Origin of the sequence: Brevibacterium oceani (assembly GCF_017948325.1) — a bacterium.
GTDB lineage: Bacteria > Actinomycetota > Actinomycetes > Actinomycetales > Brevibacteriaceae > Brevibacterium > Brevibacterium oceani.
This window is the reverse complement of record NZ_CP072846.1, coordinates 1264695-1321436: the sequence shown is the minus strand read 5'-3', so window position 1 is coordinate 1321436 and position 56742 is coordinate 1264695. Positions and strand designations below refer to the sequence as shown.

Below are 56742 nucleotides of genomic sequence, written 5' to 3'. Positions count from 1 at the left end.
CACCGATCGCCATCGAATCGAGTCCGCAGGCGACCTTGAGCAGATGCTCCATGGCCTGATGGTCGTAGTGGGCATAGAAGTGCCCGGCGATGTCGGACCATTCCTTGTCGATCGAGGACACCAGGGCGTTGCCCAGGTCGGCCAGTCCCCCGTGGAAGGCGGTGACGTCGGCGATGAGCTCGAGGCGGTTGCACGTCGAGAGCACGGCGAGGCCGTCGACGTTCTCACCGGCCAGGGCGTCCCTGCGCAGGGATCCGACCTCGCCGGCACCGAAGGCCATCCGATCGAGCATGTCGATGGGAGCCGACTGATGCGAAATGCCGAGAACCAAGAGAGTCAATTCCTGTGCTCCTCAAAACCAGGGTTGAGCGGTGCCGTGTCCAGCGCCGAATAGTATGCGAGTACTTGCAGCTCACTGGCCAGATCGACTTGGTGGACACGCATGCTGTCCGGTGCGTCGAGCACGGTGGGTGAGAAGTTGAGAATGCCGCGCACTCCCGCCTCGACGGCGGTGCGGGCAGCGGCCGGCGCCGCAGCGGCGGGAACGGCCATGACCACGAGGTCGATGTGGTCGGACCAGCTGGTCAGTTCGTCGAGAGAGGAGACCGTCAGCGATCCGATGGTGGTGCCGATCTTTTCCTCGTCGATGTCGAACACGGCAGTCAGTCGCAGGCCGCGTCGGCGGAACCCGGCATAGTCGGCGAGCGCGGAGCCGAGTCGACCGGCCCCGATGATGGCGACGCTGCGGTCGCGATCGAGGCCGAGGAAGCTGCGCAGCGTCGCTGACAGTTCCGGGCAGGAGTAGCCGACCCCGCGAGTGCCCGACCGACCCAGCTGGGAGAGGTCTTTGCGCAGGATCGACGGGGACACACCGCTGCGCGCGGCGAGGTCCTCCGATGACACGGTCTCCTGACCGGTCGCGGCGATGGTCTCGACGGTCTGCAGGTAGATCGGGAGTCGGGAGATCACGCGTTCGGGTACGTCCTTGCGAACGACACCCTCAATCCTGTTGGCGGACAGAATCTCGCCCACGAATCCGCCTCACTCCTTCAATCGATCTCATGCGCCCAGAGCGCTCAGGGCCCTGGACAGCCGATCCTTCTCGACTCTGTGAAAACTGTGCTGGCGCCCGTTGAGGAGCACGACGGGAACATCCCAGCCGTACTGTCCGGCCAGGTCCTCGTCGGTGTCGATGTCGATCTCTCTCACGTCCACATCTCTGCCGGCCGCCACCTCGGTGACGGTTTCGCGCGCGAGCGCGCAGAGGTGGCAGTCGACGCGCGTGAGGAAGGTCAGTTCGACCATGGCTCACTCCTCATCGGGTGCAACAAACCCCGCCGAGAAATCACTCGAGCGGGGGCGTAGGACCGTTGGGTCTTACTTCTTGTTGCGACGCTGGTGACGTGTCTTGCGAAGCTGCTTGCGGTGCTTCTTCTTCGACATACGCTTGCGGCGCTTCTTGATGACTGAGCCCACGCGGGTACCCCTTGTGCTTGTCGGTGGAGGGTGAACATCACGTGCCCACCCATTGAACTAACCGTGCAATTCTATCGCTTGGCCGCCTGCTTTCCCAAAACTGTGTCGAGATCCACAGCGGTTCGACCGGTCATCCGCGCAGGCTCGCGGGTCAGTCGAAGTACGGGTCGAGGGCGAAGAACGGGAAGAGGTTCTTCCGGGTGCCCATCACAGCCCGGTCGAGCTCGGCCTCCGGGTCGAATCCCTTCGACCACGGTTCGAACTCACCGTCGAATCCGTCGGTCATCGACAGCGGCGCCTCACGCCCGGTCTTCGTCTGCGCGTAGTCGGCCCACCGGCCGGGGATCCTCGCCGCCGGGTCGATGTCGCGGCCCGCGGAGATGGCCAGCAGGTTCGTCCAGGCCCGCGGCACGACATCGATGATCGCGTAGCCGCCGCCTCCGACGGACAGCCACTTCCCGTCGGCATGGTCCTCGGCCAGACGGCGGACCCGTTCGGCGGCGATGCGCATCGCGTCCACGCTCAGCCGCATGTGCGTGAGCGGGTCCTCGCGGTGGCCGTCGCAGCCGTGCTGGGAGACGATGACCTGCGGTTCGAAGGCCGCGACGACCTGCGGGACCGTGGCGTCGAAGGCCCGCAGCCAGTCCGCGTCGCCGGTGCGCGGGGGCAGGGCGACATTCATCGCCGAGGCGGCCGCCTTCAGTCCCCCGATCTCGGCGGGGTACCCGGTGCCGGGGAAGAGGTACTTCCCCGATTCGTGGATCGAGATCGTGAGCACCCGCGGGTCGTCCCAGAAGAACTTCTCCACTCCGTCGCCGTGGTGGGCGTCGAGGTCGAGATAGACGATGCGCTCCATGCCGGAGTCGAGGAATTCGGTGATCGCCCCCGCTGCGTCGTTGTACACGCAGAAGCCGCTGGCTCGATCCGGCATCGCATGGTGCATTCCGCCGCAGAAGTTCACCGCGCGCCTGTAGCCGCCGGAGATGATCGCATTCGCCGCCTCGCTGCTGCCTTGGAACAGCAGCGCCGAGGCGGTGTGCATATTCTCGAACCCGGGCACATCCTCGGTGCCGATCCCGTACCTGTGCGCATCCTGCTCGTTCAGGCCCTCTGCGGTCCCTGCCTGCCTCACGGCGGCGATGTAGTCGGGGTCGTGGAGCCGGGCGAGCTTGGCTTCGTCGATCTCGCCGATCGGGTGCACGTGGACATTATCGGCGTCGAAGAGGTCGAAGTCCATGGCGAGCTTCGCCGTGAGGTCGAGCCTGAGCGGGTGCATGGGGTGGCTGGGGCCGAAGTTGTAACCGGTCACCGCGTCGTCCCATACGACATACACATCATTTTCGGCCATGGGCACCATGCTATATGGCGCACCTCACTTGCACCGATTCCGGGGCGGGCGGATCTACCATGGTGCTTGTGCCCAAGAATTCCACACAGCGCCTCGACCGGCTGCTGCGACCCGGCAGGTGGGTTCGCGACTTCGTCGACGACCTCGCCGTCGCCTCCCCCGCCCGGTTGGCGATCGGTTCGTTCGTCGGGGTCGTCGCGTGCTTCGCGATCCTGCTGATGCTGCCGGCGAGCATGCGTCATCCGGGTTCGGTGGACCTGGCCACGCACATCGCGAACTCCGTGTTCGTCGCCGTTTCGGCCGTCTGCGTCACGGGTCTGACACCGGTGGTCACTGAGGAGTACTGGTCGGACTTCGGAATCTCCGTCATCACCGCCGGCATCCAAGTCGGCGGACTCGGGATCCTCACCCTCGCCTCGGTGCTGGGGATGGCGGTCTCACGCCGGCTGGGAGTCCGGCAGCGCCTCATCGCCCAGCAGGCCACCTCGGCGCTCAATCTGGGTCAGGTCGGCACCCTCCTCAAGACGGTCGTCATCACCATCGTCACCGCCGAGGCGATCCTCGCGCTGCTGATGTTCCCGCGCTTCCTCATCCGGGGGGAATCGCTCGGCGATGCCACCTGGTATTCGGTCTTCTACTCGATTTCGGCGTTCAACAACGCCGGCTTCACCATCCATCCCGGCGGCGGGGCGTACTTCGCCTCGGATCCCTGGATCCTGTCCCTGCTGATGTTGGGAGTCTTCGTCGGTGCGCTGGGCTTCCCGGTCGTGCTCATGATCGCGATGTTCTGGAATCGGCCGTCGAAATGGGATCTGCACACGAAGCTGACCCTGACGACCACGACGACGGTGCTCGCGATCGGGCTGCTGCTGTTGGCGCTCTTCGAGTCGGCGAATCCGGCGACCCTCGGCGACAAGAACGCCGGTCACACGTTCGTCGAGGTCCTGTTCATGGCCGTGATGCCGCGGTCGGGCGGATTCTCGACGATGGAGATCGCGGACATGAGCCAGGCCTCACACCTGCTCATGGACCTGATGATGTTCATCGGCGGCGGTTCGTCGTCGACGGCCGGAGGCATCAAGGTCACCACCGTGGCGGTGCTCGTCCTGGCGGCCTTCGCCGAGGCCAGGGGCCTGCAGGACGTGCATGTGTTCGGTCGGCGGCTGACCGCCTCGACGATCAAGCTCTCGATCTCGATCCTGCTCACCGGTGCCCTCATCGTCTTCGTCGGCACACTCGCGATGCTCCAGATCAGTGCGGAGCCGCTCGATCGGGTGCTGTTCGAGGTGATCTCGGCCTTCGGCACGGTCGGTCTGAGTTCCGGGGTGTCAGCGGCAGCGCCGAATTCGGGGCTGTACGTGCTGTCGGTGATCATGCTCATCGGCCGACTCGGTACGATTACACTTGCGGCGGCGCTGTCCATGCAGGACTCCGCCCGCCTGTACCGCTATCCCGAGGAAAGGCCGGTCGTTGGCTAACGAACACACCTCCATCCTGGTCGTCGGTCTCGGACGCTTCGGATCCTCGACGGCGGCCACGCTGGCCAAACTGGGCCGCGAGGTGATGGCGATCGAGCACAATCCGGAGCTCGTCAAGGACTGGAGCGGCAAGCTCACCCACGTCGTCGAGGCGGATTCGACGAACATCGACGCGCTGCGGCAGGTCGGAGCCGGCGTCTTCTCGACCGCGGTGGTCGGGATCGGCACCTCGATCGAGGACAGTGTGCTCACCACGGCCAACCTCGTCGACCTCGGTGTCGGGCAGGTGTGGGCGAAGGCGATCTCGCCCGCGCACGGCAAGATCCTCCACCGCATCGGCGCCCACCACGTCCTCTACCCCGAATCGGATGCGGGTCGGCGCGTGGCTCACCTGGTCAGCTCGCGGATGATGGAGTACATCGAGTTCGACGAGGGGCATTTCGCTGTGGTCAAGATGCGCCCGCCGCGGGAGATCCAGGGCTTCACTCTCAGCGAGTCCGGCGTCCGCGACAAGTACGGTGTGACGATCGTGGGCATCAAGAGTCCCGGCCGCGACTTCACCTACGCCGACCCCACGACGCGGGTCGGCAAGCAGGACCTCCTCATCGTCGCCGGCCACGTCGAACTGCTGGGACGCTTCGCCGGCCGCCCGTAGGGAGCTGGGCGGCGGGCGCGCAGGCGGGGCCGGTTCGCCGAGGGCGGGGGCGGTTCGCCGAGGGCGGGGCGCGTGCGGAGGCCCGGCCGCGCAGGCGGGCCGGCTGAGGGTGGGGCCGATTCGGGCAGAGCGGATTCGGGCACAAAGAGAGCGGGCGACGGGAATCGAACCCGCGTCATCGGCTTGGGAAGCCGAAGCTTTACCATTAAGCTACGCCCGCATGTCGCCACTATCCCGTCGGCAAACGCCCAGGTGAAACCCGGCGTATTCCCGCCGTGTGCAACGTCTCGGACCAGTCTACAGCCTTGGTCCGGTTTCGCATCCGTCCGAACTTCCCGGAGGTATTGCAATGAGGCCTCGGGCCGCCGACCCGTCCGAAGCCGCACGCTCTGCCCAGCCCCGTTCGCCACGAGGGGTCTGATTTCTGCCTCAAGGCGCTCATCGGCAGCGAGTGTCCATTGAAAGTGCTGGCGTAGTGCATACATTCACTACGCGCGCACTTCGACTAGACAGTTGCTCAAGCATGGGCGTCTGTGGCGACTCGATCGGTCACCCGACCACCGCGGGCTGGCCACTACCTGGTCATCCGTGGCCCACTGGAGTCGCTGTTTTCGAGGATTTCGTACGTCTGCGCGACAGATATGCCCGCAGTTGAGGCGCCTGACGAAAGAGCTTGGTCGACGTCTCTTCCAGATTTGTCACCTCGCTGAAGTTCAAACGGACTATGCGATACCCCAAATCGAGAAGACGGTTGTATTGCTTGGCTTCCTTCTGCATGAGTCGGAATCCGTCGTCCGCATATTTCGTGACTCCGTCGATGAAGACAATCGTCTTCGACTCCTCATGTGCGAAGTCGACTCGAGCAATGACCCTGTTTCCGTCCGAGATTCTCACCTGCTGTCTGAACCCGTTCAACTTCAGCTGCTTGAGGGTGTAGACGAATCGGCTCTCCGCATAGCTCTCGGACAGAGGACCGACCGCCGATAGGAGTCGTTCAGCACGACGCCTCCCCTTGGCTAGGCGATTGAGCACTGGCACGAACTCTTCCGCGATTCGCTGTTCGGCCATCATCATCGTGTCGGGCGGGTATCCGAAGTGAGCCGCCTCATCTGCTCCGGCAACTGAGCCGAACACTGATGTCCTCAGACACGATTCGAGGGCGGCGAATCCTTCCGCTTCACCGAGCTGGCCGATGAGGTCGAAGGCCGTACGTATCGGCGTCGTCAGGGTCATCTTGCCGATGCGCACGACGTCTTCGCCTGGGATCGAAGTCTGCGATCTCTTGATGTCGCTGCTGTTGCCTCGCACGCTTGGATGCGCGATGTGCACCTTGCCTCGCGGGGGCCGATAAAGCGGAAGCTCGTGAATATATGCGGCGGAGGCCGACCAGACGACGTCGTCGACGCGATAGTAGGGATACGACGATGCACGCAGCTTCTCAATGGTGTCGAGAAGCGTGAATTGCTTTCTGCCCGTGTGTTCGTCGGTCTGCTCGATCACCTGAGCAAGCCACGATTCGTCCGTGATGAAGGCGGCTATCGCCGCGTGGCGTGGGTGAGAACACCGCCTGACGATCGAATACATCCCGCTGGTGAGCCTCAGCAGGCAACAGCCGATCGCATCCTTGATGGTTCGGCTCAGCACTCCGTGGGCGTTGAGTTCGCAGGTACGGACGACGTTGTACATGCGGCAAATCTCTCCTTGTCGCCGTCATCGGCACAAGGACAGGCCGCCTACCTGTGGATACTCGTGTCGGATCCACAGGGCTCGGACGCTCGAGTCGGCCGACCGTCCACAACGTTCGGCGACCGACTGAAGCACAGAGCGAGTCACCATCTCCCTAAGGAAACCGGCCCTGCGCTGACTCTTCGGCATCCGCGTCGACGAAAACGGTACGTCGACCGGAGATGGCATTGCAGGCAGCCTCGTTGATTCGTCCACAACTGTACGGTCGAAGTGCAGGCGTAGTGCATACATTCAGGCCGCGTGCACGTTCGATAGACAGTCATTGGTTCAAGCGCTGATTTCGCGCTGGAGAGTCCCCTGCACACCACGAGGGAGCGGCCGAAGCCGCCCCCTCGTACGATGCCGACGAATCCGTGCCGACGAGCCCGTCCCGGCGGAGACCAAGACCCAGCGTAGTGAGAACTCGATCCCCGCCAGGCCCACCACACGGTCGGGTCACGGACGAATCAGTGCTCGACGGCCTCCTCGGCGCCGAACCCGGTGTGGGCGCGGACGTCCATCTCGGCGGCGAGCTCGGGGCTCTCCACCGTCCGGTCGGTGATCGAGGCGATCCACCCGAGGATGAAGCCGAGCGGAATCGAGATGATGCCCGGGTTCGACAGGGGGAAGATCGCGAAGTCGGCACCCGGGATCATCGCGGTCTCGGAGCCGGAGACGACCGGCGAGAACGCGATGAGCACCATCGCCGAGATCAGCCCGCCGTAGATCGACCACACCGCACCACGGGTGGTGAAGCGCTTCCAGAACAGCGAGTAGACGATCGTCGGCAGGTTCGCACTCGCCGCCACCGCGAAGGCGAGAGCCACGAGGAACGCGATGTTCTGTCCCTGCACGCCGATGCCGCCGATGATCGCCACGGCACCGATGACGATGACCGTCCGGCGGGCGATCTTGACCTCCGCCTCGGAGTCTTCGACCTTGCCTTTCTTGATGACGTTCGCGTAGATGTCGTGGGCGAACGAGGCCGCGGCGGTGATCGCCAGCCCTGCGACGACCGCGAGGATCGTCGCGAAGGCGACCGCGGAGATGAAGCCCATGAGGATCGGCCCGCCGAGGCGGAGCGCCAGCAGCGGTGCCGCCGAGTTCACTCCCCCCGGTGCCGCAGCGATCTCATCGGCTCCCACGAGGGCCGCCGCACCGTAGCCGAGCACGAGAGTGAAGAGGTAGAACGCACCGATGAGCCAGATCGCCCACACCACGGACCGGCGCGCCTCCTTGGCCGTGGGCACCGTGTAGAAGCGCATGAGCACGTGCGGCAGTCCCGCGGTGCCCAGAACGAGCGCCAATGCCAGGGAGATGAAGTCGAGCGGGTTCTCCCCGTACTGCAGGCCGGGATTGAGGACTCCCTCGCCGACTCCTTCGGCTGCGTTGTCGACCGCGGACGCCAGCAGAGTCGAGAGATTGAAGCCGTTGAGCGCGAGCACCCAGATGGTCATCGCAAAGGCGCCTGCGATGAGCAGGATCGCCTTGACGATCTGCACCCAGGTGGTGCCCTTCATCCCACCGACGAGGACGTAGATGATCATCAGCGCGCCGACGACGGCGATGACGAGCGACTGGCCGACCTTGCCGTCGATGCCCATGAGCAGGGACACGAGGCCGCCGGCTCCGGCCATCTGCGCAAGCAGGTAGAAGAAACAGACCGCCAGGGTCGACAGCGCCGCGGCCATTCGCACGGGGCGCTGCTTGAGGCGGAACGAGAGCACATCGGCCATCGTGAACTTGCCCGTGTTGCGCATGAGTTCGGCGACGATGAGCAGGGCGACGAGCCATGCGACGAGGAAGCCGATCGAATAGAGGAAACCGTCGTAGCCGTTGACGGCGATCGCACCGCAGATGCCGAGGAAAGATGCCGCCGAGAGGTAGTCTCCGGAGATCGCGAAGCCGTTCTGCGGTCCGGTGAAGGACCTTCCGCCGGCGTAGTAGTCGGATGCGGACTTGTTGTTGCGGCTGGCCCGCAGGACGATGAACATCGTCACCGCCACGAAGGCGGCGAAGATCGTGATGTTGAGGACGGGGTTGTTCTCGACCTCGGTCGTGGCAGCGCTGAGGAAGTCCACTCCCGAGGCGACGATGTCACTGATTGCCGGTGCGCTCATGAGGGACGTCCCTCCGATTCGGCCTGCAGACGCTCACGGATCGCTTCCGCCGGCGGGTCGAGCTTCCTATTGGCGAACGAGACGTAGAACATCGTGATCGCGAACGTCGTGACGAACTGCAGCAGTCCGAAGACGAGCCCGATGTTGATCTCCCCAACGACCTTAGTGGACATGAAGTCGTGGGCATACGTGCTGAGGATGACGTAGAGGAAGTACCAGACGAGGAAGGCGATGGACAGCGGTATCACCACCGAGAACCTCTTGCGTTTGAGAGCTTTGAACTCAGGGCTCTCCTCCTCGGCGAGGAAGTCAACCCCGGTGTTGACAGAGTCAGTCATTCTTTCTCCTTTGAATGGACAGAACTTCAGTGTCCTGAATCACATGACCCAAAGGTAACGTTCAGCATGCGCTAGGGAATACCACCGAAAGTTGGTAGCTTGTTCACATGAACGCGAACGCCAAGGAAACGCGGGCACTCAGGGCCGAGACCCGCCGCCTGTTCGTCGAGGCCGTCGATTCGCTGCATCGAGGCGGCACGGGCGACGTCGTCTTCGGAGGCACGGTCGATGAGGGCTCAGTGGCCGTCGAGGCCGTGGCCGGTGCCGGTCAGGATCTGCTCTCCTCTCTCATCGTCTCCACCGGACGAGGGCTCGGCGGTCGAGCGATGACCGAAGGAACGCCCCAGCTGACCCGCGACTACGAGGTCGACCCCTATATCACCCATCACTACGACGAGGAGGTGCTCGGAGAGGGCATCCGCGTCCTCGTCGCCGTCCCCACGCTGCGCGGCGGAGAGGTCACGGGGATGGTCTACTGCGGGCATCGCTCGGACTACAATGCCGCGGCCCCGCAGACGGGAGATCTCGTCCGACGCGTACGGCAGCTCTCGGTCGACCTCGCCCGGCTCGATCACCGGCGGGTGAACCGAGAAGACGACCGCGGCAACGGCGAACAGCTCTATTCCGACCTCGACGCCTCGGGCAGGGAGGCTCTTCGCCATACGTATGCGGAGCTGCGGGCGATCCGTGCGAGCATCCTCGACGATGAGGCCAGGGAGAGGCTCAGCGGAGTCGAGAACCGGCTGGCCGACATCCTCTCCGGGCACAATCCCGAGAACTGTCCGTCGCCGGTCCCGGCCGTGCGTCTGTCCCCACGGGAGACCGATATCCTCTCCCACGTGGCGCTGGGCTGGTCGAATGCCCGCATCGCCGAAGCCCTGAGCCTGCGTGAGTCGACGGTGAAGTCCTATCTCAACACCGCCATGGTCAAGCTCTCGGCGCGGACCCGCCACGAGGCCGTGTCCATCGCTCGATCCTCCAACGTCCTCCCCTGACCGACCCATGGTCAGGGACAACGGCACTCAGCCGCTGATGACTCTCAGCCGTTGATGACCTCGGAATTCTCCCGCTCCATCTCCAGGGAACGGTCCGCTGCCGCCTGCGCGGCCGCCTCGGCGATGTCGAAGATCCCGGCATCGATGAACTCCTGGAGTCCGGCCAAGGTCGTTCCGCCCTTGCTGCTCACGGCCTTGCGCTGAGCGGCCGGGTCGGGTTTGCGGGTGAGCAGGCGTCCGGCACCGTCGGCGGTGGCCACGACCATCTGTCGGGCTGCGTCCTCGCTCAGTCCCTGCTTGACGCCGGCGGCGATCATCGCCTCGGCCAGGAGGAAGAAGTACGCGACGCCGGATCCGGAGATCCCGGTCATCGCGGGGATCTGGGATTCGTCGAGATCGACGACGAGCCCGGCCCCGGAGAGCAGGGACCGCAGGGTTTCGACGCTGTCGGCGGCCACCTCGGCGTCGGGGGCCAGGGCGATGACTCCGTGGCCGATCGAGCTCGGCGTATTGGGCATGATGCGCACGATCGGGTTCTGCGGAGCGAGCTGTGCGAGGTCGGCGGAGGCGACCCCCGCGGCCATGGAAACGAGCACCGTGGTCGACTCGAGGGCGGGGGCGAGAGCGCGCAGCGCATCGGCCATCATCCACGGTTTGACGCCGAGGAAGACAAAGTCGGCGCCGGTCGCGGCCGTGGCATTGGCGTCTGCGTCCTCCTCCACCGAGGTGACCGTCGCTTGGGGCATCTCACCAGCCAGGCGCTTCGCCGAGGCGGCCGAATTCGTCGTCGCTCGGACGGTGATGTTCTCGTCGGCGCTGAGGATTCCCTGGATCAGCGCGGTGCCCATGTTTCCGGTTCCGATGGAGGCGATCGTGGTCAAATCTGGCCAGCCTTTCGTCGTGGTGGTGTGATTACGGTGCGATGTCGCTGTGGTCGGCAGTCTGGAGACGAAGGCCGGACGGAGGAGGTCATCGCCTCCGATCGCCCCGGCCTTCGAGATGAGGCTCAGTCGGGGCTGGTGTCGGCGGAAGTCGCGGACCGGCCCTCCGAAGTGCGGGTGTGGCTGCGGGCGTTGCGCCGTGGAGCGCGGTCGCCCAGTCCGAGGTGTTCGCGGGCGAAGGCGATCGAGTCGGCGAGCATCTTCTCGCGTGTCGACTGTCTGCGGACGAATCGGGTGTTGACCTCGACGACGACGTCGCCGGCCCAGTTGTGTTTTGCGAGATACTGCAGGGTCTCGGCCACGGGCATGGTGCCGGCACCGGGCACGAGATGTTCGTCCTTGAGGGAGCCGGCGCCGTCGGTGAGGTGGACGTGGCGGAGTCGGTCGAAGACCTCGGCGACGGTTTCGAGTGCGTTCATGCCGGCCGTCGAGGCGTGGGAGAAGTCGAAGGTGAGGTCGTCGTAGTCTTCGTCCAGCGGATTCCAGTCGGGGTAGTAGACGAGGATCTCGCGGAGTCCGGCTCTCCAGGGGTACATATTCTCGACGGCCAGTCGCACTCCGGTCTCCTGCGAGACCTGCCGCACGCCGTCGACGAAACCGACCGCGTACTCGCCCTGCCAGCGGAAGGGCGGATGGAGGACGACGGTTTCGGCGCCGACTTCCTTGGCGAGATTCGCGGTGATGCGCAGCTTCTCCCAATGGTCTTTGTGCAGCACGCGCGGGAGGAACAGCAGGGTCGGGGCATGGAGCGAGATCACGTCGAGACCGGTGTCGGCAGCGAGTCCGTTGATGAGGTCGACGTCGCGGGTCTCCGCGTTGTGGGTGACCATGATCTCGACGCCGTCGTAGCCGTGTTTGGCAGCTTGGATGAAGGTCTCCTCCACCGTCATCGGTGACACGGAGGAGCTGGAGAGGCCGAGGCGGATCCGGTGGTCGGAGACGTGATGGGCATCGTGTTCGTAGACTTCGTGGCTGTCGAAGTACTGCCGGTGGCGCTTCGAATTCGAGCGCGCGGAATTCTTGGTGGTCAGCACCTTCCGCTGGGACTTCGACTTCTTGCTCATCACATCCAGTTTAACGCGGCCCCCGCCCCTCCTTGCTACCTGACGGCGGCCCAGCAACCTCGCGCGAAGTTGCTGGGCCGCCGTCAGGTAGTAATTGTCAGCCGTAGAGTTCTTCTGTGTCCTCGTCGACCCAATCCTTCGAACGTTCGACCGCCTTGTTCCACAGGCGGTACAGGCGGTCGATCCTCTCATCGTCCATCGACGGTATCCAGCGCTCGTCCTCGCGCCAGTTGTTGCGCACGTCCTCTTCGCCGTTCCAGAACTTCACGGCGATGCCGGCCGCATAGGCCGCACCCAGTGCCGTGGTCTCGACGACCTCTGGCCGAATGACGGGCACGCCGAGGAGGTCGGCCTGGAACTGCATGAGCGTTTCGTTGGCGACCATGCCGCCGTCGACCTTGAGCTCGGTGAGTTCGACGCCGGAGTCGAGGTTCATCGCGTCGAGGACCTCGCGCGACTGGAACGCCACGGACTCGAGGGCCGCCCGCGCGATGTGGTTCTTGTTCACGTATCGGGTCAGGCCCACGATCACACCCCGGGCGTCGGACTCCCAGTGGGGTGCGAAGAGACCGGAGAACGCCGGCACGATGTAGCAGCCGCCGTTGTCGTCGACCTGCTTGGCCAGGGTCTCGACCTCAGGAGCATCGTTGATGATCCCGAAATTGTCGCGCAGCCACTGCACGAGCGAACCGGTCACGGCCACCGAACCCTCGAGCGCGTAGACGGCCTTGTCCTCACCGATCTTGTAGGCCACGGTCGTGAGCAGGCCGTTCTTGCTCGCCACCGGCTCATTGCCGGTGTTGATGAGCATGAAGTTGCCGGTGCCGTAGGTGTTCTTCGCCTGCCCCTTCTCGAAGCAGGCCTGCCCGAAGGTCGCCGCCTGCTGATCTCCGAGGATGCCGCAGATCGGAGTGTCGATGATCAGGCCGTTCTTCGCCCCGTAGCCGTAGATCTCGGAGCAGGACTTGATCTCCGGCAGCATCTCCACCGGGATGCCCATGTCCGCGGCGATGTCGGCATTCCAGTCGAGGGTGTCGATGTTCATCAGCATCGTGCGTGAGGCGTTCGTGACGTCGGTGACGTGGATTCCGCCGTTGGTGCCTCCGGTGAGGTTCCAGATCACCCAGGTGTCCATGGTGCCGAAGAGGAGGTCTCCGGCCGCGGCGGCTTCCTTGACCCCGTCCACGTTGTCGAAGATCCACTTGGCCTTCGGGCCGGCGAAGTACGTGGCCAGGGGCAGACCCACACGGTCTTTGTATTTGTCCGGGCCCTCGTCCCCGGCGAGTTCGTCGCAGACCTTCTGGGTGCGGGCGTCCTGCCACACGATCGCGTTGTAGACGGGTTCCCCGGTGTTCTTGTTCCAGATCACTGTGGTCTCGCGCTGGTTCGTGATGCCCACGCCCTCGAGCTGGTGGCGGTTGATGTTCGCGCGGGCCAGCGCCTGCCCGATCGCTTCGTTGGTGTTTTTGATGATCTCAATCGGATCGTGTTCGACCCAGCCAGCGCGGGGGAAGATCTGCTCGTGTTCGAGCTGACCGGAGGACACGATCTGTCCGTCATGGTTGAATACGATGGCCCGCGACGAGGTGGTGCCCTGGTCGATGGCGAGGATGAACTTTTCCTGACTCATTCTGACTCCTGTGTCGATGTGTTTGGGTGTGATCGTACTCAGATGTAGGCCTGGGAGACCAGACCTGCGAGGATGCCGCCGACGAGAGGCCCGGCGATCGGCACCCACGAGTACGCCCAGTCCGAGCTTCCCTTGTTCGGGATCGGCAACAGTGCGTGGACAATGCGGGGACCGAGGTCTCGCGCCGGGTTGATGGCGTAGCCGGTGGGGCCACCCAACGAGGCGCCGATCGCGACGACGATAAGTGCCACTGCCAGCGGCCCGAGTTTGTCCGGGGTGCCGCCGAAGAGAAGGATGACGATGACGAGTACGAACGTCGCAATGACCTCGGTGATGAAGTTCCACGCATAGGAGCGGATCTCCGGTCCGGTCGAGAATGTGCCGAGGATGTTCCCCGCATCCTTCTCTTCGTCGTAGTGTTTCTTGTACACCGCCCAGGCGAGCACCGCACCGATCATCGCTCCGATCATCTCGGCCGCGAGGTAAGCCACAGTGTTCGCAAAGTTAACGGGGATCCCGTCTGCGTATTCGCTTGCCCCGCTGAACAGGATGCCGAAGGTCACCGCCGGGTTGAGATGCGCTCCGGTCTTATAGGCGACGTAGACACCGGCGAAGACGGCAAGGCCCCAGCCGAATGAGATCAGCAGCCAGCCGCCGCCGTTGCCTTTGGTCTTGCCGAGCACGACGTTGGCGACGACGCCGACGCCGAGCAGAATGAGCATCGCCGTGCCGGCGATCTCGTAGAGAAAGATGGTGCCCATATCTCACAAACTCCTCATTGTTCGTGTGTTCTCAGGTCTCGTCACTGTCGGCACTGACAGACGGTGACGCTGGTGCGGGTGCACCCGGGTGTTCCGGTGTCGCGGATGGTGCGATATCGCAGGTGGTGCGATGTTGCTGGTGGTGCGGGTGTAACGGGTGAAGATCGTGCCGTGTCGCGGGTAGTGCGGGTGTAGCTGGTACAGATCGTGCGGGTGGTGCCGGCACAGCAGTCGATTCGCTGCCCCGGCACCCGCATCGACTTAGGCCAGGGCCTCCCCTGCCAAAGCCGCCGCCGAGGCATCGTCCTCCGTGCTCTCGGCCGCGACCTGGGCCTCGACGTGAGCTTGGAAGTCTGCGACCTCGGCGCCCTCCCGCTCGGCGTCCCAGCCGAGGACGGGAGCGACGATGGCGGCAACCGCCTCGGCGGCGTCCCTCCCCCGGTCCCGGGTCTCATAGTTCAGCCGCATCCGACGCTCAAGCACATCGCCGAGGTGGACGGCCCCCTCGGCGGCCGCCGCGTAGCGGACTTCGACGCGCAGATAGCGTTCGGCCCCCTCGAGCGGTTCGCCCAGGGAGGGATCGTCATCGACGAGGTCGAGCAGGTCTTCGATGAGGGTGCCGTAGCGGCGGATGAGACGCTTGACGCGCGCCTCGTCCCATCCGTACTTCTCGGCGATCCCGGCCAGTCCGCGGCGCAGGGCACCCACGCCCTGGGCACCGAGCAGCGGCACGGATTCGGTCAGCGAACGACGGTCCTTCGCATCGTCTCCGAGGACGAAGTCGACGGCGTCCTCGGCCATCACCCGGTAGGTGGTGAACTTTCCGCCGGCGATCGCCGCCAGGCCCGGTTCGACCTCCATGACAGTGTGTTCGCGTGAGACCTTCGTCGAGGCCTGACCCTCCTTGACCACCGGCTGGAGCAGAGGTCGGAGACCGGAGTAGACGCCGATGACGTCGTCGCGGGTGAGCTTGTCGGCGAGGATCGCGTTCGCATGCTCGAGCAGGTAGTCGATGTCCTTCGACGTCGCCACCGGGGCATCGACGTCCTCGGTCCACGGGGTGTCCGTGGTGCCGATGACCCAGTAGCCCTCCCACGGGATGACGAAGAGGACGGACTTCTCCGTCTTCGAGATGATGCCTGTGTCCGGGTCGGCCTTGATCTTGTCCTGGTCGACGGTGATGTGCACGCCCTTGGAGGCCAGCACCTTGAGTCCGGCATCGGCCTTCGCCAGGTCCTGCTGCTCTTCGGTCCAGACGCCGCCGGCGAGGATGGTGCGGCGGGCGTGGACGTCGAATTCGTCTCCGGTCAGCTCGTCGCGAGCCCGCACGCCGGACACCTGGTCACCATCGTGGAGGTAGCCGATGACGGAGACGTGGTTGGCGGCGGCGGCGCCGTATCCGACGGCCGAGCGGATGAGGGTCATGACGAAGCGGGCGTCGTCGACCTTCGCGTCGTAGTATTCGAGCGCACCCACGGCCGCATCGTCGGCCAGGCCCGGGAAGTGTGAGCTCAGCGCCTTCTTGCTCAGGTGACGGTGCATCGGCACGGCACGTTTGCGGCCGGGCCGGGTGGCCATCGTGTCATAGAGGAGCACACCGGATCCGATGAAGGCCCGATCGATGAGGCGATGTTCGAAGGGGAACACGAAGGCGACGGGTTCGACGAGGTGGGGCGCCGTGTGCTGGAGCAGCAGGTCGCGTTCCTTCAGCGCCTCGGCAACGAGTTTGAAGTCGAGCATCTCGAGATAGCGCAGACCTCCGTGCATGAGCTTCGACGACCGTGAGGAGGTGCCCGAGGCCCAGTCCTTCGCGTCGACGACGCCGACCTTGAGGCCGCGAGTGGCCGCGTCGAAGGCCGATCCTGCCCCTGTCACACCTCCTCCGACGACGAAGACGTCCAGGGGTTCGGCTGCGCTGGTCTTCTTCAGAGTCTCCAGCGCCTGTTCGCGCAGTTGTGGGGACAGCTCGCCATTTCGCATCGGCAGTTCTGTGCTTTCTTTCAGACGTTCGGGGTCACGTCGGCATCGTCACCTGCAGATGATGACCACAGGATCCGATGCGGCGAATACTCAAAAACTAGCAGGCCAACATGAATTGCGATACTGACCGGCACTCAGTTCGCGCGCCGGCAGGTCTTCAGTCGAGCGCTGCGACCTGTTCGACGCGCATCGCCGAGGACTGCTCCGAGGAGTCCAACAGGTCGAGTTTGCGCATGATGATGCCCTCACGCAGCGCCCAGGGTGAGATGTTCATGACACTGATGTCGAAGATCGTGAAGGCCGCCTCGGCGACGATGGCTCCGGCGAGCACCTGTCCGGCGCGGGCCTCGGAGACTCCGGGCAGAGTCGCCCGCTCCTCAGGAGTGCGCGAGGCCAGGGTGTCGATGATCCCTGAGAGGTCGCGGCGGAAGAGTTTGCGCGGCGCGTAGATCCCGTCCCCGCTCGGCGCGGCACCGGCGATGCGGGCCAGCGAGCGGAAGGTCTTCGAGGAGCCGACGACTTGGTCGGGTGCACCCACCCGGTTGATCTTGCCGGCGATCTTGCCGATCTGGGCGCGAGCATGTTTGCGCAGGTTGTGAAGGTCCTCGGCCGAGGGGATGGGGTCGGGCAGGAAGTCCGAATAGGTGCGCCCGGCACCGAGGGGAACCGACACCGCCGCCTGCGGGTATTCGTCCTGACCAGCAGCGATCTCCAAGGATCCGCCGCCGATGTCGAGCAGCAGGATCTTCCCCGCCGACCACCCGAACCAGCGCCTGGCCGCGAGGAACGTCACGCGGGCTTCGTCCTTGCCCGACATCACGTTGAGCGTCACGCCCAGCTGGGAATTGATCGAATCGATGAGCTCTGCGCCGTTGGGGGCGTCGCGCACCGCCGAGGTGGCGAAGGCGAGGATCTGCTCGGCCCCCTGGTCCTCGGCGATCTCGACGGCGTCGGCGATGAACTGGTGGAGGCGCTGCTGCCCCTCCGTGCCGATCGTTCCGTCGTCGCACAGGTACTCGGCGAGGCGCAGCACCTCCTTGTGCGAGGTGGCCGGCAGGGGCGGGGCTCCGACGTGGGCGTCGACGACGAGGAGGTGGACGCTGTTGGAGCCGATATCGAGGACAGCTAGACGCATTCGACCATTTTATCCCGTCACCGGACTCCGTCACCTCAGTCCTGCCAGGCGGATTTGGCGAAGCCGAAAGCGGGCGGTCGCTTGGCGAAGAAGGCCTCCTGACCGCGTGCGATCTCCGCCCGGTAGGCGGCGTCGAGCCATTCGGGCGGAGCGCCGTCGGCAGTGCCGTCGGCATCGTCGACGCCATCACCGGCCGCGGCACCGGCCGAAACAACGTGACCCGCCGAGGTGGCCCCGCCGGGGGCGTGCCCGCCCAGGATCGCTGTTGCCCCGATCTGACTGAGTCGGGACAGACCGGCGATCCGCTCCCCCAGCGCCTGTGCCGCCTCGACCGGAGTGTCGGAGACTTCATGGAAGAAGCCGAGTCGCTCCATCGTCTCGAATCCCACGATCGAGGCGGTGATCAGCAGGTAGCGGGCCCACGCGTCCCCGAGGACTCGTGCCAGCCGCTGGGTCGGTCCGGGCGGGTAGACGAGCCCGAGCTTCGCTGCGGTGACGCCGAAGACCGATCCGGGGGCGGCAATGCGGATGTCGCAGGCCGCGGCGATCTCCGTGCCTCCGCCCACGCAGTTGCCCACGATGGCCGCGATCGACGGAGTCCTCGCATCGGCCACGGCCGCCTCGGCGGTGGAATTGAGCTCCCAGAAGTCTGCGATCGGCACGTCGAGGTCGGCGATGTCCGAGCCTGCGGAGAAGTGTCCGCCGGCTCCGGTGATGACGAGCGCACCGATCGAATCGTCGGCATCGACCGAGGCGATGATCTCCGGCAGGGCACGCCACATCGCACGCGAGATCGCATTGCGCTTGTCGGTCCGATCGATGACGAGGGTTCCGACTCCGCCGGTGACGGTGAAGTCGAAACCCTCGAGGTCGACCGGACGGTACAGACCGTCAGGTTCCATATTCAGATTGCCTTTCGTACCCTCAGACGCGGGCGTCGGGAACCTCGCGCTGGTCCTCCCCGTCATAGGCGCTCAGGGGCCGGATGAGAGCGTTGTTCGCCTGCTGCTCGAAGATGTGTGCTGTCCATCCCGTGATGCGGGCCATGACGAAGATCGGAGTGAACTGCTCGGTGTCGAAGCCCATCAGATGGTAGGCCGGACCCGAGGGGTAGTCGAGGTTCGGGTAGATGCCCTTGCGCCCGACGAAGTCCTCCTCGAAGGCGTTGTAGAGGTCGAGCAGATCGGTCGCGCCCTTGACCTCGACCATGTCTTCGAAGGCCTTGCGCATGGTCGGCACGCGCGAGTCACCGTTCTTGTACACGCGATGGCCGAAGCCCATGATCTTCGCCTTCTTGGCCAGCGCGTCGTCGATCCACGCCGATGCCTTGTCGGCGGTGCCGACCTCTTCGAGCATCGCCATGACGGCCTCGTTGGCACCGCCGTGCAGGGGTCCCTTGAGCGCCCCGACGGCACCGGCGACGGCCGAATACAGGTCGGAGGTCGTCGAGGTGATGACCCGCCCCGTGAAGGTCGAGGCGTTGAAGGAGTGCTCGGCGTAGAGGATCATCGACACGTCGAAGCAGCGCACGACCGCCTCGGCAGGAACCTCGTCGAAGACCATCTTGAAGAAGTTCGCGGCGTAGCCGAGGTCCTTCGTCGGGGCGATGGGATCGAGGCCGTGACGGCGACGGTGGTCGATGGCCACGATCGTCGGCAGCTGCGCGTAGAGACGCTCCGCCTTGGCGAGGTTCGCCTCGGCACCCTCGACGTCGGCTTCGGGATCGACGGCGCCGAGGTAGGCCACCGCCGTCTGCACGACGTGCATAGGGTGGCAGTCCTTGGGCAGGTCGAGGATGAGCTGGACGAGCTTGTCGTCGACCTCGCGCTGGGCGTGCTCACGGGCCTTGAACTCCTCGAGCTGCGCCTCGGTCGGCAGTTCGCCGTTCCAGATGAGGTAGGCGACGTCCTCGAAGCTGCGCTTGGCGGCAAGTTCTTGGACGGGGTAGCCGCGGTAGGTCAGCGAGTTGGTCTCCTGGACCACTTTGGACACGGCCGTGGTGTCGACGACGACGCCGGCGAGGCCCTTTTTGATTTCTTCGGTCACTGGTGACCCTCCTGTGAGAAGTTGAATACTGCGGCGTCGAACTCGTTGTACGCCGAGTAGTCGATGGTGTCGTACAGGTCCGCACGGGTCTGCATACCGTCGAGCAGGTCCACCTGAGTGCCCTTGTCCCGAATGGTCTGCAGGCCCGATTTGATCGCACCCATGGCGATGCGCAGAGTCGTGACCGGGTAGATCACGAGCTTGACTCCGACATTCGCCAACTGTTCGGTGGTGAACAGTTCGCTCTTTCCGAATTCCGTCATGTTCGCCAGGATCGGCACATCGACGGCCGAGGCGAACTTCTCGAACTCGCCGAGGTCGCGCATAGCCTCGGGGAAGATCATGTCCGCACCAGCATCGATGTAGGCCTTCGCCCGGTCGATCGCTGCGTCGAGTCCCTCACCGGCACGGGAGTCCGTGCGGGCGCAGATGACGAAGTTCTCATCCCGGCGACCCTTGACGGCCGCGGCGATGCGCTTGTTCATCTCGGCCGCGGTCACGACCTCCTTGCCGTCGAGGTGGCCGCAGCGCTTCGGATTGACCTGGTCCTCCAGGTGCATGCCCGAGATACCGGCATCCTCGAACTCCTGGACGGTGCGGGCCACGTTCATGGCCTCGCCCCAGCCGGTGTCGGCGTCGATGAAGGTCGGCAGGTTCGTCACGCGAGCGATGTTGCGGCCGTGATCGGCCACCTCGGTGAGCGTGGTCAGTCCGATGTCGGGCAGACCCATGGCCGCGGAGAACGCTCCGCCGGAGATGTAGACGCCTTCGAACCCGGTCTGCTCGATGAGCTGCGCGTTGATCGGGTTGATGGCGCCGGGGAACTGGACGATGTCGTCGCCGGCCAGCAGCTCGCGGAACTTCGCGCGGCGCTCGGCGGGTGTTGCCTGTGCGCCCAGCATCAGAAGATGCCCTTCGATCCGCTGTGCTCGAGTCCGTCGACCGTGAAGGACAGTTCGGCCACACCCTTGGCGTCGAGGTTCTCGAGGTTCTCGGCGAGGTCGATGAAGCGGTTCTGCTCGGACTCGGAGACGATGCCCTCGGCCAGGGTCCTGAACTTCTCGATGTAGTTCGCGCGGGCGAAGGGACGGGCACCGAAGGGGTGCGCGTCGGCCACGGCGATTTCGTCGGTCAGCGTCGAGCCGTCCTCGAATTCGATCTCCACACGGCCGCCGAAGGCCTTCTCGTTCGGGTCGATCGAGTGGTAGCGGCGGGTCCACTCGGGGTCCTCGGTGGTCTCGATCTTGTGCCACAGCTCGACGGTGTCGGGTCGGGCGGCACGCTCGGGAGCGTAGGAGTGCTCGTGGTGCCAGCCCTGATCCTGCATGGCCACGGCGAAGATGTACATGATCGAGTGGTCGAGCGTCTCACGGCTGGCCCTCGGATCCATCTTCTGCGGATCGTTGGCACCGGTGCCGATGACGTTGTGGGTGTGGTGCGAGGTGTGGATGACGATGCGCTTGATCTTCGACAGATCCTCGATCTCACCGCCGAGTTTGCGGGCGAGGTCGATGAGTGCCTGCGCCTGGTACTCGGCCGAGTGCTCCTTGGTGTAGGTGTCGAGGATGGCGCGCTTGGCCTCCCCCTGACCCGGCAGCGGGATGGTGTAGCGGGCCTCGGGACCGGAGAGGATCCAGGCGATGAAGCCGTCCTCACCTTCGTAGATCGGGTTCGGTGCGCCCTCTCCGCGCATCGCCCGGTCGACGGCCTCGACGGCCATCTTGCCGGCGAAGGCAGGAGCGTGGGCCTTCCAGGACGAGATCTCGCCCTTGCGCGACTGGCGGGTCGCGGTCGTCACGTGCAGGGCCTGCTGGATGGCCTGGAAGGTGACCTCGGTGGGCAGGTGCAGCATGGCGCCGATGCCGGCAGCGGCCGAGGGGCCGAGGTGGGCGACGTGATCGATCTTGTGCTCGTGCAGGCACATGCCCTTGACGAGGTCGACCTGGATCTCATAGCCCGTGGCCACACCGTTGATGAGGTCCTTGCCCGAGATGCCCTTGTGCTGGGCGACGGCGAGGACCGGAGGGATGTTGTCGCCGGGGTGGGAGTATTCGGCGGCGAGGAACGTGTCATGGAAGTCGAGCTCGCGCACGGCGACGCCGTTGGCCCAGGCTGCCCATTCCGGGGAGAAGCGATCGGTCAGCTGCAGACCGAAGATGGCAGCACCCGGGGTGAAGGGGTGGGTCTGCGCCTGCTCGCGGGCGTGCATCGGGGCCGAACGGCGCACCGAGGCGGCTGCGACGGACGCGTTGTCGATGACCCGGTTGATGACCATCTCGGTGACATCGGCGTCCACGGGAGTCGGATCGGAGGCGACTTCTGCGATCTTCCAGGCGAGCTGATCTTCTCGAGCCAGGTTCTCTGAGCTCTTATGAGTGCGGACTTCATGATTGATCATGGATACCCCTTCATAGTCCTTGACCGGTTCTGGTCGGAAAGTGCTGACACAACTGTAGGCCACGTCACGTGGGCGGGTCCCTGCCGGTCGGAAATTTATCTCGACATCAAGATATTTTACCCGACGTGTGCGCTGGTTCACCAACATGGGTCGTGCGGCACTTCTGCCCGCGCCCACGATGTGGGACGATGACTGCATGACTCGCACTGCCCTGGACTTCGACGAGAACTGGTTCGACGACGAGGAGTTCGCCCGCGTGCGCAGACGCATGCCGATCCCCTATGTCAATGCGATTCCCGTGCGGGTGGGCGAATCGGGCAACGTCGAGCGCATCGGCCTGCTGCTGCGCAGCCTCGACGAAGGGACGCTCGGCAGGGAGGTCGTCGGTGGACGCATCCGCTTCCACGAGACGATCCGCTCGGCTCTCATGCGTCACGCGGAGAACGACCTCGGCCCAATGGCGCTGCCGGTTATCCCGCCGGCGATCTCGCCGTTCCACATCGCCGAGTACTTCCCCACCGAAGGCTCGTCCCTGCTGCACGATCCGAGGCAGCACGCGATCTCCATGTGCTTCATCCTCGAGGTCCGCGGCGAATGCACACCGCGCGCCGATGCGCTCAGCCTCGACTGGCTGACCCCCGAGGAGACCCTGCGCGCCGACATCACGAGCGAGCTGTGCCACGGCCAGGAGTTCATCCTCAAGGCCGCACTCACCCACCTCGGCTTCCCGATCTGAGACGCAGGGTTCCACCTCCACAGGTTTTTCTACAATGCGTAGAATTGCGTTGGTAGACTGGAGGTGACGCGGACGATACCGCATGTCGGGGCCGTCGTCGGCGTTCAGGGTTGGCCAGGCCCCGATCGAGAGGTTTGCGATGTCTCCCCAGTCCCGCCAGACCGAAGCGCGTCCCACCGAAACACATCCGGGCGAAGCCCGTCCGAGCGAGTCCGGACTCAACCGCGAGCTCGGGGTCCTCGTCGGATTCGACGGCTCCGAACTCGCTGCCCAGGCCGTCCGCGTCGGCGCCGCCGAAGCACACCGCCGGTCCATCCCACTGACCATCGTCACCGCGTATGCGCTGCCGACGATGATCTATCCGAACATGGCCTCCATCCCCAGCGAACCCGAAGACGAGCGAGCGAAGAGAGCTGCGGAGGAGATCCTCGCCGAGGCGGTCGAACTCGTCCGTGATCACCCGGGTGCGAAGAGCTTCCGCACGGCTCCCGGCGATGCTGCCGGGGTGCTCGTCACCTTCAGCTCGTCGGCCGAGATCGCCGTCGTCGGCGCCCGCGGTCGCGGCGGCTTCATGGGGCGCGTCCTCGGTTCGGTGTCCACCGCCCTTCCCGCGCATGCACATTGCCCGACCATCGTCGTCCCGCATCACGCCACGGCCATCGATGCCGCCGATGGGCCCGTGGTCGTCGCCGTCGACGGCTCGGACACCGGGCGGGTCGCGATGGTCACAGCAGCCGCAGAGGCTGCCGTCCGTGGGGCCGCCCTCGAGGTCGTTGCAGTGCTGCCCGCGGGAGAGGAATGGCTCTACTGGTACCCCGAGCTCGAACTGAGCTCGGAGGTCACGGGACGGCGACAGAGGGAAGTCGCGGCCGGGCTGGAGAAGGAGGCGGCCGGCCTCGGTGAGCAGTTCCCGGACCTGCCGGTGACCACCTCGGTGCCGGTGGGCGATCCCAAAGAGGTACTCGCCTCTGCCAGCGGACGCGCACAGCTGCTGGTCCTGGGCACTCGCGGTCGCGGTCGCATCAAGAGCGCACTGCTCGGTTCGGTCTCGCGCGGGGTCCTCGATCACGCCGAGGGGCCGGTGATGGTGGTTCCCAGCTGATCGAGAGTCGGCACCTCCGCATGGGCGCTCCCCTGTTGTACAGTGGTGGCTACGACAGGGGAGCGCCGTCAGGGGCGCTGAGAGTGCAGAAGATGCTGCAGACCCTCGAACCTGATGCGGTTAGCACCGCCGAAGGAAGTCGAGACTCTTCACCCCTCCTTGCATGAGGAGGCGCAATGCCGAAAACCACCACGCCCGAATCCACGACGTCCACGGCGCCGGTCCACACACTGGCCCCGAAGACGAAGTCGTGGCGAGTCGTCGACTACGTCACCACCGCCGTGCTCGGCATCGCCGTCGGGTTGGTGTTCTGGGTGTTGGCGCTGAGCTGGAAGGTCCTCGAGCTCGCATTCCAGGCGTTCCCGCCTTCGATCGGCCTCATCGCCGGACTGTGGGTCCTCGCCGGTCCTCTGGCTGGGGCGATCATCCGCAAACCCGGCGCTGCCCTGCTGTGCGAGCTCATCGCCGCCATCGTCGAGGCCGTCCTCGGCTCCCACTTCGGAGCCACCGTGCTGCTGTCGGGATTCCTGCAGGGCCTCGGCGCCGAACTCGTCTTCGCCGCCTTCGGCTACAAGCGGTTCACCCTGTGGGTCACCTCGCTGTCGGGGGTGCTGGCGGCGGCGTTCATGGCGGTGAGCGAGAACATCATGTACAACGCCGAATGGCAGTTCGGCTTCCAGGCCGCCTACGCGGTGTGCGCGATCGTCTCCGGTCTCGTCATCTCCGGCATCGGCGCCTGGTACGCCTATCGGGCGATCGCGAAGACCGGGGCGCTGAGTTCGTTCGCCTCCGGCCGTCTGCGCTGATGGCGCTGCCGATCACGGCGCGCGGGTATTCGTGGACGCATGCCGACCGTGACGCTCCCGCCGTCGGCCCCCTCGACCTCGACATCGCGGCTGGTTCGACGGTGCTGCTCCTCGGACCGTCCGGAGCCGGAAAGACGACCCTGCTCCACGCGATCGCCGGGGTCCTGCCGAGCGAATCCGGTGAGGCCACGGGCGAGCTCCTCATCGGCGACCGCTCCCCCGACCCGCGCCGAGGCGACACCGGGCTCGTGCTCCAGGATCCCGATTCTCAGGTGATCTTCTCCCGGGTGGGCGACGATGTCGCGTTCGGGATGGAGAACCTCGGCGTGCCTGTCGACGACATCGAGGCTCGGATTCCGGCCTCGCTGTCGGCCCTGGGCCTCGACCTCCGTGAGGATCATCCCACCGCGGCTCTGTCCGGCGGGCAGAAGCAGCGCCTCGCCCTGGCCGGCATCCATGCGATGTCGCCCGAGGTCATTGTCCTCGACGAACCGACGGCGAACATCGATCCGGACTCCGCCCCGGGCGTGAGGGATGCGATCCTCGCCGTCCGGGCCGCCACCTCGGCGACGATGATCGTCGTCGAACACCGCGTCGGGCTGTGGCTCGAGCATGTCGACACTGTCATCGTCCTCGGGCGCGAGGGCGTGGTGGCGCAGGGGGCACCCGGCGAGGTCTTCGGGGATCCGGAACTCGCCGAGGTGCTGCGCGAGTGCGGTATCTGGGTGCCCGAGGATCCCGAGGCCGCTGAGTTACGAAGCGCCGGTCGGGCGCCCCGCCCCGACTCCCCTGCTCACTCGGGTTCCGAATCCGGGCCAGATGCGGGCGTGCGGACCGACGCACGGACGGGCCCACGGATGCAGGGCGAGGTGCTGCTGAGGGCGCGCGACCTCGGCGTCGCCCGGCCCGGCGCGAAAGTACCGGCGGCCGCCGGCATCGATCTCGACATCCGCGCCGGCGAGGCCATCGGAATCGTCGGCCCCAATGGTGCCGGGAAGTCGACGACCGCGCTCACGCTTGCCGGCCTCATCCCTGAGTTCACTGGTGAGGTCCTCGCCGAGGCGGGGCTGCGCGGGAGCGCGAAGCATGCCCGCCCGTACCGGTGGCCCTCCGCCTTCCTTGCTCCGCGGATCGGGATCGTCTTCCAGGAGCCCGCGCATCAGTTCCTCACCGCGAGCGTGGCCGCCGAACTCGCGCTCGGCCCCAGGCTGGCCGGTTGGTCGACCGAGGCCGTCGAGTCCCGGGTGACCGAACTGCTCGAGGTCCTCGGCCTCGGCGACCTCGCCGAAGCGCATCCGCAGAGCCTCTCCGGTGGGGAGAAGCGTCGGCTCTCGGTCGCGGCGATGCTCGCCCCGCGCCCGGCAGTTCTCATCGTCGACGAACCGACCTTCGGCCAGGACGCGCTGACCTGGGCCGGCCTCGTCGAACTCTTCCTCGACGCGCTGGCCGTCGGGTCGGCGGTGGTCGCGGTCAGCCACGATCACGGTTTTCTCGACGCGATCGGAGCCCGCCGGTTCGCCCTCGGTGGAACCGAGGGGGCGCCTGAGGGGGCGTCGGCCGATTCGTCTACAGGATCGTCGGTCGATCGGTCTGCTCGTCGGCCCGACGCGCACGACGAGGTGCGAGGTGAGCGCGTTGAGTGACAGAAACGCCACCGCCGAGGCGGCCGCCCCTGTCCACGATCCCGGTCAGCTCATTCCCGTGGTGAGGTCGACGGCGGTGGTGCGGTGCAATCCGCTGACGAAGATCGTCGTGGCTCTCGTGCTCATGATCGGGGCGCTGCTGAGCATCGATCTCGTCTCTGCCGGTGTCGTCCTCGCGTTCACGCTCCTCGGTCTTCCCGCTTCGGGGCTCGACCTGCGGGCAGCGCTGCGGCGGCTGTGGTTCCTGCCTGCCGGTGCTCTGCTCGCGGCGTGGGGCACGGCGATCCTCGCGGAGAAGACCGGTGCCGTCGTCGTCGACCTCGGTCCGATCCTGATGACAACCGCGTCTTTGGAGGCGGCCGCGGCGATCTTCGTCCGTACTCTGGCCTTGGCGATTCCGCTCATCGTGCTCGCCTCGACGATCGATCCGCGCGATCTCGCCGATGCTCTCATCCAGCACGTTCGCCTGCCCGAGGTCGTCGTGATCTCCGTGCTCGCCGCCGGCAGGCTGCTCGGTCTGCTCGTCAGCGAGTGGCAGGTGCTGTCGATGGCCAGACGGGCACGCGGCGTCGCCGGTGGGTCACTGGCCAGGCGCACAGCAAGTCTGTTCGGCGGCGTCTTCGTCCTCCTCGTCGTGTCCATCCGGCGGGCGACGACGCTGGCGATGGCGATGGAGGGCCGCGCGTTCGGACGCCCGGGCAGGACGTGGCGCAGACGGTCGACGTTCGGTGACCGTGATCTCGTGGTCGTGGTGTCGGCGGTGGCGGTGTGCGTGCTCGCGATCGTCTCCGCTCACGCCCTGGGCACGTGGAATCCGATCATCGGCGGCGACTGACAGGCCCGGAGTCGCTCAGGCCTCGGGCACACTCAGAGCTCAGGCAGGATCTGCCACCAGGCACGATCAGATCTGCGGGAGGAAGCCTTTGAGGAAGGCCCGCCAGTCCTCGAGCGCTTCGGGGCTCGGCAGCTTCGAGGCGGTGATGACGACGAGTGACTTGTCCTCGGACTTCGTCTCGGCCGCGATCTCGATCTTGGTTCCGTCCTCGAGGTTCGCCCTCCAGAAAGACCGCTTCGCCGTCTCCGAGGTGCGGGGCTCGCCCTTGAGCGCCGTGCCGTTGAGGGTGCCGTCGACGTGGGAGGCGAGCGCGGCGACGAGGTCGCTGCGTTGTCCGGCGATCGTGCGGGACACGGCGACGTCGAAGGTACCGTCGGCTCGCTGTCCGGGTACGCGTCTGCCGATCTCCTGTTCATAGGCGACGACCGCACCTTGGACCCACCAGCCGTGTTTGTCGACGACGCCCTCGAACTGCGGGTAGAGGGCATCTGCGAGTTCCTTATGGATCGCCGAAGCCCCACCTGCATCTTCGAGTCGCTTCCGCGTCGTGGCCCACGGTTCTCCGAACGCCTTCTCGATGGACTCGATGTTCACTGCCTTCGTCGCCATGGCAGAAGTCTATTCGCTCGGGTGACCGCGGTCGACGGATCAGCCGATCGTCAGTTCGCCCATTTCGTCCCAGCCTTCGCCGTCGATCTTGCGGGAGATGATCTTCGGGGTCGAGACCAGGTGCGGACGCATGGCCTCGAGGCCGGCGGCGAAGTGATCGCGGTTGACGTGAGGCTCGGCGCCTTCGTCGGTGAATGCCTCGACGAGGACGAACTCGTTCGGGTTCTCCAGGCTCTTCGACCATTCGAACCACAGGTTGCCCGGTTCGGCACGGGTCGCCTCGGTGAAGTCGCGCACTGCCTCGGGGAACTTCTCGACGCTTTCGGGCTTCACGTCATATTTCACGACGATGAAGATCATGGTGGCTTCTCCTCAGCTATTTGGTTTCAGGGGTCACGGCTAGCGCCAGCTCACAGCCTTTCGGCGATGAGCACGAGGAAGTCACTTCCCGGCTCAAACGGGTGGAGCTCCCAGGTGGAGAACTTCTGGTCGATGAACATGCCGGTGGCCTTGATGTCCTCGGCGAAGTCGTCGAAGTCGTAGCCGCGTCCGGCACCGAATCCGGAGACGAAACGTCCCCCGTGCTTGAGAGTGGATTTGAGGTTGCCCAGGGTCTGACGGCGGGAGGCGGGGTCAAGGAAGGACAGGACGTTGCCGGCGCAGAATGCCACGTCGATCTCGTTGATTCCGGCTGCGGCGAAGTCGAACTCGGCGAGGTCGCCCGTGTGCCATTCGCCGCTCGGGAAGTCCTCCTCGGCGACGGAGATGAGGAATTCGTCGAGGTCGACACCGTAGACGGTATGGCCCTCGTCGATCAGCAGGCCGCCTGCCCGACCGGTCCCGCAGCCGGCGTCGAGGATGCGGGCACCGCGCGGCGCCATCGCATTGACGAAGCGGGCCTCTCCCCCGATGTCATGACCTGCGTCGACGCGTTTGCGCCACATCTGCGCGTAGTTCGCGGAATGTTCGGGGTTGGCCCGGCGAACCTGGTTCCACTTGTGATCGAAGCTCATGTCCTCATACTAGGACGAGATCATCCGCAGTCGAGCCGGCGTTCATGCGAAGACCTCCGCGACCACCTCGGCGACGGCACGCACCGGCTCGCTCGGGTCCGGGGAGGTCAGGACGATGATCTCCCGGCCGCCCGCCTCGGCGACGGGATGGAGGTCGACATCACGCCCGCCCAAGGACATCATGATCGGTGTCGCCAGCGTCAGCCCCAGCCCGGTCCCGGCCAGGGCGAGCGCGACCGCAGTGTCCGTGACGATGTGCGTCTCCTTCGCATTGATTCCCAGCGCCGAGGTGGCCAGCCGCATCGCTCGGCCGAAGAGCTCCTCGGCCGGTGGGAGGATCCAATCGGCCTCGGCGAGATCGGCCGCGGACGGGAGAGGATGGCCGGCGGGTACGACGATGCCGAAGTCCTCCGCGGCCACGGCCTGCCAGCGCAGCCCCCGCATCGGCGGCAGCGGTACGGCCGGATAGTTGATCCCGATGCCGAGGTCGATGACGCCGTCGATGACCGACGTGGACATCGTTTCGACGTCGATCTCCCGGGCCCGGACCTCGATGTCGGGGTGGTGCCGTTTGAGCCTGGCCACCACCTGCGGCAGCGCCGTCGTCGATGCGGAGCCGAAGACGCCGAGGGTGACGATGGCTTCGCTGCGGAAGTCGCGTCCGAGCATCGCCATCTCCGCCTGCTGCTGAGCGGCGAGGATGTTGCGTGCCCGCGGCAACAGTGTGCGACCGGCCTCTGCGAGGACGAGTCCGCGGCCACGACGCACGAACAGGTCGGAGTCGACGACCTTGCGCAGGGCGGTGATGTGCTGCGACACGGCTCCGACGCTGTAGCCGAGGTGGTCGGCCGCCCGCGTCATCGAGCCGAGTTCGGCCACGGTGACGAAGGTGCGCAGCTGTCCGAGTGTCCAGGTCATGGAGGCATCGTATCTGTCTTTAGGAATACTGAACAGTGCGTTCACAAACTCTCTCTTGTCCTTAACTGTGAGCGCCAGCACAATGGAGACACGTCACAGTTCGCCGACACCGCTGTCGGCACCGTTTGCAGCCGTGGGGTCCGATGATGGTCGCCGCGGCAGCAGGAAGCGAGGTGCTTCATGGAAACCCCGTCAACCCCGAGCACTGCCGAAGACACGTTCCCCACCACCGCCTCGGTCGTCATCATCGGTGCCGGCGTGATGGGCGCGTCCATCGCCTTTCACCTTGCCGAACGCGGAGGCGAGGACATCGTCATCGTCGAACGCGACTCCCCCGGCTCCGGCTCGACGTCGAAGGCCGCCGGCGGAGTGCGCTGCCAGTTCTCCGATGAGGTCAACATCGCCTTGGCCGCCCGCGGACTCGAGGTTCTCTCGACTTTCGAGGCCGACTTCGGCATCGACATCGGCCTCGTGCGCAACGGCTACCTCTTCCTCCTCGATTCCGACGAATCCGCCGAAGCGTTCGCCGCCAACGTTGCCCTGCAGCAGCGGATGGGGCTCGATTCACGGATGCTCACCGTCGCCGAGGTGGCCGAACTGGCCCCGTATGTGAATACCGAGGGCCTCGTGGCCGGGGCTTTCAACCCCGGTGACGGTCACTGCACCCCCGAGGCCGTCGTGTCCGGATACATCAGCGCCGCCCGCGAGCGTGGTGTGCGGGTGCTCAAGTCCTGCGAGGTCACCGGGTTCGAAGTCGGCGACGGCGCCGAACGGCGGGTCACCTCGGTGGTCACCGACCGCGGCACCATCGCCTGCTCGCAGGTCGTGGCCGCGGCCGGGGCCTGGTCCGGACTCATCGGCGAACTGGCCGGAGTCGACCTGCCTGTCCGACCCCTGCGGCGGGAGATCATGGTCTCCGAACCCGTCGACTTCGACACGACGAGGATGCCCTTCACCATCGACTTCACGACGAGCTACTACGTCCACCCGGAAGGCTCCGGACTGCTCTTCGGCTGTCCCGATGAGGCAGACGACTGGTCCTTCAACGACAAACGGGATCCGAATTGGCTGGCCACCCTGGCCGAACACATCGAGGCCCGCACACCTGAGCTCGCCGATGTGGAGGCGAAGCGCGGCTGGGCCGGCCTGTACGAGATGACTCCCGACCACAATGCACTCATCGGTGAGGCCGAGGAACTGCCAGGGTTCTACTACGCCTGCGGCTTCTCCGGCCACGGCTTCCTCATGGGCCCGGCCGTCGGCGAAGTCGTCGCCGACCTCATGACCGGCCGCGAACCCTTCGTCGATGTGAGCCCGATGGACAAACGCCGTTTCGCGACGACAGGACTGCGCAAGGAGCTCAACGTCGTCTGACTGATACTCACCCGACCCGCCCGAGCCGCAGGCCCGCCCGACCACCGCTTCGAACACCGCCACAGAACGAAAGGATCACCATGACTGCACTGCCCACCGACCAGACCATCACCGACCTTCTCAATGAGGGGCTGCGCGCCTGCGGAGTCGGCGCTGACGTACTCGAGGGGCCGGCAGCCTCGGCGACCTTGCCTGCCCGCTCCCCCATCACCGGTCAGGACCTCGGCACGATCGCCGCGGACACTCCGGAGACTGCGGCGGACAAGATCGCAGGTGCCCAGCAGGCCTTCGAGTCCTGGCGCGACGTGCCCGCTCCCGTCCGCGGTCAGCTCGTCCAGCGCTGGGGTCAGCTGCTCGGCGAGCACAAGGAGGAACTGGCGAAGATCATCACCGTCGAGGCCGGCAAGACCCCCTCGGAGGCTGCCGGCGAGGTCCAGGAGATGATCGACATCTGCGAATTCGCACTCGGACAGTCCCGGCAGCTGTGGGGCAAGACGATGCCCAGCGAACGTGCCGGTCACAGGCTCATGGAGACGTGGCATCCGCTCGGCGTCGTCGGTGTGATCTCGGCGTTCAACTTCCCCGTGGCCGTGTATTCGTGGAACACGGCGCTGGCGCTCGTCGCCGGTGATGCGGTGGTGTGGAAGCCATCGGAGAACGCGGTGCTCGCCGCGCTCGGGGCGCAGTCCCTGCTCGCCCGGGCCGCCGCCGAGTTGGGGGCACCGGAGAACCTCGCGCCTGTCCTCATCGGGGGTCGGGACATCGGTGACGTCATGGTCCGCGATGAGCGCGTGGCTTTGGTCTCGGCGACAGGTTCGGTGCGGATGGGCCGTGAGGTCGGGCCTGTCGTGGCCGAACGGTTCGGGCGGATTCTGCTCGAACTCGGGGGCAACAATGCCGCGATCGTGGCTCCGAGCGCGGACATCGATCTGGCCCTGCGCGGGGTGGTCTTCGCGGCCGCCGGCACCGCCGGTCAGAGGTGCACGACCCTGCGGCGGCTCATTGTTCACGAGTCGATCGCCGATGACTTCGTCGACAAGATCGTCGCGGCCTACCGGACATTGAGCATCGGCTCGCCGACCGATGACGGCGTGCTCGTGGGACCGCTCATCAATGAGGGCTCGTTTGAGGCGATGCAGTCAGCGCTCGAGCAGGCCGAGTCCGAGGGTGGCAAGGTGCTGTGCGGCGGTGGCCGCGTGCTGGCCGATGAGCGGCCGGATGCGCACTATGTCGAACCGGCCGTGGTGCGTATGCCCGGGCAGACGGCGGTGATGCAGGACGAGACCTTCGCTCCGATCCTCTACGTCGTGACCTATTCGGACCTCGACGAGGCGCTGGAGGTCCACAACGACGTGCCGCAGGGACTGTCCTCGGCGATCTTCACCTCGGAGCTGGCTGAATCCGAGAGGTTCCTGGCCCGGTCTGACTGCGGCATCGCCAACGTCAACATCGGCACCTCGGGGGCGGAGATCGGCGGAGCCTTCGGCGGGGAGAAGGAGACCGGCGGTGGTCGTGAGTCGGGCACCGATTCGTGGAAGGCCTACATGAGGCAGGCCACGAACACAATCAACTACTCGGGCGAGCTGCCGCTGGCCCAGGGCGTGGAGTTCCTCTGAGGAAGCGGTTTCCGCATCTTCTCCCTCCTCGTTCAAGGGTGAGCGCGTCTATCGAGCCGTGCACCTATCGAAAATTGCGCCAACTCTTGAACGAGCGTTGGGAGCCTCTGACCGGCTCCCGCGAACCCCGGCCGAGCGCGCGTCTGTCTGGTTCGTCACGGACAGGCCTCTGACCACAGCGTCAGCGGCGACAGCGACTAGAATCGACGGTGAACCGTGCGCAGTGGACACCCCCGCGCACCGCCGAATCCGTGCGCACCAGTGCACGCCCGCACACCGCAGACACCTCGTGCATCGCCGAAGGAGACCCCGTGATTGAGCTGAAGACACCCGCCGAGATCGACAAGATGGCGGTGACCGGCCGTTTCGTCGCCAAGACTCTGGCCGAACTGTCTGAGATCGCGGAACCCGGCATGGACATCATGCACCTGGAGAAGCGGGCCCGGAAGCTCATCGAGGACGCCGGAGCCAAGTCGTGCTACTGGGACTACGCCCCGTCTTTCGGCGAAGGCCCGTTCCGCAACGTCATCTGCCTGTCGGTCAATGACGGAGTCCTCCACGGCAAACCGCACAGCTACGTCCTCAAGGACGGCGACCTGCTCACGCTCGACTTCGCCGTGTCCATCGACGGCTGGGTCGCCGACGCGGCACGTTCCGTCGTCGTCGGAGACGGCAGCGACGAGGACCAGCGACTCATCGACTCCACCTGGAACGGGCTGGAGGCCGGCATCAACGCAGCCCAGGCCGGGAACCGCCTCGGCGACATTTCGAAGGCCATCGGTGACGTTGCCGACGAACAGCGCATCCCGGTCAACCTCGACTTCGGCGGCCACGGACTCGGCCACACGATGCACGAGGATCCGCACGTGGCCAACCGCGGCAAGGGCGGTCGTGGGCTCGTCCTCAAGCCGGGCCTGACTCTGGCCATCGAGCCCTGGTGGTCCTTCACTTCGAAGAAGCTCACCGTCGACAAGGACGGCTGGACCCTGCGCCTGGCCGACGGATCGAACGGCGCACATTCGGAGAACACCATCGCCATCACCGAGGACGGGCCGCGAATCCTCACCACGCTCGACTGAGCACACTTCCGTACTCCCGTCCGAAGGGGCGTCCGACGACCAGTTCGTCGGACGCCCTTTCGCATGTGCGCTCGTCGTGTCAGCTCCTCGTGCCAGAATTGCGGTATGTCATTCACCTGCACCGAATGCGGCTATTCGACCGTCAAATGGCTCGGGCGCTGCCCCGAATGCCAGGCTTGGGGCACCCTCGAAGAGAAGGGCGCGAACGCTTCGAAGGTGAAGACCAAGGTCAAGAAGTCCTCGGGCGCGAAGTCGATCAACGAAGTCGACTCCTCCCAGGCCCAGGCACGGTCGACCTTCGTCAGTGAGTTCGACAGGGTGCTCGGCGGCGGAATCGTCCCCGGTGCCGTCGTCCTCCTCTCCGGCGAACCGGGCGTGGGCAAATCGACGCTGCTGCTCGATGTGGCCGCCCGCATCGCGAAGTTCGGCACCAAGGTCCTCTACGTCACCGGTGAGGAATCCGCCGGTCAGGTGCGACTCCGTGCCGAGAGGATCAACGCCCTCGAAGACTCGCTGCTGCTGGCTGCCGAGACCGATCTCGGTTCGGTGCTGGGCATGATCGAGGCCGAGGCGCCGGAACTGCTCATCGTCGATTCCATCCAGACGCTCGCGTCCTCAGAGGTCGAAGGAGTCCCCGGCGGCGTCACCCAGGTCCGGGAGGTCGCCGCGGCACTCATCAGGGAGGCCAAGGCCAAGTCCCTGCCCACGGTGCTCGTCGGCCACATCACGAAGGACGGCACGATCGCCGGGCCCCGTCTCCTCGAGCACCTCGTCGACGTCGTATGCACCTTCGAAGGCGAGAAGCATTCGCGTCTGCGCATGCTCAGAGCGGTGAAGAACCGCTTCGGACCCACCGACGACGTCGGCTGCTTCGACATGGAGGAGAACGGGATCAAAAGCCTCGAAGACCCGTCGGGACTCTTCCTCTCCCGCAGCGGATCGAATCCGCCGGGAACCTGCCTGACCGTGACTCAGGAAGGCAAGCGTCCTCTGCTCGTCGAGGTGCAGTCGCTCATCACCGAGTCCTCCGGGGGTCAGTCACGGCGATCCGTCTCCGGTGTCGACTCCTCGCGAGTGGCGATGATGCTGGCCGTGCTCAGTCAGAGCATCCCCGGTGTCCAGTTGGCGAAGTCCGATGTCTTCGCCGCCACCGTCGGCGGGGCGAAGCTGTCCGAGCCGGCCAGCGATCTGGCGATCTGCCTGTCCCTGGCATCGGCGGCGCTGGGCAGGCCGTTGTGGACGAAGTTCGTCGGCATCGGCGAGATCAGCCTGTCCGGTGAGGTCCGCAACGTCCCCAACCTCGGGCAGCGTCTCAACGAGGCCAGACGCTTAGGGATCACGCATGCCATCGTCGCCAAGGAAGCCATGCGCAATGTCCCGGCACCGGACAATATGAAGATCAAGGAATGCGAGCACATCGCCGAAGCGGTGCAGGTTCTGCTCAAGACCTCCTGACTCGGTCGCCGGGCGCAGGGCCGGTCGCCGGGCGCAGGGCCGGGCGCAGGCAATGTGCGAGAAAGTTCGGGACTTTCCCGCCTGAATGGCGCATCCTGGAGGTATGACCACGACAGTCTTTCCGGCGCTGAGGACCTCGGATGCGAACGCCACGATCGCTCTGCTGCTCACGCTCGGGTTCACTGAGCGTCTGATCGTCCGCAGCGAATCGGACCCGACGGTCGTCGACCATGCCGAATTCGCGCTCGGCGACACGGGCGGAATCATGATCGGCTCCGTCCGCAATGACGGATCCGCGCTCGACGCCGTCGGCGGCAGCTCGATCTATGTCGTCGTCGATACCGAACGTGAAGTCGACCGCCTCTACCAGGAGATCGTCGACATGGGACACGCCATCGTCAGACCGGTGGCGACGCAGGAGCACGGCGGCCGCGAATTCGACTTCCGCGATCACGACGGAAATTCGTGGGGAGTCGGGTCCTACCGCGGAGCGTGAGGTTCAGCCCTCACCGTCATCGGACTTCTCGTCCGCACCCGACTTCTTGTCTTCGTCGGCTTTCTTCTTGTCCTCTTCGGCCTTCTTCTCGTCGGCCTCTTTCTTCTCTTTCGCCTTCTCGGCGGCGCTCTTCTCGAGTTCGAACTTCGCCGGCTTGCTCTGCTTGTCATCGAGTTTGACGACGAGCTCGTAGTCCCCGGACTCGAAGTCCTTGTTCGTCTTGTTACAGTTCTTGTCGACCTGGATCCGATTCCACTTGAGCTTCGCGGTCTTCTCCGACTGCGGCGCGAACTCGGTCGAGACCTCTGCGTTCTCATCCTTCGATGCAGCACAGTACTTCGACGACCAGACCACGTCACCGTCCTTCTTGACGATGAATTCCTGCTTCTTCGTACCGACCTCGATGAGGCAGGTCGCGTCATGGTCATTCGCGATGACCATCCCGAACTCCGGCTTGTCACCGTCCTTGACGGATTCCGGGTCGACCTTCGCCTTGAGCGAGATCTTGCCCTCGGGACACTTCCCGCTCGCAGCCTTCTCATCCGGCACAGGCGCCGCCGTCGTCGTCTCCTGCTCCGATGGTTCGGCTGTGACTTCGCCGTCGTCTCCCCCACTGCCGCCGATCGCCTTGACGATGCCGACGATGCCCAGAACCAGCAGCCCGAGGACGACAAGACTGAACACGGCCAGCGTGATGCGGCGTCTGCGGTACACGTGGGCAGGCAGCTTCCCGCTAGACTGGCGGGGCTGGCCAGCAGCTCGCTGCGGCTGCGAACCACGATTGGAAGGAGTCATCGCTTTGAGCCTAGGCAATTGCGAATGAGCATCCAAATGACACACCGAGTCACTCACGAATCGACTTCGTCAACGCCGGATTCGCCCTTCCCCGAGGTGGTCGAACCGGCGCTCAGACGTGTGCAGTCCACGATCATCTCCTGGTTCGAATCAGCCGCCCGAGACCTCCCGTGGAGGCACCCCGAGACCAGCGCCTGGGCCGTCCTCGTCAGCGAGATCATGTCGCAGCAGACCCCTGTGTCACGAGTCGAACCGCGCTGGCGGGAGTGGATGTCAGCCTGGCCGACCCCGGCCGACCTCGCTGCGGCACCCACCGCCGAGGTGCTCCAGCGCTGGGACCGCTTGGGCTATCCGCGGCGGGCGCTGAGACTTCAGGAAGCCGCACGCGTCATCGCCGAGACGAAGGACAACACCGTTCCCGACACCGCCGAGGAGCTCGAGGAGCTGCCGGGGATCGGTTCCTACACCGCGGCCGCCGTCGCCTCCTTCGCCCACGGTCGCAAAACGACAGTTCTGGACACGAACGTCCGACGCGTGCTCATCCGCCTCTTCACCGGGCGGGAGCGCCCCACCACCTCGCCGAGCCGGAAGGAGACCGTCTGGGCCTCCGGATTCGTCCCCGAGCACGACCATGTGCGATGGAACGCAGGCGTGATGGAGTTCGGGGCACTCGTGTGCACGGCGCGCAATCCCGACTGCGCCGCCTGTCCGCTTCAGGACATCTGCATGTGGTACCAGTTGGGCAGGCCAGCCTCGGCGACGAAGCCGAAGACTCAGAAGTGGGCGGGCACCGACCGGCAGCTGCGCGGGGCGATCATGGATGTGCTCAAGACCGGTCACACCGCCGGTGCGGATCAGTCGGGCGTCGACATCGATCTGTTCACGACCTCGGTGACCGCGCTCGACCCGGATCTCCTCGACTCGCTCGATGAGCCGACGGCAGCAGCGTTGGCTCGCGTGCGCGAACTGAGCACCGACGCGGAGAGGATCTCCCGCCTCATCGGCGACCTCATCACCGATGGTCTGGCGCAGAAGCACGACCGCGCGCTGACGCTGCCGGGATGAGTCAGAGGTACTTGATCATCCGCGAATTGCCCAAAGTGTTCGGCTTGACCCGGGCCAGGTCGAGGAACTCCGCCACACCTTCGTCGGTGGAGTGGAGGAGTTCGACGTAGACCTCGGGAGAGACGGGGATGCCCTTGATCGGCTCGAAGCCGAGGGAGCCGAAGAACCCGGTTTCGAAGGTCAGGCAGAAGACCCGATCGACCCCGATCTCACGGGCATCGGTCAGCAGCTGGCGGATGATCGCCTTTCCCACTCCCCTGCCCCGATAGTCGGGAGAGGTCGCAACCGTGCGTGCCTCGGCGAGGTCGGACCAGATGATGTGCAGGGCTCCGCATCCGGCCAGGACCTCGGAGCCGTCGGGCTGAGGGTCGACGACCAGCCAGAACTCCTGCAATGATTCGAAATAGGTCACCGTGTCCTTGGCCAGCAGGATCCGTTCGGACGCCAGTGGAGCCACGAGTGCTTCGATGCCTTTGACGTCGCCCGTCCTGGCGCGACGCAGATACAGACCGCTGGGGAGTTCATGCTTGTGATGATGGTCTGTGGAGATCTGTTCGTGATCGAAGCCGGCGCCTGAAGAGCTCATGTCCTCATTCAACACCATCCGCCGACGCACCGGCGAAAGAGTCCGACTCCCCTGCAGAGCCGAAACAAAACCGACTCTGCCGCGGACACGAAAGGATCTGACGCCCTCGCGGACACGAAGGAGCCCGGGGCGACGGCCTCTGCCGTCACCCCGGGCTCCTTTCGACTCAGTCGATCAGGCGGAGGTCTCCGACGATCCGCCGGAGCTTGACGAACCCGCGCCCGCGAGTTCGTTCTCCTCACCCTGATCGGGTGTGAGGCTCTCGGTCTCGGTGCCTTCGAAGGTGAACTCCGCGTCCTTGCCTTCGCCCTTGACGTCGACCTTGATGGTCTGCCCGCGGCCGATCTCCTTGAACAGGATCTTCTCGGACAGGGTGTCCTCGATCTCGAGCTGGATGGTCCGACGCAGCGGTCGGGCACCCAGGACGGGATCGTAGCCGCGCTCGGCGAGCAGAGTCTTCGCCTCGTCCGAGACCTCGACCTTCATGCCCTGATCGGCAAGACGGGTGTCGAGGCGTTCGAGGAAGAGGTCGACGATCTTGATGATCTCTTCCTTGCTCAGCTGCGGGAACACGATCGTGTCATCGACACGGTTGAGGAACTCGGGGCGGAAGTGCTGCTTGAGCTCTTCGTTGACCCGCTGTTTCATCCGGTCGTAGTTCGTCTTCGTATCACCCTCGACCTGGAATCCGAGCTGGAGTCCGCTCGAGACGTCGCGCGTACCGAGGTTGGTCGTCATGATGATGATCGTGTTCTTGAAGTCGACCTCACGGCCCTGGGAGTCGGTGAGACGACCGTCTTCGAGGATCTGCAGCAGCGAGTTGAAGATATCCGAGTGGGCCTTCTCCACCTCGTCGAAGAGGACGACGGAGAACGGCTTGCGCCGCACCTTCTCGGTGAGCTGACCGCCCTCTTCGTAGCCGACGTATCCCGGAGGCGAACCGAACAGCCGCGACACGGTGTGCTTCTCGGAGTACTCCGACATATCGAGGCTGATGAGCGAGTCCTCGTCGCCGAAGAGGAACTCGGCCAGAGCCTTTGCCAACTCGGTCTTGCCCACGCCGGTGGGACCGGCGAAGATGAACGAACCGGACGGCCGCTTCGGGTCCTTCAGGCCGGCTCGGGTGCGACGGATCGCCCGCGAGATCGACTTGACCGCATCGTTCTGACCGATGACGCGCTTGTGCAGCTCGTCTTCCATCCGCAGCAGACGCGAGGACTCTTCCTCGGTGAGCTTGAAGATCGGGATGCCGGTGGCAGAGGCGAGCACCTCGGCGATGAGATCGGCGTCGACGACCTTCGAGGTGTCGGTGCCGGACTTGCGCCAGGCCTCGGTCTGCTCTTCCTTCTCCTTGACCAGCTTCATCTCGGAATCGCGCTCAGAGGCGGCGAGTTCGAAGTCCTGCGCGTCGATCGCGGCCTCCTTGCGGTGCCGGGCCTCGAGGATCTTCTCCTCCAGGTCACGCACCTCCTGAGGTACGGACAGACGTGAGATGCGCAGTTTGGCACCGGCTTCGTCGATGAGGTCGATCGCCTTGTCCGGCAGGTACCGGTCGTTGATGTAGCGATCGGACATGTTCACCGCCGCCGCGAGGGCACCGTCGGTGACGGTGACCTTGTGGTGCGCTTCGTACTTGTCGCGCAGACCCTTGAGGATCTCGATCGAATGCGCCAGCGACGGCTCTGGAACCTGGATCGGCTGGAAACGACGCTCGAGGGCGGCATCCTTCTCGATGTGCTTGCGATACTCGTCGAGAGTGGTCGCACCGATGGTCTGCAGCTCTCCGCGAGCCAGCATGGGCTTGAGGATCGATGCGGCATCGATTGCGCCTTCGGCGGCACCGGCCCCGACGAGGGTGTGGATCTCGTCGATGAAGAGGATGATGTCGCCGCGGGTGCGGATCTCCTTGAGCACCTTCTTCAGGCGTTCCTCGAAATCACCGCGGTAGCGCGAGCCGGCGACCAGCGAACCGAGGTCGAGTGTGTAGAGCTGCTTGTCCGTGAGGATCTCTGGCACATCGCCGTTGACGATGGCCTGAGCCAGCCCCTCGACCACAGCGGTCTTGCCGACACCGGGTTCGCCGATGAGCACAGGGTTGTTCTTCGTGCGCCGCGAGAGGATCTGCATCACGCGCTGCATCTGTTCATGACGTCCGATGACCGGGTCGAGCTTCGCCTCGCGGGCCGCTGCGGTGAGGTTGGTGCCGAACTGGTCGAGCACGAGCGATCCCGACGGAGCTCCCTCTTCGCGCCCGCCGGCGGAAACAGGTTCCTTGCCCTGGTAGCCGGAGAGCAGCTTGATGACTTCCTGGCGGACCCGTCCGAGGTCGGCTCCGAGCTTGACGAGCACCTGAGCAGCGACTCCCTCACCCTCTCGGATGAGGCCGAGCAGGATGTGTTCGGTGCCGATGTAGCTGTGGCCCAGCTGCAGGGCCTCACGCAGGCTGAGTTCGAGGACCTTCTTCGCCCGTGGTGTGAAGGGGATGTGGCCGCTGGGGGCCTGCTGTCCCTGGCCGATGATCTCCTGGACCTGGTCCCGCACCTGTTCGAGGGAGATGTCCATGCCCTCGAGAGCCTTTGCCGCCAGGCCCTCACCCTCATGGATGAGGCCGAGCAGAATGTGCTCGGTTCCGATGTAGTTGTGTTTGAGAAGTTTCGCTTCTTCCTGCGCGAGCACCACGACGCGTCGTGCTCGGTCGGTGAACCGCTCGAACATATTCATCCTCCTCGGTCTTCTGATTCTTCTGAGCCTAACGACCATCGGCGCGGTTCTATTGCACGTTTCGCCATGAGCCGAAACCGTTTGGCTGTGGGCGAAATTCCCTAGACTCGAGGGACACGCAATCTGGTCAGAAAGGCCGTTTCTATGCCCGCCGATCGTTCGACCATCCGGGAATCCGCTCTCGATCATGGTCTCGACCTCGTGGCCGAGTCCATCACGATCAACGAACTCGGCCTCGATTTCCAGGTCGCCATCGGCGAGGCCGTCGACGGCCGATCCTGGGTGCTCCGGATACCTCGGCGCCCGGACGTCGCCGCCCGCGCCGCCGTCGAGGGGCGTTTCCTGAGGAATATCGCACCGCACCTGAGCATCGCAGTCCCTGACTGGCAGATTCACACAGAGGAACTCATCGCCTACCCGCTTCTGCCGGGCACTCCCGGGTTGACGCTTCGCGATGACGGACAGCCGCGGTGGCATGTCGATGTCGAGTCCCCCGAATACGCCGAATCGCTCGGTGGTGTGCTCGCCGAGCTGCACACCGTCGATCCGGATGCCGTTCGGGGCTCGGGCATCCCGATCCTCTCCCCCGCCGAGGTGCGGCAGCGCAAGTGCGATGACGTCGCACGAGTCGACGCCGAGTTCGACGTGGCACCGAGCCTGCGTCGGAGATGGAGAGAGTGGCTCGACGACGACAGCTTCTGGCCGACGTTCACGGCTGTCACCCACGGCGAGGTGTATCCGGCTCATCAGCTCATGGCCGGCCCGATCAACGTGGGCATCCTCGACTGGACGACCGCTGCCGTCGGCGATCCGGCCCGGGACTTCGTGTTCCACCGCGCCAGCGTCTCTGCGGCTGCCTTCGAGATGACGATCGCGCGGTATGTCGAAGCAGGGGGTCGCGTCTGGCCGAGGTTCGCCGAACACTGCGATGAACTCTACTCCGCCACGCCCGTCGATTTGGGGCTCTTCGCACTGCAGACAGGCGAGCCGGAGCATCTGCAGGCAGCACGGACCCAGCTGAATGCACCCGCATAGCGGCTCCGCCTGGATACCGGATATCCGCATCGTTCATGCACCACAGGCTCCCTTGATGCGGTCCGGAATTCGCTGTCGTATTTGACAGCCTCTTCGCCCCCATGTCTTTCAAATTCTTAATTCCTGGCAATTGGCTGAGTTTGCGTATCCGCGAGGTTCTGCCCACGTACCTTGCCGTGGAACCCGCGGAATGCTCGTGATCTCAACGTGAAAAAGTCCTGAGGGACCAGCGATGGAATTCGCTGGTCCCTCAGGACTGTGTTCGGAGTTCGCGACTGTGAGCCGAGCCTCTTATTTCTCCGCGGCCTCGTAGGCCTCGACGATCTCAAGAGGAATCCGGCCGCGGTCACCGAGCTGGTAACCGTTGTTCTGTGCCCATTCGCGGATCTTGGCGGTGTCCCGCTTCGGGCCGGCGGAGCCGCCGCGACGGGCACGACCGCCGGTATTGGCTACGCGACGTGCTTTGGCGATGAATGGGGCGAAAGTCTCACGAAGCTTATCGGCATTCTCTGTTGAGAGCTCGAGTTCGTACGTTGCCTGGTCCAAGCTGAAGCGCACGGTTTCTGCCGCTTCGGTTCCGTCGAAATCATCCGTGAGAACGAGGCGCATTTCCCTTGCCATGTTCACTCTTTTCGTAATCAGAGGTTTTTGTCGCATTCATCCTAACATCTGATTCCGAATTGTTGTCGACTTCGTTAGCGTCAATCTCCGAATAGTATTTATCGACCTGTTCGCGCTCATTGCGATCGGCGCGGAGGATGTTCCTAATCACATACCAGAACAGCAGTCCGACGCAGATCGAGGGAAGCAGCGCTTTGAGGATTTCCATCATGGCAATCAGCCCTCCTCGGCTGTGTCCTCGTGTGAAGCCGCCAAGGGCTTCGTGAATGGGAAGAGAATGGTTTCGCGGATTCCCAATCCGGTCAGCGCCATGAGCAGACGGTCGAGGCCCATGCCCATGCCTCCGGTCGGCGGCATTCCGTGCTCCATCGCCATGAGGAAGTCCTCGTCGAGGCCCATGGCCTCATCGTCGCCGCGGGCCGCGTCGGCGGCCTGGGCTTCGAAGCGCTGACGCTGGATGACCGGGTCGACGAGCTCGGAGTAGCCGGTGGCCAGTTCGAATCCGCGCACGTAGAGGTCCCACTTCTCCACGACGCCCTTCTTCTCCCGGTGCTCGCGCACCAGCGGTGAGGTGTCGACGGGGAAGTCGGTGACGAAGGTCGGCTCCCACAGCCGGTCCTGGTAGAAGTGCTCCCACAGCTCCTCGACGTACTTGCCGTGCGAGCGGAACACTCCGTTGAGGTCGACGTCGTGATCCGCTGCGATCGCATCGAGCACGTCGAGCCCTGTCTCGGGGGTGACTTCCACGCCGGACTCCTCTGACAGCGATTCGTACATGCTCACAACCGCCCAGTCGCCGCCGAAGTCGTACTCCGAGCCGTCGTCGAGGGTGACGACGAGCGAACCGGTGGCGTTCTGCGCCGCGTTCTGGATCAGCGTCTTCGTCAGGTCCGCGATCGAATGGTAGTCGCCGTAGGACTGGTAGGCCTCGAGCATCGCGAACTCCGGGGAATGAGTGGAGTCAGCGCCCTCGTTGCGGAAGTTGCGGTTGATCTCGAAGACGTTCTCGATGCCGCCGACGATGGCCCTCTTGAGGAACAGCTCGGGCGCGATGCGCAGATACATGTCGATGTCGTAGGCGTTCATGTGCGTCTTGAAGGGACGCGCCGAGGCACCGCCGTGCATGGTCTGCAGCATCGGGGTCTCGATCTCGACGAAGTCCTGCTCGGCGAAGGTCTTCCGCAGCGAGGACATCACCTTCGCGCGGGTGAGCATCGTCTCGCGAGCCTGTTCGCGGGTGATGAGGTCGAGGTAGCGCTGGCGCACGCGGGTGTCCTCGGCGAGTTCGGTGTGCAGGCCCGGCAGTGGGCGCAGCGCCTTCGAGGCCAGCGTCCACGAGTCGGCGAGCACCGAGAGCTCGCCGCGCTTGGACTTGATGACTCGCCCGTGCAGGAACAGGAAGTCGCCGAGGTCGACATCGGTCTTGAAGTCATCGAGGCGCTCCTGACCGACCTCACGCAGCGAGAGCATACCCTGCAGGCGGGTGCCGTCGCCGGACTGGAGGGTGACGAAGCACAGCTTGCCGGTCGTGCGGACGAAGACGACACGACCGATAACGCCGACGATGTCCTCGGTCTCGTCTCCGGCCTCGAGTCCGTCATGGGCGGCATGGATCTCTGCCAGCGTATGGGTGCGCGGCACCTCGACAGGGTAGGCCTCGGTGCCGTCGTCGAGGAGACGCTGACGCTTTTCCTTTCGGATCCGGATCTGCTCCGGATCGAGATGTTCGGGTGAAAGGTCTGCGTTCTCAGTGGTCTTCGACTCGGTATTCGCCATGCTTCAAGGCTACCGTGCACCCGCCGCACGGGGGAATTCGGATGCCCTCGCTCACACCCGCCGGAATCGGTCGAGCAGCACCGTCGGGGTCGACTCAGGACTCGAGCAGGGCTTGATCGAGGACGCCGAGGATCTCCTGCGCGGCCGCCTCGGTGATGCGCCCCATCGCCAGCGCCTTCGCCGTCGTCGACCGGGCCAGCGCGATGTAGCTGTTGCGGGCCGCAGGGCTCGACCGGCTCAGGCTGTATTCGCTCAGCGCCGCCAGGTGCGCCTCGACCGTGCCGACGTCACCGCGGCTGACGGGCCCCGTCAGCGCCTTCGCCCCGTTCTGCAGGGTGTTCGCGGTGCTCGCGTCGATGAGGGCGTGGAGCACGTGCGACGGATCCTCGACCCCCGCCTCGGCGAGCATCTCCATCGCTTCGGCGATGATCGTGATCGAATGGTTCGACGCATGCGTGATGGCCGCGTGGTAGAGCGGCCGGTCGGCCTCGGCGATCGCGATCGGTTCGGCGCCGAGTTCGACCACGAGCGCCTCCCCCACCGGCCGGATCGGCGCGACGGCCGTGACGGCGATCGTCGCCTGCCGCAGCCGGGTGAGGTCGACGTCGGTGCCCGTGAACGTCAGGGACGGGTGCAGGGCGATGGGCAGGGCGCCGAGGCGGGTCCCGGCTTCGAGCACGTCGGTCCCGTACCGGCCCGAGCAGTGGATGAGGATCTGCCCGGAATGGATCCGACCGAGGTTCGCCAGCCCCGTGACCAGGGGCGCGATCTCATCGTCCGGTACGGCCAGCAGCACGAGTTCGGCGCGTTCTGTGATGGCGTCGGGATCGAGGATCGGCACACCGGGCAGCATGTCCGCGGCGCGTTCGCGACTGGCCGCCGAGGTGGCGCTGACTCCGATGATCGCGTGGCCTGCCTGCCGCCAGGCCGCTCCGATGCTGGCTCCGACCCGACCGCAGCCGATGATTCCGATGCCCAGCCGTGGAGCCTCGTCCTGACTCATCGTTCATCCTCTCTGCCGCCCGGGGCGGTCTTGGCCGCGGCGTCGAAGCGCTGACGAGCGATGCGGGTGCGTTCGGCGTGTTCGATGAAGAACCGCTTGGCGTCCTCATCGCTCTGGTGGGTCACGGTCGGGTGGATGGGCCCGGCGGTCGAGTGCACCGACACCGTGCCGAGTCCGCGGGCGCGCATGAGCGGGCCCTGGTGGTATCGCAGGGACTGCACGCGCACATGCGGGACGAAGTCGACGCGGCGGTCGAGTACGCCGAGGCGCAGGACGAGCAGCGAACCGGTCAGCGCGTAGGCCCGCCGCTTCCACACCAGCGGGTCGAGGATCCGGGAGGAGCGGGGTTGGCCGTGGAAGAGGGCTTCGGCGTCGGCCGCCTGCGGATGCGTGGACTTGCGGTCGTACATCGCCGAGCGGACGAGGGTGTCGGCGGCGACGCCCTCAGGCAGCTGCGGGTCGGGCAGTGCGAGGCCGACCATGAGCAGGGCCTGGTCGACATCGCCGACGGGCAGCAGCAGGTTCGAGTCCTTGTCGCTGCTGTCGCTGGCGATGTTGTATTCGGCCTGCCACCATCCGGCCCACCGCCACAGCAGCGGCTGGTGCAGGCAGACCGCTTGGATCCGATCGAGGGGGATGACCTTGCGGGAGGTGGAGAACAGTCCGTGGTTGACCGCGAGCCCGGATTCGCCGAGGCGGACGACGAAGTTCGCGTTGTCGAGGTTCTTCCGGAACACGGAGAAAGCCGCGAAGACACCGGGCAGGACACCGACGAGGATCGGGATGAAGGCTTCCTTGATGCCGAGCGCCAGCATCACGATGGCGGCGGTGATGACGGCCAGCACCACGATGACGGAGATGAGGGTTTCGGTCTTGAGCAGCGAGGCGACGACGACGCGGTGGACGGGCACCCGGATGATCTCACCCTCCTCCCCGATGCTCGGCGCGAGGTGGTACGGGGCGAGCAGATCGCCGAGGCTGCCTTCGGCTTCGGACGAGACGCCGTCGGCCATGGCGCCGAGTCGTTTGGTCAGGCGCACACCGAGGCTGTCGTCGCCGCGTTCGGGAACGGACCGGTCGACGCCCGACTCCGGTTCGTCTCCGAGGCCGCCGGCTGCCGGTGCGACTGGCGTCCCGGGCGTCTCGGCTGTCGGGCTCGCAGCCGCCGCTCCCGTCGCCGCCTGCGCAGAGGTCACAGACCCGCCCTCCGGAGCGGGTGCGTGCGTGTGGGCTTCCGCACCCTGCTGCTTCTTCGTCCTGACGGTGCGCAGGAGTTCGTCGCGCAGCTCTTCGGCGCGCTTCTTCGACAGGTACTTCAGGGAGATGTTCGAGTCGGTGCCGCCGGCGACGTCGAAGACGAGTTCGGCCATGCCGAGCATCCGCGGCAGCAGCTTCTGCTGCAGGTCGATCGACTGCACCCGGTCCAGGCGAGCCTTGCGCAGCTTCTTCGACAGCAGTCCACGCCGGTAGTAGATCGCCTCGTCATCGACGCGGTATCCCATCACTCTCCACGCCAACCAGCTGAAGAAGGCAGTGAGCAGGAGGATGAGGATGATTCCGCCGACGACTGCGAGGATCACGAGCGGATGCGTACGCAGCCAGCCGGCGAAGGTGAGGTCGACGGACTTTCCGTTGGCCAGGTCCTCGACGGCCGACTGGAAGAAGTTCTGCAGGCCGTAGGCAGCGGCGATGACGATGCCGACGAGGACGCCGATGCTCTCGAGGATCGGCGTCAGCGGATGGACACGATGCCAGACTTCGGGGGCGGCCGCCTCGGCGACGGCGCCCCCGGTTCCCGCATCCGCTGAGGCACGGGTCTGCTCTGCTGAAGCACGGGTCTGCTCTGCTGAGGCACGGGTCTCCTCGGTGGGCTTCGGTTCCTCGCTCATCGTCACAGTCCCGCCAGGTTGGCCTGGCCGAGTCCGGCGAGGCTGTCGCGCAGCCGGTCGGCCTCGGCGCGGGGCAGTCCGGGGATCGTCGCATCCGTGGCCGCCGAGGCGGTGTGGAGTTTGACGGTGGCCAGGCCGAACATGCGGTCGATGGGGCCGGCGTCGACATCGACGAACTGGAGGCGACCGTAGGGCACGACGGTGGCCTTGTGGAACATGATGCCGCGGCGGATGAGCAGGTCGTCCTCGCGTTCGGCGTAGCCGATGGCCCGCGCCTGACGGAGGATGATGATGGTGGAGACGACCCCGTAGACGAGGACGGCCGCCCAGATGAGGTGGAGCCAGGGCACATCGGCGGTGAAGATGATGGCGAAGACCAGGGCGACGATGAGCATCGGGATGAGCAGGGTCAGTGACGCGAGGACCTCTTTGGAGCCGTACTTCGGGCTGACGCGGTTGAAGGGCACATCGGCTCCGATGGAGAACGAGAGGTCACGGTTCATGCTGTTTCAGCTCCAGGCGGGTCTTGGGGCGGGATCTCGCAGAATCCCTCGACGATGATGCCGACGATCATGAGTGCCGCGGCGGAGATCATCGCGACAAGCATACCTGCCGCGAGGTCGTTGCGGATGCCCGGGGCCGACAGGAAGTAGTAACCCGCGTTGCCGAGGTACCAGCCGGCCAGGCCCGCCCCGGTCAGGGCGCTGGCCTTGGCCATGACGGCGACCCGTGCGGCTTGGAGCGGGTCGATCTCCTTGGTCCGGTCCCCGTCGTTCCACTTCTTGATCGGCCAGCCGAGGACGAGCAGGACTGCGGCGAGGACGAGCATGCCGATGATCGCGAACCACGGCAGGCCGGGCAGTGCGAAGCCCTGGCTTTCGAGCACCACGTCGACCACGATCGCGAGCACCGTGCCGATCACGGCCCAGACGGCGAGGGTGGACGAGGAGGTTCTCTGCATGGAATCCAGTCTCTCAGATCGCGGTCGGTCTCGGTCAGGTGATCCGGGTGACTTCTTGATCGTCGAGGTCGTCGAGCAGTTCGCCGATCGGGCGTCTGCCCTGCGGGGTCAGCACGGTCACATCTGCGTCGAGCTCGGCCCAGGGGGCAAGCACGAAGGCGCGTTCGTGGGCGCGCGGGTGCGGCAGCGTGAGACGATCCGTGTCGCTGACCAGTTCGTGGCCGCCGGTGCCGAAGCGGATGAGGTCGATGTCGAGTGTGCGCGGCCCCCAGCGCAGCTCCCGGGTGCGCCCGCAGGCGACTTCGATTCCCTGGGCGACCGCCAGCAGCTCGGCGGCGGTCAGGGTGGTGGTGACGATGAGCCCGAGGTTGAGGAAGTCGTTCTGCTCGACCCCTCCCCAGGGTGCCGTCCGGTAGAGCGAGGAGCGTTTCTCGACGCTGATCTCAGGGTGGCGCTCGAGCGCCTCGACGGCCTGGTCGAGGGTGTCGCGGGCATCGCCGAGGTTGGCACCGAGGTTGAGGTAGGCCTCGCTGCGTTCGGCCGACCCGTCGGTTCCGTTCGCGGCTGCGGGGCGGCGGCGTTCGACGCTGACGCTGACATCGTTGAAGGTCCGTCGGATCGGCGCGGAGGGTTTGTGGACGACGACCTCGACGTGCTCACACAGGTTCAGGCAGTGGTCGGCGATGGTCTCGGCCAGGGTCTCGATGAGGTCGAAGGTGGTGTTCTCGACGATGCCGGCAACATCCTCGGCGAGTTCGCCGTAGTGGATTGTCTCGGTGAGGTCGTCGGTGGCCGCCGCCCGGGCCACGGAGGTGTGCAGGGTGACGTCGATGACGAAGTCCTGGCCCTCGCGCTTCTCGAATTCGAAGACGCCGTGATTGCCGTGGACCCGCAGGCCGCGCAGCTCGATCCGGTCCGGCGCCGTGGCTGCCGCACTCTCGCTCATACCGCTCCCCCGCTCTGCGCCGACCCGGCAGAACCGTCGGTCCCGGCTGAACCGTCGGTCCCGACGTGCGCCGGGGCGTGATCGGCGACGGCGTCGACGACTCGGCAGGCGATCGCCGAGGTGGCCGGATCGTGGACGCGGACCGCCCAGGCGCCGGCCTGTGCGGAGATGGCCGAGATCGCGGCCGTCGCCTGATCCTTGGCCGCCTGTTCGGCGCGCTTCGGGTCCTCGGGGCTGATGAGGCTGGAGATGAAGCGTTTGCGGCTGGCGGCGACGAGGAGTCGGTGGTCGAGGACGGAGAACTCGTCGAGGGCGGCGAGGATCTGCCAGTTGTGTTCGGCGTTCTTCGAGAATCCGAGCCCTGGGTCGACGACGATGTTCGCAGGGTCGACCCCGACGGCGATGGCTTCGTCGATGCGGGCGCGCAGCTCGTCGATCACCTCGGCGACGACATCGTCGTAGTGGAAGGTCGCCGATGCCTGATCGAGATAGCCGCGCCAGTGCATGAGCACGATGGGTGCGGCGGACTCGGCGGCGAGCGCGAGCATGCTGGGGTCGGACTGACCGGCGGAGACGTCGTTGATGATGTGGGCACCGGCAGACAGGGAGTCCCGGGCGACGCGGGCGCGCATCGTGTCGACGCTGATCACAGCGCCGGCGGCGGCGAGTTCACGGACGACGGGGACGACGCGACGCAGCTCTTCGTCTTCGTCGACGCGCACGGAGCCGGGCCTCGTCGACTCTCCTCCGACGTCGATGATGTCGGCACCGGCGGCCATGAGTTCGAGCCCGTGGGCGATCGCCTTGTCGTGATCGAACCAGAACCCTCCGTCGGAGAACGAGTCCGGGGTGACGTTGAGGACGCCCATGATCTTCGTGCGTTCGCGCCGTCCGGGAACGTGCATCGCTGCCTCCTGCTTCGCAGACATGTCCATCGTCGGTTCTCTCACGGCCGAGTCTCTAGCGGCCGAGGATCAGGCTCATCGCTTCGGCGCGGGAGGCGCTTTCGCGCAGCTGCCCGCGCACGGCCGAGGTGATCGTCGAGGCTCCGGGCTTGCGGACCCCGCGCATCGTCATGCACAGGTGCTCGGCTTCGACGACGACGATGACGCCCTGCGGTTCGAGGTGTTCGACGAGGGCGTCGGCGATCTGCGAGGTCAGGCGTTCCTGAACCTGCGGACGGCGGGCGTAGATCTCGACGAGGCGGGCGAGCTTCGACAGGCCGGTGACCTTGCCCTGCTTGCTGGGAATGTAGCCGATGTGGGCGACGCCGTGGAAAGGCACGAGGTGGTGTTCGCACGTCGAATACAGGTCGATGTCGCGGACGAGCACGAGCTCTTCGTGGCTGATGTCGAAAGTGACGCCGAGGACCTCGGAGGGCTCGCGGTGGAGTCCGGCGAAGATCTCCTCATACGCCCGCGCGACACGTCCGGGGGTCTCGACGAGTCCTTCCCGGTCGGGGTCCTCGCCGACGGCGATGAGGATCTCACGTACGGCAGCGGCGATGCGGTCCTGGTCGACCTTGTTCTCGTGCCCTGCCGGAGGCTCGCCGAGACCGGCGACTGCCCCTTCGATGTCGGCCATCAGATGCTGTTCCCTCTGTCATCGTTCGGGTTCTGCGGTCCCTGTGTGCCCGGATCGTTCGGGTTCTGGGGTCCCGGCGGGTTGTGCGGCACGTTCGGTCCGCTCACACCCGAAGGTCCGGCGCCGGGGATGTCGGTCGTGTCCACCTCGGCGTCGGTCGAACCCTCACCTGTGGTCCGGCCGTTCTGCGTGGCGGGCGGATCGATGGGCCCGCGTTCGGACACCGGGCGGTCGTCGTGGGCCAGCCACACGTCGCGGACGGGGCGCTTGACGACGGCGGCGAAGATCGCCTCGAGAGCCGCCTGGTCGAGGGTCTCGCGTTCGAGCAGCTGGTAGGCGAGATTGTCGAGGACGTCGCGGTTGTGGGTCAGCGCCCAGTAGGCGTCGGCGTGGGCGGAGTCGATGAGTCCGCGGACCTCGACATCGATCGAGGACAGGGTCGAGTCGCCGTATTCGTCGCCGCCGCCGTAACCGCGTCCGGCGAAGGGCTCGGACTGATCGTCGCCGATCTTGACCATGCCCAGCTTCTCGCTCATGCCGTACTGGGTGACCATCTTCCGGGCGATGTTCGTCGCCTTCTCGATGTCATTGCTCGCTCCGGTCGTCGGATCGTGGAAGACGATCTCCTCGGCCACACGTCCGCCCATCGCGTAGGCGAGCTGGTCGAGCAGCTCGTTGCGGGTGGTGGAGTACTTGTCCTCGCTCGGCAGCACCATGGTGTAGCCCAAAGCCCGGCCGCGCGGGAGGATCGTGACCTTCGTGACCGGGTCGGTCTGGTTCATGGCCGCGGCCACCAGGGCGTGTCCGCCCTCGTGGTAGGCGGTGACGAGGCGTTCCTTGTCGTTCATCAGACGGGTCCGCTTCTGCGGGCCGGCGATAACCCGGTCGATGGCTTCGTCGAGGATCCGGTTGTCGATGACCTTCGCACCTTCGCGGGCGGTGAGCAGGGCCGCCTCGTTGAGGACGTTGGCCAGGTCCGCGCCGGAGAACCCGGGGGTGCGCTTGGCCACCTGGCCGAGGTCGACCTCGTCGGCCAGGGGCTTGTCGGCGGCGTGGACCTCGAGGATGTGCTGGCGGCCCTTCATATCCGGGGCTTCGACGGGGATCTGCCGGTCGAAGCGGCCGGGACGCAGCAGCGCCGGGTCGAGGACGTCGGGACGGTTCGTCGCGGCGATGAGGATGACGTTGGTCTTGACGTCGAAGCCGTCCATCTCGACGAGGAGCTGGTTGAGTGTCTGCTCTCGCTCATCGTGACCGCCGCCCATGCCGGCGCCGCGCTGGCGGCCGACGGCGTCGATCTCGTCGATGAAGATGATGCACGGGGCGTTGGACTTCGCCTGTTCGAAGAGGTCGCGGACGCGCGAGGCACCGACGCCGACGTACATCTCGACGAAGTCCGAACCGGAGATCGAGTAGAACGGCACACCGGCCTCACCGGCGACGGCCTTCGCCAGCAGGGTCTTACCGGTGCCGGGCTGGCCGTAGAGGAGCACGCCCTTGGGGATCTTCGCGCCGACGGCCTTGAACTTCTCGGGTTCGGCGAGGAACTCCTTGATCTCTTCGAGTTCCTCGAGGGCTTCGTCCACGCCGGCGACGTCCTTGAATGTGACGTCCGGGTTCTCCTTGTTGACGAGCTTGGCCTTCGATTTGCCGAAGCTCATCATCTTCCCGCCCGACATCTGGGAGATGAGGAACCAGAAGACGATGAAGATGATGACGAACGGGATGAGGGTGCCCAGCAGCGACATCAGCCAGGACTGTTTGGGCACCTCGTCGGTGAACCCCTTGTCCGGCTTCGCGGAGTCGACGGCCTTGACGACCTGGTCGCCGCGCTGTTCGATGTAGAAGAACTGGACCTTCTTGCCGAAGTCCTTGCCGTCGACCTTGTAGTCGTCCTTGAGGGTGAGGTCGACGCGCTGATCCTTGTCGACGATCTTCGCCTGTTCGACCTTGTCGTCTCCCAGCAGTTCCAGACCCTGTTCTGTGTCGATCTGGCTGAAACCGGTCTGGCTGAAGAGCAGAGCGCCGATCGAGACCACGAGCAGCGCCATGACGATCCAGACCAGTGGGCCCCTCGTCGCCTTGTTCAGCAGCGGGCGACGTTTCTTCGACTCGGCCATAAGTCCTCTCAGGAAAAAGATGTGGGCAACCGTTTCAGGCTACCGAGGCTGCCTGGGAACATCCCCCACAGCCTAGTACTTCGCACCGGCACAGCCCGAATCGACGGGCCCTGCGATGCCGATGCACCGCGACCGCGCGTCGCCGCGATGCCGACGCACCGCGATGACAGTGCACCGGCATAGCCCGAATCCGAGCGGATCTATTCCGCCGCGGACAGTGGGAGACCGACCGGTTCGCCGCGAGCGTAAAACAGGCTCAGCTGTAGACGTGCTGAGCCAGCGTCGCCACGAAGGGCACGTTGCGGTACTTCTCGGCATAGTCGAGGCCGTAGCCGATGACGAATTCGTTGGGCACGTCGAAGCCGACGTACTTGACGTCGATGTCGACCTTGACGGCCTCGGGCTTGCGCAGCATCGTGCAGATCTCCACGGTCGCGGCACCGCGGGTGCGCAGGTTCTGGACCAGCCAGGACAGGGTCAGACCGGAGTCGATGATGTCCTCGACGATGAGGACGTGACGATCGGTGAGGTCGGTGTCGAGGTCCTTGAGGATGCGCACGACGCCGGAGGACTTCGTCCCCGATCCGTAGGAGGACACGGCCATCCAGTCCATCGTCACCGGTGAGTGCAGGGCGCGGGCGAGGTCGGCCATGACCATGACGGCACCCTTGAGCACGCCGACGAGGAGGATGTCCTTGTCTTTGTAGTCGTCATCGATGGCGGCTGCCAGTTCAACGAGTCGTGCGGCTATCTGCTCTTCCGAGACGAGTACTTTGTCGATGTCATTGCCGAGATCGTTGATGTCCACGAGCGTCGATTCTCCTCAGATGGGGTCCTGGTGCTTCCATTATGGGTCAGTCTCTCGCCCCTGTGCCACCGGGACCGCCGTGTGATTCGAGTTCGTCATCGACGCTGCCGGGCCCCGCCGAGGCCCAGCCGCTGATTCCCATCAGAGCGGAGACTGCGACCATGAACATCAGCGGCACGCTCCAGCCTCCGCTCCAGCCGAGCAGACCGCCGACCACCAGCGGTCCGACCGCGGCGAGGACGTAGCCGGTCGACTGCACGAACGCCGAGGTGGAGGCCGTGACGGACACGTTCCTGGTCCGAGAGGTGATGAGGGCGAGCGCTGCGGGGAACGCGAATCCTCCATAGGCGAGGAAGACCGCCCACAGCGCGGGCAGGGTATCGGGAGCCAGCAGCAGGCCGAGGTAGCCGGCGACGGCGCTGACGGCGAAGGAGACGAGGAAGGCGCGCGGGGCGATGTTGCGGACGATGATCTGCGGGGCGAGGAATCCGCCGGGCAGCCCGCCGAAGGTGACGATGGTGAGCATGATCCCGGCGAGGAACGGATCGAGGCCGGCGTCGCGGTAGATCTGCGGGACCCAGCCGAACTGGACGTAGGCGTTGGCCGATTGGAGCCCGAAGAACATCGCCATGTACCGGGCCTTCGGAGAGGTGAAGACGGATCGCCGAGGCGGCTCGTCCTTCGACTCCTCACCCGCCTCGGTGCGCTTCCGCCCTGGGTCGGGGACGGAGCCCAGCAGCCTCAGGGCGGTCCAGGTGATGAGGGCCGAGGCCGGGATGAGAAGCCAGAAGCCGAGGCCGAAGCGCCAGCTGCCGAATGACTCGGCGATGGGGGCGGTGAACAGCGAGGGCAGCATCGAGCCGAGCCCGAGGGAGACGGTGAAGGTCGTGGCTCCGAGCGTGGGCCGGTGCGGGAATCGGGTCTTGACGTAGACGGGCAGGATGACGTTGCCGATCGACATCCCGGCCAGCGCGAGGACCGTGAGCAGAGCGAAGAACGTCCATTCGCCGACGACCGCGCGCAGCCCGACGCCGAGGACGATGAGGGAGCAGCTGAGCGCCAGGCTCGCAAACAGCCCGAGCCTCTTCAGCAGGGGTACGGCGATGATGCCGCAGATCGCGAAGACGAGGCCGGGCAGGGCCGTGAGCAGACCCGTCTGCCATTCCGCGAGCGAGAACCCGTCGCTGACCTCGGCGAGCACGGGTCCCAGCGACGAGGCGGCCGGTCGCAGAGAGGCGGCGATGAGGACGAGGCAGGCCAGTGCCAGCACATCGAGTCCGCGCGAGCGGCGGAACCCGAGCTCGGGCGAAGTCGTCATGAGCTCATCCTTTCAGACGCCTGTCATCGTTAGGCGGCGGGGACCGCGACAGGCCCACGCCGCCTCCGATGGTATACCGTTTTCTCGTCTTAGGCTGAACCCATGACGACTGTGAAGAATGTGCGACTGTTTCCGCGTGTGCCCGAGGCGCCGGCGGTCGATGTCGAGATCTCGGAAGGCCGGTTCTCCGGCTTCTCCCCTGCCGCCGATGCTCCGGCCCCGGTCACCGGCCCCGAGGTCATCGACGGTGCGGGGCGGATCCTGCTGCCCAGCCTCGGCGATGTCCATGCGCACCTGGATTCGAATCGGATGGGTCAGACCTTCCGGCCGCACACCGCCGACGGCACCCTGCACGGATACATCATGAACGATCGGGAGAACTGGCGGTCCGGGGAACGCAGCGTCGCCGCCCAGGCCGCCTACGCGATCGAGACGATCATCGCTTCGGGTGGGACCCGCATCCGCTCGCACGCCCAGGTCGATGCCGACTGCGGGCTCGAGCGGTTCCACGGGGTCAAGGAGGCTCTGGCTGCGCATGCCGATGTCCTCGACATCCAGATCGTGGCGTTCCCGCAGGCCGGGATCGTTCGGGAGCGAGGTGTGCGGGAGCTGCTCGATGCGGCACTGTCCGAGGGCGCCGATCTCGTCGGGGGTCTCGATCCGCTGCTGTACGACCGGGATCCGGTCTCCCACCTCGACGTCGTCTTCGATCTGGCGGAGAAGCACGGCAAGGGCATCGACATCCATCTCCACGAGGCGGGGACGGCGGGGCTGTTCTCGCTCGAGGAGATCGCGGCCCGCACCCGGGCGGCGGGCATGGACGGGCAGGTCACGGTCTCTCATGCCTTTGCGCTGAATACGAACCCGGGGTCCGAGGTCGGACGGATCCTCGATGTCCTCGCCGATGCCGGAGTGTCCCTGACGACGGTGGCACCGGCCAAGGGAGTGCTGCCGCAGGCGCTGATCGCTGAGCGTTCCATCGCCCTCGGCCTCGGTGAGGACGGTCAGCGCGACTACTGGGGTCCCTACGGTGATGGTGACCTGCTGCGCCGGACCTGGCAGCTGGCGTTCACAAACGGCTTCCGGCGTGATGCCGATATCGAAGGCTGCCTCGACATCGCCTCCCGCGGAGGTGCCCGGGTGATGGCCGGAGCCCGCCCGGACGGTACGGAGCTGCTCGATGACGACCGCTTCGGTCTGGCTCCCGGGGCACCGGCCGACTTCGTTCTCCTCGATGCCGACACGGTGACCTCGGCGATCATGGACTGCCCGACAGAACGCGACGTGTTCAAGGCGGGAAGGCTCATCGCCTCGGGTGGGCGGCTGCTCGACGGAACCCGGCTGAGCTGATCACGCCCGGCCGGTCACGGTCGGTGACGAGCCGCCCGGGCCGGTCGGTGTCAGCCGGGACCGGTCAGATGTCCGTGCGCGCCTTGGCCGCCGCCTGGAACACGACCAGGCCGCGATCGATGACGACCTCGGTATCGCCGGGCAGCGACAGTCGGCCGCGGTTCCGGCTGCGGATGAGGGTCATCAGTTCGGCCACCCGGGCGGCGCCGAGGTTCTGCGCACTCACCCCGAGGGAGAGCACCCAATCGCGGACGACGCGGCCGAGCACCGCGTCGTCGAGGGCTGTGAAGGAGTCCACCGGCACCGAGGCGACGCCGAGGAATCGTGCCCCCGCCTCCTTCGCGCGGTCGTCGAGGAAATCCGCATCGGCGCGACACAGGTCGGCGGTGCGG

55 protein-coding genes, 1 tRNA gene and 1 riboswitch (2 of these 57 running past the window's edge) are annotated in these 56742 nt (G+C 65.7%); of the genes, 16 read left to right on the top strand and 40 right to left on the bottom strand.

What is annotated here, in order from left to right; genetic code table 11:
* The 5 genes from hemA to J9314_RS05685 all read right to left on the bottom strand — a co-directional run.
* Window positions 1-340, bottom strand: partial view of a glutamyl-tRNA reductase gene (hemA, locus tag J9314_RS05705; RefSeq protein WP_181274744.1) — the start only. It extends 2138 nt beyond the left edge of the window; 340 of the gene's 2478 nt are visible here — the first part of the coding sequence; the start codon lies at window positions 338-340; its stop codon lies beyond the left edge, outside the window.
* Complete coding sequence (locus J9314_RS05700; RefSeq protein WP_210604915.1) at window positions 337-1032, bottom strand: redox-sensing transcriptional repressor Rex; 696 nt, start codon at window positions 1030-1032, stop codon at window positions 337-339. The genes hemA and J9314_RS05700 overlap by 4 nt, the downstream gene beginning before the upstream one ends.
* A gap of 27 nt (window positions 1033-1059) precedes the next feature.
* Window positions 1060-1305 (bottom strand): glutaredoxin family protein, encoded by a 246-nt coding sequence (locus tag J9314_RS05695; protein ID WP_181274742.1) that lies wholly within the window; start codon window positions 1303-1305, stop codon window positions 1060-1062.
* Window positions 1306-1377: 72 nt separating this feature from the next.
* Window positions 1378-1476, bottom strand: a complete 99-nt coding sequence (locus J9314_RS05690; RefSeq protein WP_009882927.1) for a 30S ribosomal protein bS22 — start codon at window positions 1474-1476, stop codon at window positions 1378-1380.
* A 151-nt stretch (window positions 1477-1627) separates the two neighbouring features.
* Window positions 1628-2824 (bottom strand): acetoin utilization protein AcuC, encoded by a 1197-nt coding sequence (locus tag J9314_RS05685; protein ID WP_210604914.1) that lies wholly within the window; start codon window positions 2822-2824, stop codon window positions 1628-1630.
* Window positions 2825-2883: 59 nt separating this feature from the next.
* Here J9314_RS05685 and J9314_RS05680 point away from each other — a divergent pair, with 59 nt between their 5' ends.
* Window positions 2884-4302: a TrkH family potassium uptake protein gene (locus J9314_RS05680; RefSeq protein WP_246490631.1), complete on the top strand. Its 1419-nt coding sequence runs from the start codon at window positions 2884-2886 to the stop codon at window positions 4300-4302.
* Window positions 4295-4957: a potassium channel family protein gene (locus J9314_RS05675; RefSeq protein WP_210604913.1), complete on the top strand. Its 663-nt coding sequence runs from the start codon at window positions 4295-4297 to the stop codon at window positions 4955-4957. The genes J9314_RS05680 and J9314_RS05675 overlap by 8 nt, the downstream gene beginning before the upstream one ends.
* A 149-nt stretch (window positions 4958-5106) precedes the next feature.
* On the opposite strand, the gene J9314_RS05670 is transcribed toward J9314_RS05675, so the two are convergent.
* The 4 genes from J9314_RS05670 to J9314_RS05655 all read right to left on the bottom strand — a co-directional run bounded on the left by J9314_RS05670 (window position 5107) and on the right by J9314_RS05655 (window position 9140).
* Window positions 5107-5177, bottom strand: a tRNA-Gly gene (locus tag J9314_RS05670).
* 362 nt (window positions 5178-5539) lie between these two features.
* A complete protein-coding gene (locus J9314_RS05665) occupies window positions 5540-6643 on the bottom strand; it encodes a hypothetical protein (protein ID WP_210604912.1) in 1104 nt (367 codons plus the stop codon).
* A gap of 506 nt (window positions 6644-7149) precedes the next feature.
* Window positions 7150-8802: a solute symporter family protein gene (locus J9314_RS05660; protein WP_246490630.1), complete on the bottom strand. Its 1653-nt coding sequence runs from the start codon at window positions 8800-8802 to the stop codon at window positions 7150-7152.
* Window positions 8799-9140 carry a DUF485 domain-containing protein gene (locus J9314_RS05655; protein ID WP_181274738.1) on the bottom strand — a complete coding sequence of 114 codons (342 nt, stop codon included), beginning with the start codon at window positions 9138-9140 and terminating at the stop codon, window positions 8799-8801. The genes J9314_RS05660 and J9314_RS05655 overlap by 4 nt, the downstream gene beginning before the upstream one ends.
* Window positions 9141-9247: 107 nt before the next feature.
* Between J9314_RS05655 and J9314_RS05650 the strand changes: the two genes are divergently transcribed.
* A complete protein-coding gene (locus tag J9314_RS05650; protein ID WP_210604911.1) occupies window positions 9248-10135 on the top strand; it encodes a helix-turn-helix transcriptional regulator in 888 nt (295 codons plus the stop codon).
* Between the two features lie 44 nt (window positions 10136-10179).
* Here J9314_RS05650 and proC read toward each other — a convergent pair whose 3' ends face one another.
* The 10 genes from proC to J9314_RS05600 all read right to left on the bottom strand — a co-directional run bounded on the left by proC (window position 10180) and on the right by J9314_RS05600 (window position 22090).
* Entirely contained in the window at window positions 10180-11016 is an 837-nt protein-coding gene (gene proC, locus J9314_RS05645) for a pyrroline-5-carboxylate reductase (protein WP_210604910.1), read from the bottom strand.
* Window positions 11017-11141: 125 nt separating this feature from the next.
* A complete protein-coding gene (locus tag J9314_RS05640) occupies window positions 11142-12140 on the bottom strand; it encodes a sugar phosphate isomerase/epimerase family protein (RefSeq protein WP_210604909.1) in 999 nt (332 codons plus the stop codon).
* Between the two features lie 97 nt (window positions 12141-12237).
* Window positions 12238-13770, bottom strand: coding sequence for a glycerol kinase GlpK (gene glpK / locus J9314_RS05635; protein WP_210604908.1), 1533 nt, complete (start codon window positions 13768-13770; stop codon window positions 12238-12240).
* A gap of 38 nt (window positions 13771-13808) precedes the next feature.
* On the bottom strand, window positions 13809-14531 hold the full coding sequence (locus tag J9314_RS05630) for an MIP/aquaporin family protein (protein WP_210604907.1): 723 nt from the start codon (window positions 14529-14531) through the stop codon (window positions 13809-13811).
* 261 nt (window positions 14532-14792) lie between these two features.
* Window positions 14793-16511: a glycerol-3-phosphate dehydrogenase/oxidase gene (locus J9314_RS05625; RefSeq protein WP_210604906.1), complete on the bottom strand. Its 1719-nt coding sequence runs from the start codon at window positions 16509-16511 to the stop codon at window positions 14793-14795.
* Window positions 16512-16668: 157 nt separating this feature from the next.
* Window positions 16669-17646 (bottom strand): Ppx/GppA phosphatase family protein, encoded by a 978-nt coding sequence (locus tag J9314_RS05620; protein ID WP_210604905.1) that lies wholly within the window; start codon window positions 17644-17646, stop codon window positions 16669-16671.
* Between the two features lie 35 nt (window positions 17647-17681).
* Window positions 17682-18548: an enoyl-CoA hydratase/isomerase family protein gene (locus tag J9314_RS05615; RefSeq protein WP_210604904.1), complete on the bottom strand. Its 867-nt coding sequence runs from the start codon at window positions 18546-18548 to the stop codon at window positions 17682-17684.
* A 22-nt stretch (window positions 18549-18570) separates the two neighbouring features.
* Window positions 18571-19692, bottom strand: coding sequence for a bifunctional 2-methylcitrate synthase/citrate synthase (locus J9314_RS05610; RefSeq protein ID WP_210604903.1), 1122 nt, complete (start codon window positions 19690-19692; stop codon window positions 18571-18573).
* Window positions 19689-20594, bottom strand: coding sequence for a methylisocitrate lyase (prpB, locus tag J9314_RS05605; RefSeq protein ID WP_181274728.1), 906 nt, complete (start codon window positions 20592-20594; stop codon window positions 19689-19691). The genes J9314_RS05610 and prpB overlap by 4 nt, the downstream gene beginning before the upstream one ends.
* Window positions 20594-22090, bottom strand: coding sequence for an MmgE/PrpD family protein (locus J9314_RS05600; RefSeq protein WP_210604902.1), 1497 nt, complete (start codon window positions 22088-22090; stop codon window positions 20594-20596). Before J9314_RS05600 ends, prpB begins: the two co-directional genes overlap by 1 nt.
* Before the next feature lie 196 nt (window positions 22091-22286).
* Here J9314_RS05600 and J9314_RS05595 point away from each other — a divergent pair, with 196 nt between their 5' ends.
* The 5 genes from J9314_RS05595 (at window position 22287) to J9314_RS05575 (ending at window position 27212) form a co-directional block, all read left to right on the top strand.
* Window positions 22287-22826, top strand: a complete 540-nt coding sequence (locus J9314_RS05595) for a DUF4916 domain-containing protein (RefSeq protein WP_210604901.1) — start codon at window positions 22287-22289, stop codon at window positions 22824-22826.
* Between the two features lie 139 nt (window positions 22827-22965).
* Window positions 22966-23928 carry a universal stress protein gene (locus tag J9314_RS05590; RefSeq protein ID WP_210604900.1) on the top strand — a complete coding sequence of 321 codons (963 nt, stop codon included), beginning with the start codon at window positions 22966-22968 and terminating at the stop codon, window positions 23926-23928.
* A 46-nt stretch (window positions 23929-23974) separates the two neighbouring features.
* A riboswitch (TPP riboswitch) is annotated at window positions 23975-24083 on the top strand.
* A gap of 21 nt (window positions 24084-24104) precedes the next feature.
* Window positions 24105-24734, top strand: coding sequence for an ECF transporter S component (locus tag J9314_RS05585; protein WP_181274724.1), 630 nt, complete (start codon window positions 24105-24107; stop codon window positions 24732-24734).
* On the top strand, window positions 24734-26377 hold the full coding sequence (locus J9314_RS05580; RefSeq protein WP_210604899.1) for an ABC transporter ATP-binding protein: 1644 nt from the start codon (window positions 24734-24736) through the stop codon (window positions 26375-26377). The genes J9314_RS05585 and J9314_RS05580 overlap by 1 nt, the downstream gene beginning before the upstream one ends.
* Window positions 26370-27212: an energy-coupling factor transporter transmembrane component T family protein gene (locus J9314_RS05575; protein ID WP_210604898.1), complete on the top strand. Its 843-nt coding sequence runs from the start codon at window positions 26370-26372 to the stop codon at window positions 27210-27212. Before J9314_RS05580 ends, J9314_RS05575 begins: the two co-directional genes overlap by 8 nt.
* A 66-nt stretch (window positions 27213-27278) precedes the next feature.
* Here J9314_RS05575 and J9314_RS05570 read toward each other — a convergent pair whose 3' ends face one another.
* The 4 genes from J9314_RS05570 to J9314_RS05555 are packed head-to-tail and all read right to left on the bottom strand — an operon-like array spanning window position 27279 to window position 29752.
* Window positions 27279-27821 (bottom strand): hypothetical protein, encoded by a 543-nt coding sequence (locus tag J9314_RS05570; RefSeq protein ID WP_210604897.1) that lies wholly within the window; start codon window positions 27819-27821, stop codon window positions 27279-27281.
* Window positions 27822-27860: 39 nt separating this feature from the next.
* The gene (locus tag J9314_RS05565; RefSeq protein WP_210604896.1) at window positions 27861-28181 is read right to left on the bottom strand and encodes a putative quinol monooxygenase; all 321 of its coding nucleotides are present in this window, start codon (window positions 28179-28181) and stop codon (window positions 27861-27863) included.
* A 50-nt stretch (window positions 28182-28231) separates the two neighbouring features.
* Window positions 28232-28834, bottom strand: coding sequence for a class I SAM-dependent methyltransferase (locus tag J9314_RS05560; RefSeq protein ID WP_210604895.1), 603 nt, complete (start codon window positions 28832-28834; stop codon window positions 28232-28234).
* 42 nt (window positions 28835-28876) lie between these two features.
* On the bottom strand, window positions 28877-29752 hold the full coding sequence (locus J9314_RS05555) for a LysR family transcriptional regulator (protein ID WP_210604894.1): 876 nt from the start codon (window positions 29750-29752) through the stop codon (window positions 28877-28879).
* Window positions 29753-29932: 180 nt separating this feature from the next.
* On the opposite strand from J9314_RS05555, the gene J9314_RS05550 reads away from it, so the two are divergent.
* The 5 genes from J9314_RS05550 (at window position 29933) to J9314_RS05530 (ending at window position 35772) form a co-directional block, all read left to right on the top strand.
* The gene (locus tag J9314_RS05550; RefSeq protein WP_210604893.1) at window positions 29933-31126 is read left to right on the top strand and encodes an NAD(P)/FAD-dependent oxidoreductase; all 1194 of its coding nucleotides are present in this window, start codon (window positions 29933-29935) and stop codon (window positions 31124-31126) included.
* Window positions 31127-31206: 80 nt separating this feature from the next.
* Window positions 31207-32742: an L-piperidine-6-carboxylate dehydrogenase gene (gene amaB, locus J9314_RS05545; RefSeq protein WP_210604892.1), complete on the top strand. Its 1536-nt coding sequence runs from the start codon at window positions 31207-31209 to the stop codon at window positions 32740-32742.
* 311 nt (window positions 32743-33053) lie between these two features.
* Window positions 33054-33821: a type I methionyl aminopeptidase gene (map, locus tag J9314_RS05540; protein WP_210605550.1), complete on the top strand. Its 768-nt coding sequence runs from the start codon at window positions 33054-33056 to the stop codon at window positions 33819-33821.
* A 105-nt stretch (window positions 33822-33926) separates the two neighbouring features.
* Complete coding sequence (gene radA / locus J9314_RS05535) at window positions 33927-35276, top strand: DNA repair protein RadA (RefSeq protein ID WP_210604891.1); 1350 nt, start codon at window positions 33927-33929, stop codon at window positions 35274-35276.
* A 103-nt stretch (window positions 35277-35379) separates the two neighbouring features.
* Window positions 35380-35772, top strand: coding sequence for a VOC family protein (locus J9314_RS05530; RefSeq protein ID WP_246490629.1), 393 nt, complete (start codon window positions 35380-35382; stop codon window positions 35770-35772).
* A gap of 3 nt (window positions 35773-35775) precedes the next feature.
* On the opposite strand, the gene J9314_RS05525 is transcribed toward J9314_RS05530, so the two are convergent.
* Window positions 35776-36486, bottom strand: coding sequence for a hypothetical protein (locus tag J9314_RS05525; protein ID WP_210604890.1), 711 nt, complete (start codon window positions 36484-36486; stop codon window positions 35776-35778).
* Between the two features lie 117 nt (window positions 36487-36603).
* Here J9314_RS05525 and J9314_RS05520 point away from each other — a divergent pair, with 117 nt between their 5' ends.
* A complete protein-coding gene (locus tag J9314_RS05520; protein WP_210604889.1) occupies window positions 36604-37632 on the top strand; it encodes an HhH-GPD family protein in 1029 nt (342 codons plus the stop codon).
* 1 nt (window position 37633) lies between these two features.
* Here J9314_RS05520 and J9314_RS05515 read toward each other — a convergent pair whose 3' ends face one another.
* Both J9314_RS05515 and J9314_RS05510 read right to left on the bottom strand, forming a co-directional pair.
* Window positions 37634-38218: an amino-acid N-acetyltransferase gene (locus J9314_RS05515; RefSeq protein WP_210604888.1), complete on the bottom strand. Its 585-nt coding sequence runs from the start codon at window positions 38216-38218 to the stop codon at window positions 37634-37636.
* Between the two features lie 174 nt (window positions 38219-38392).
* On the bottom strand, window positions 38393-40933 hold the full coding sequence (locus J9314_RS05510; protein WP_210604887.1) for an ATP-dependent Clp protease ATP-binding subunit: 2541 nt from the start codon (window positions 40931-40933) through the stop codon (window positions 38393-38395).
* A 150-nt stretch (window positions 40934-41083) separates the two neighbouring features.
* Between J9314_RS05510 and J9314_RS05505 the strand changes: the two genes are divergently transcribed.
* Complete coding sequence (locus J9314_RS05505) at window positions 41084-41974, top strand: macrolide 2'-phosphotransferase (RefSeq protein ID WP_210604886.1); 891 nt, start codon at window positions 41084-41086, stop codon at window positions 41972-41974.
* Between the two features lie 291 nt (window positions 41975-42265).
* Here J9314_RS05505 and J9314_RS05500 read toward each other — a convergent pair whose 3' ends face one another.
* From J9314_RS05500 to J9314_RS05440, 13 genes are all read right to left on the bottom strand, one after another.
* A complete protein-coding gene (locus tag J9314_RS05500) occupies window positions 42266-42595 on the bottom strand; it encodes a histone-like nucleoid-structuring protein Lsr2 (protein WP_210604885.1) in 330 nt (109 codons plus the stop codon).
* Window positions 42561-42806, bottom strand: a complete 246-nt coding sequence (locus tag J9314_RS05495) for a hypothetical protein (RefSeq protein ID WP_181274906.1) — start codon at window positions 42804-42806, stop codon at window positions 42561-42563. Before J9314_RS05495 ends, J9314_RS05500 begins: the two co-directional genes overlap by 35 nt.
* Window positions 42807-42811: 5 nt before the next feature.
* Complete coding sequence (lysS, locus tag J9314_RS05490; protein ID WP_210604884.1) at window positions 42812-44371, bottom strand: lysine--tRNA ligase; 1560 nt, start codon at window positions 44369-44371, stop codon at window positions 42812-42814.
* A 94-nt stretch (window positions 44372-44465) separates the two neighbouring features.
* On the bottom strand, window positions 44466-45374 hold the full coding sequence (locus J9314_RS05485; protein ID WP_210604883.1) for a Rossmann-like and DUF2520 domain-containing protein: 909 nt from the start codon (window positions 45372-45374) through the stop codon (window positions 44466-44468).
* Window positions 45371-47263: a PH domain-containing protein gene (locus J9314_RS05480; protein ID WP_210604882.1), complete on the bottom strand. Its 1893-nt coding sequence runs from the start codon at window positions 47261-47263 to the stop codon at window positions 45371-45373. The genes J9314_RS05485 and J9314_RS05480 overlap by 4 nt, the downstream gene beginning before the upstream one ends.
* A 2-nt stretch (window positions 47264-47265) precedes the next feature.
* Window positions 47266-47766: a PH domain-containing protein gene (locus tag J9314_RS05475; RefSeq protein ID WP_210604881.1), complete on the bottom strand. Its 501-nt coding sequence runs from the start codon at window positions 47764-47766 to the stop codon at window positions 47266-47268.
* On the bottom strand, window positions 47763-48224 hold the full coding sequence (locus tag J9314_RS05470; RefSeq protein ID WP_181274705.1) for a DUF3180 domain-containing protein: 462 nt from the start codon (window positions 48222-48224) through the stop codon (window positions 47763-47765). Before J9314_RS05470 ends, J9314_RS05475 begins: the two co-directional genes overlap by 4 nt.
* 34 nt (window positions 48225-48258) lie before the next feature.
* Window positions 48259-49170, bottom strand: coding sequence for a 2-amino-4-hydroxy-6-hydroxymethyldihydropteridine diphosphokinase (gene folK, locus J9314_RS05465; RefSeq protein ID WP_210604880.1), 912 nt, complete (start codon window positions 49168-49170; stop codon window positions 48259-48261).
* The gene (folP, locus tag J9314_RS05460) at window positions 49167-50099 is read right to left on the bottom strand and encodes a dihydropteroate synthase (RefSeq protein ID WP_425514183.1); all 933 of its coding nucleotides are present in this window, start codon (window positions 50097-50099) and stop codon (window positions 49167-49169) included. Before folP ends, folK begins: the two co-directional genes overlap by 4 nt.
* A 31-nt stretch (window positions 50100-50130) precedes the next feature.
* Window positions 50131-50754, bottom strand: coding sequence for a GTP cyclohydrolase I FolE (gene folE, locus J9314_RS05455; RefSeq protein WP_210604879.1), 624 nt, complete (start codon window positions 50752-50754; stop codon window positions 50131-50133).
* Window positions 50754-52874, bottom strand: a complete 2121-nt coding sequence (gene ftsH, locus J9314_RS05450; protein ID WP_210604878.1) for an ATP-dependent zinc metalloprotease FtsH — start codon at window positions 52872-52874, stop codon at window positions 50754-50756. The genes folE and ftsH overlap by 1 nt, the downstream gene beginning before the upstream one ends.
* Before the next feature lie 256 nt (window positions 52875-53130).
* Window positions 53131-53682, bottom strand: coding sequence for a hypoxanthine phosphoribosyltransferase (gene hpt, locus J9314_RS05445; protein WP_210604877.1), 552 nt, complete (start codon window positions 53680-53682; stop codon window positions 53131-53133).
* Window positions 53683-53728: 46 nt separating this feature from the next.
* A complete protein-coding gene (locus J9314_RS05440; protein WP_210604876.1) occupies window positions 53729-55000 on the bottom strand; it encodes an MFS transporter in 1272 nt (423 codons plus the stop codon).
* A 102-nt stretch (window positions 55001-55102) separates the two neighbouring features.
* Between J9314_RS05440 and J9314_RS05435 the strand changes: the two genes are divergently transcribed.
* Window positions 55103-56350, top strand: a complete 1248-nt coding sequence (locus tag J9314_RS05435; protein WP_210604875.1) for an amidohydrolase family protein — start codon at window positions 55103-55105, stop codon at window positions 56348-56350.
* A 64-nt stretch (window positions 56351-56414) separates the two neighbouring features.
* Here the strand turns inward: J9314_RS05435 and tilS are convergent, their stop codons facing one another.
* Window positions 56415-56742, bottom strand: partial view of a tRNA lysidine(34) synthetase TilS gene (gene tilS, locus J9314_RS05430; protein WP_210604874.1) — the 3' end only. The gene runs 740 nt beyond the window's last position; the window shows 328 of its 1068 coding nt (coding positions 741-1068); the start codon falls outside the window, past its right edge; it ends in the stop codon at window positions 56415-56417.

Coding starts and splice junctions, on each gene's coding strand:
- amaB (WP_210604892.1), top strand. CDS start 31,207: ATGACTGCACTGCCCACCGACCAGACCATCACCGACCTTCTCAATGAG.
- J9314_RS05600 (WP_210604902.1), bottom strand. CDS start 22,090: ATGATCAATCATGAAGTCCGCACTCATAAGAGCTCAGAGAACCTGGCT.
- J9314_RS05530 (WP_246490629.1), top strand. CDS start 35,380: ATGACCACGACAGTCTTTCCGGCGCTGAGGACCTCGGATGCGAACGCC.
- J9314_RS05500 (WP_210604885.1), bottom strand. CDS start 42,595: ATGGCAAGGGAAATGCGCCTCGTTCTCACGGATGATTTCGACGGAACC.
- J9314_RS05520 (WP_210604889.1), top strand. CDS start 36,604: ATGACACACCGAGTCACTCACGAATCGACTTCGTCAACGCCGGATTCG.
- J9314_RS05480 (WP_210604882.1), bottom strand. CDS start 47,263: ATGAGCGAGGAACCGAAGCCCACCGAGGAGACCCGTGCCTCAGCAGAG.
- J9314_RS05570 (WP_210604897.1), bottom strand. CDS start 27,821: ATGGCGACGAAGGCAGTGAACATCGAGTCCATCGAGAAGGCGTTCGGA.
- J9314_RS05685 (WP_210604914.1), bottom strand. CDS start 2,824: ATGGCCGAAAATGATGTGTATGTCGTATGGGACGACGCGGTGACCGGT.
- J9314_RS05620 (WP_210604905.1), bottom strand. CDS start 17,646: ATGCGTCTAGCTGTCCTCGATATCGGCTCCAACAGCGTCCACCTCCTC.
- J9314_RS05505 (WP_210604886.1), top strand. CDS start 41,084: ATGCCCGCCGATCGTTCGACCATCCGGGAATCCGCTCTCGATCATGGT.
- J9314_RS05665 (WP_210604912.1), bottom strand. CDS start 6,643: ATGTACAACGTCGTCCGTACCTGCGAACTCAACGCCCACGGAGTGCTG.
- J9314_RS05470 (WP_181274705.1), bottom strand. CDS start 48,224: ATGCAGAGAACCTCCTCGTCCACCCTCGCCGTCTGGGCCGTGATCGGC.
- J9314_RS05585 (WP_181274724.1), top strand. CDS start 24,105: ATGCCGAAAACCACCACGCCCGAATCCACGACGTCCACGGCGCCGGTC.
- J9314_RS05660 (WP_246490630.1), bottom strand. CDS start 8,802: ATGAGCGCACCGGCAATCAGTGACATCGTCGCCTCGGGAGTGGACTTC.
- folE (WP_210604879.1), bottom strand. CDS start 50,754: ATGGCCGACATCGAAGGGGCAGTCGCCGGTCTCGGCGAGCCTCCGGCA.
- J9314_RS05680 (WP_246490631.1), top strand. CDS start 2,884: ATGGTGCTTGTGCCCAAGAATTCCACACAGCGCCTCGACCGGCTGCTG.
- J9314_RS05560 (WP_210604895.1), bottom strand. CDS start 28,834: ATGAGCTTCGATCACAAGTGGAACCAGGTTCGCCGGGCCAACCCCGAA.
- J9314_RS05595 (WP_210604901.1), top strand. CDS start 22,287: ATGACTCGCACTGCCCTGGACTTCGACGAGAACTGGTTCGACGACGAG.
- glpK (WP_210604908.1), bottom strand. CDS start 13,770: ATGAGTCAGGAAAAGTTCATCCTCGCCATCGACCAGGGCACCACCTCG.
- J9314_RS05555 (WP_210604894.1), bottom strand. CDS start 29,752: ATGACCTGGACACTCGGACAGCTGCGCACCTTCGTCACCGTGGCCGAA.
- J9314_RS05475 (WP_210604881.1), bottom strand. CDS start 47,766: ATGAACCGTGACCTCTCGTTCTCCATCGGAGCCGATGTGCCCTTCAAC.
- J9314_RS05495 (WP_181274906.1), bottom strand. CDS start 42,806: ATGATGGAAATCCTCAAAGCGCTGCTTCCCTCGATCTGCGTCGGACTG.
- J9314_RS05580 (WP_210604899.1), top strand. CDS start 24,734: ATGGCGCTGCCGATCACGGCGCGCGGGTATTCGTGGACGCATGCCGAC.
- J9314_RS05650 (WP_210604911.1), top strand. CDS start 9,248: ATGAACGCGAACGCCAAGGAAACGCGGGCACTCAGGGCCGAGACCCGC.
- lysS (WP_210604884.1), bottom strand. CDS start 44,371: ATGGCGAATACCGAGTCGAAGACCACTGAGAACGCAGACCTTTCACCC.
- ftsH (WP_210604878.1), bottom strand. CDS start 52,874: ATGGCCGAGTCGAAGAAACGTCGCCCGCTGCTGAACAAGGCGACGAGG.
- J9314_RS05655 (WP_181274738.1), bottom strand. CDS start 9,140: ATGACTGACTCTGTCAACACCGGGGTTGACTTCCTCGCCGAGGAGGAG.
- folP (WP_425514183.1), bottom strand. CDS start 50,099: ATGTCTGCGAAGCAGGAGGCAGCGATGCACGTTCCCGGACGGCGCGAA.
- folK (WP_210604880.1), bottom strand. CDS start 49,170: ATGAGCGAGAGTGCGGCAGCCACGGCGCCGGACCGGATCGAGCTGCGC.
- J9314_RS05550 (WP_210604893.1), top strand. CDS start 29,933: ATGGAAACCCCGTCAACCCCGAGCACTGCCGAAGACACGTTCCCCACC.
- J9314_RS05615 (WP_210604904.1), bottom strand. CDS start 18,548: ATGGAACCTGACGGTCTGTACCGTCCGGTCGACCTCGAGGGTTTCGAC.
- J9314_RS05590 (WP_210604900.1), top strand. CDS start 22,966: ATGTCTCCCCAGTCCCGCCAGACCGAAGCGCGTCCCACCGAAACACAT.
- J9314_RS05485 (WP_210604883.1), bottom strand. CDS start 45,374: ATGAGTCAGGACGAGGCTCCACGGCTGGGCATCGGAATCATCGGCTGC.
- J9314_RS05625 (WP_210604906.1), bottom strand. CDS start 16,511: ATGCGAAATGGCGAGCTGTCCCCACAACTGCGCGAACAGGCGCTGGAG.
- radA (WP_210604891.1), top strand. CDS start 33,927: ATGTCATTCACCTGCACCGAATGCGGCTATTCGACCGTCAAATGGCTC.
- J9314_RS05515 (WP_210604888.1), bottom strand. CDS start 38,218: ATGAGCTCTTCAGGCGCCGGCTTCGATCACGAACAGATCTCCACAGAC.
- prpB (WP_181274728.1), bottom strand. CDS start 20,594: ATGCTGGGCGCACAGGCAACACCCGCCGAGCGCCGCGCGAAGTTCCGC.
- J9314_RS05630 (WP_210604907.1), bottom strand. CDS start 14,531: ATGGGCACCATCTTTCTCTACGAGATCGCCGGCACGGCGATGCTCATT.
- J9314_RS05510 (WP_210604887.1), bottom strand. CDS start 40,933: ATGTTCGAGCGGTTCACCGACCGAGCACGACGCGTCGTGGTGCTCGCG.
- J9314_RS05695 (WP_181274742.1), bottom strand. CDS start 1,305: ATGGTCGAACTGACCTTCCTCACGCGCGTCGACTGCCACCTCTGCGCG.
- J9314_RS05640 (WP_210604909.1), bottom strand. CDS start 12,140: ATGAGCAAGAAGTCGAAGTCCCAGCGGAAGGTGCTGACCACCAAGAAT.
- J9314_RS05440 (WP_210604876.1), bottom strand. CDS start 55,000: ATGACGACTTCGCCCGAGCTCGGGTTCCGCCGCTCGCGCGGACTCGAT.
- J9314_RS05565 (WP_210604896.1), bottom strand. CDS start 28,181: ATGATCTTCATCGTCGTGAAATATGACGTGAAGCCCGAAAGCGTCGAG.
- J9314_RS05435 (WP_210604875.1), top strand. CDS start 55,103: ATGACGACTGTGAAGAATGTGCGACTGTTTCCGCGTGTGCCCGAGGCG.